The organism is Rhodococcus sp. AB351 (assembly GCF_049538275.1).
Taxonomy (GTDB): domain Bacteria; phylum Actinomycetota; class Actinomycetes; order Mycobacteriales; family Mycobacteriaceae; genus Rhodococcus.
On record NZ_JBMVFW010000007.1, the window covers coordinates 170,877 to 227,381 of the forward strand.

A 56,505-nucleotide genomic window follows, 5' to 3' on the forward strand; every position below is an offset into this window, starting at 1 on the left:
AAGATCACGCCCGAGGGTGTCTTCCTCGAGCAGCTCGAGTTCAACCCCGGCCAGTTCCTGCCCGAGGTCACCGACAGCCAGCTCGACTCCGAGACGTCGGGCGTCTCGGGCACCGGCAAGGGCGCCGCGGTCAAGATCGACCTCACCCGGCCGATGCCGGAGATCCTCGCCGAGCTGTCCAAGCACCCGGTCAAGACGCGCCTGTCGCTCACCGGTCCGCTGGTCGTCGCGCGCGACATCGCGCACGCGAAGATCAAGGAGCGCCTCGACCGCGGCGAGGAGATGCCGCAGTACCTGAAGGATCACCCGGTCTACTACGCCGGTCCGGCGAAGACCCCCGAGGGTCTCGCGTCGGGTTCGTTCGGCCCGACGACGGCCGGTCGCATGGACTCCTACGTCGACCAGTTCCAGGCCGCCGGCGGCTCGATGGTGATGCTCGCGAAGGGCAACCGCTCCAAGCAGGTCACCGACGCATGCCACAAGTACGGCGGCTTCTACCTCGGTTCCATCGGCGGCCCGGCCGCGCGCCTGGCGCTTGACTGCATCAAGAACGTCGAGGTCGTCGAGTACGAAGAGCTCGGTATGGAAGCGGTCTGGAAGATCGAAGTCGAGGACTTCCCCGCCTTCATCGTCGTCGACGACAAGGGCAACGACTTCTTCGCGCACACCGGCGAGGTCACGCTCACGGTCGGCAAGCGCCCCGGTCTGTAGATTCCCACTGCGCCCCGCTCCTCCGGACTATGGATCGAGGGAGCGGGGCGCACACCTACTTGCGCATGTACTGGTACCTGATCACTAAAGGATTTTGAGCGAGCATGGGCGATCTGATTCGAGAGATTTACATTGAGAACTTTCGGTCAGTTCGCAAGCAACGATTCACAACAGATGTTGACCTGACTCCGATTCTTGGCTTGAACTCCGCCGGAAAGTCAAACATCCTTCGAGCGCTAGACTTGTTCTTCAACGATGCAATCGAGGGGCTTCCGATATCGTTTGACAGAGATCTCAGCAGCCATGTCCCGCGCGGCACCAAAAAGAAAATATGCGTCGGAATCCACTTAAATCCGGAAAAAACCCTTGGACTCAAGGGAAATAAGGAGTTCCTGGAAAGACAAGGTCTATCTACTGGAATTTCGATAAAAAAGGAGTGGAGCCTCACCCGAAACGGACGGAGCCTCCAGCAGGATATTACCTTCGGGAAAGACCTGGATTCGTTGCGCACACCCGATCGAGTGGAAGAAGACTCCCTACTCTCTCTAGTGCGTTCGATTCGCTACCACTATGTTTCCAATCATGTGCGCCCTGCAGACAAAGTAAAAGAGGTCCTTGAGGCGCTCCGACCGGAGATTATGAAAGAATGGAAAAATTCCAGCAAAAGCTCGGCAAGCATACTGGATGAGCTTACCGCTGCTGCGAATCAGATGTTTGCGCCAGTCTCCGATTCCGTTGCGCGGGGAATTGACGGATTAAGGATCTCAGCTGCTGTACCGCAAGACCTAGCGGATCTAGCGTTCGAACTCGGAATGAACGCAGTTGCAAATTCCGAATTTGTCCACGACATCACTCAAGAAGGATCTGGCGCACAGTCGTTTACACTTCTCCACTTCCTACACTTGCAAGATAATGCTGCAAGAAAGCGGAACTTTGGGTGGGTACAGGCAAGCATTTGGGGTCTTGAAGAACCGGAGTCCTTTCTTCACGCAGCGCTGCGGACCCGATTCGCGACCGACTTGTCTCAGTACGCGAAAAATGAACGTCGGCAAGTATTCATAACAACACACGAAGACGACTTTGTAAGAAATTCGAGCTCAGCCGTTGTTGTTTCGCCCGGAAAACCTGGTTCCACGATTCGTAAGCTAGAGACCCGGGAAGCCTTGGCAGTTTCGACTAAACAACGAATTACGTCTTTCCGCCATCCTTTGATGACTCATCCGGACACCCCATTGGTCGTTGTCGAAGGCCGAACAGATAAAATCTACCTAACCGAAGCAATTCGCGCTTCTAATATACGCCCCCGATGGATACTAATTTCACCGGACGAAGACTTGGAATCAGGATCTTCCGGCGACGGTTTACTGAATTACGTAAAAACCAACAAATCAGCACTTCGTGCGCGCCCAGACGGGGCCTTCATTCTTGCCTTGAAGGACTGGGAGGACGGGTCGAAATCGGGCCCACTCGATAGGGCACTACGAGAGCATCCGCATTCGAAGAGCATCGTGTGTCCCACAGAACTCTGCAACCCTAATCTCGGCGAGACGTTTGTCGGCATTGAGAGGTACCTGCCAACCGAACTGATCCAATTGCACGCCGACAAACGCAAGCTGAACACTAATATGGAGAGCGGAGTAATCGGGATCGACCGAAGGCACCTGGACTCTCTGAAGCCGAAACTAGCTCAGGCGATATCCCAAGGTGAATTTGTAGGTAAATTCATGATTGAGCTTGTTAAATGGATTGACCGGCAGGTAGAGGACACCCTTACCGACGTACCTATTGAAGTTTATCTGGGTCCGTAGCAATCTCGTACCGCGGAGAAGATTCCGCAGAAGTGAAAACTGGTCAGCGCCCGAGCTGCCCCGGCGGGTTCCGCCGGGGCAGCTCGCGAACTCAGTTCGAGGGTGCCGCTCCGGCCGGTTGCCGGATCGTGGCGTTGACCCGGTTCCACATGTTGATCGTCGCGATCTGCATGACCAGCGCGGCCAGTTGCTTCTCGTCGTAGATGTCGGCCGCGGCGTCCCACACCTCGTCGGAGACGGACTCGGGTCGGTCGGCGATCCGCGTGACGGCCTCGGTGAGCGCGAGTGCGGCGCGCTCGGCCTCGGTGAACCGTCGCGATTCGCGCCAGGCCGCGACCGCCGTGAGCCGCTCGACGCTCTCCCCGTCGTCCAGTGCTTCACGCGTGTGCATCTCCACGCAGAAGCTGCACCCGTTGATCTGGCTGGCCCGCAGGTGCACCAGGTGGACCGTGCGGGCCGGGAGCCCGGTGTTCTCGTAGGTCCGGCCCGCGGCCTGCAACGCGTCGAGGGTGCCGGGCAGCACCATCACGGGATTGTTCATTCGTGCTTCCATCGTCTGCTCCTGTCACATCGGTTCTTCGGGATCCGTCACTTCCTTGACGGATCCCGACGGAAGAATGTGACGACGATGGACGAGGAATTTCTGGCGAGGGAGTTCGACGCACACCGCGAGCGCTTGCGCGCGGTCGGTTTCCGCATGCTGGGGTCGGCTGCGGAGGCGGACGATGCGGTGCAGGAGACGTGGTTGAAGGTTGCCCGCGCCGACACCGACGCCGTGGACAATCTCGGCGGCTGGCTCACCACCGTGATGAGCCGCGTGTGTCTCGACATGCTGCGCGCACGTTCGGCGCGTCACGAGATCGTCGTCGGCGAACCCGTCGAACCGCCTCGACGGAACGACAGCTCCGCGGCGCCGGAAGACGAAGCAGTGCTTGCGGATTCGATCGGTATCGCGATGATGGTGGTCCTCGACGCGCTCGGTCCCGCCGAACGTCTCGCCTTCGTGCTGCACGACATGTTCGGCATGCCGTTCGACGAGATCGCGCCCGTCGTGGGCCGATCCCCTGCCGCGACGCGTCAGCTCGCCAGTCGTGCGCGGCGGCGCGTGCGCGGTGCACGTACGGCGTCCGCGGGTGCCAGGGATCCGCGTCGGGTGGTCGACGCCTTCCTCGTCGCGGCCCGCGAGGGTCGTTTCGAGGATCTGCTCGCGGTGCTCGATCCCGACGTGGTGCTCCGCGCCGACACCGTGGCGGCAGCGAATGCCGAGACGGGCCGGCTGCACGGTGGCCCCGCACTCGAGCCGGAACTGCGCGGCGCCGACGCGGTGGCACACGCCTTCCACGGCCGCGCACGCGGCGCGGTGCCCGCGACGATCGACGGTGCGCCCGGGGCGGCGTGGGCGCCGGGCGGGATCGTGCGGTCGGTGTTCCGCTTCACCGTCGAGGACGGTCGCATCGTGGCGCTCGAGGTGATCGCAGATCCCGAGACGATCACCACGCTCGACACGGCTCTGCTCTGACGCCCGCTCCGATACGGGTCGAGCCCGGCGGGAGTGATCCCACCGGGCTCGAACCGTCGTGTGCTCGTCAGGCAGCGCAGGTATGCGTCCGCGCGAGCACCGCGGGCGACTGCACGACCACCTGCTGCAGGAAGTCGAGGACGATGCCCGGTGCCGGTTCGGCGCCGGGTGCGAGTACCGAGCACAGTGCGCGGTACTGGTCGTCGCTCATCACGGGCGCGATACGGAAGTGCGTAGTCATCGCGAGCGTGAAGTCGATCCCGAAGTCGCGGGCGCGGACCTGCAGCTGCGGGCCGTGCTCTCCTGCGATCAGGCAGACCTCGAAGACGGCCCGTCCGGCGGTGTGCTCGAACGATGCGGCCGGAACGTTGTTGCGGACCATCTGCCGGTAGAGAGGCCGCAGTCCGCCGAGCACGACCGGCGGAAGCGTCACTGCTCGAGGACGGTCGGCGGTGAACATGTGATCACTCCTTCAACCCTGCGACCCCATCCGGGTCGCCCACTTTTTCTGGAATAAATCCAATAACTGGAACTATTCCAGAGAAACGTTCAAGGCGCAACCACCTCGTTGGCCGATCATCCAACCGGCGCACCCGTGGCGAACCGAACTCTGTAGCGCTTGCACCTCCCCCGCCGCACGCCCACCGGACAGTATCGAATGCACCGACGAAAGAGCGAGAAGGCCGAGATGCGTGCCGCGCTCGCCGAGATCACCCGCCTCCGCCACGAGCGGATCGTCATCGAGACCGCAGGGAGCCGCGCATGAACACCCTGAGTACCCACGTGCTCGACGCGACGGCCGGTGCACCCGCCGTGGGGTTGCACGTCACCCTCACCGACACGTACGGAACCTCGTTGGGCGCCGGTGTCACCGACGACGACGGCCGCCTCACCGGTTTCACCGATCCATTGCCCGAGGGCACCTACCACCTGACCTTCGCCACCGGCGACTGGTTCTCGCGCCGTGGAGTCGGAGTGGGCGAGGCCGTCGATCCGCCACAGCGCCAGGTCGGCGAGCTTTCCGGACGTCCCGCGCACCGAGGTCTACTTCGCCGACACCTACGACGAACTCGAGCCGATGGGCGCGAAGTCGATGAGCGAGACCCCGTTCAACCCGGTCGCCCCGACCCTGGCGAACGCCGTGCGCAACGCCATCGGGGTGCGGCCGCACCAGCTGCCTCTGTCCCGCGACCGCATCTGGCGCCTCATGCAGTGAGACCGATCCGTCGAGACCAGTGTGTCCCACACACAGCGTCGGAGCTAGGTCAGCCGTCCGTTCACGCGCAGGCGGGCGATGCCACCGTCGGGATAGACGTCGAGCCGCACGAACTCCACCGGCGTCGGCGAATCGACGCGGAAACGGTGCCGGCAGTCCGGCAGCAGCGCGGTCCGCGGGACGAGTTCGACCCAGGACGATTCGTCGGACATCGCGTCCCCGCTTGGGATTCCGCTCAGGCGCGCCGCTCCCGGTGCGTTGCCGACGAAATAGGAGGTGTCGACCTCGACGTGGTCGACGCAGCCCTGCCCGGCGAGACGGATCACCACGTAGTCGTTGCCGTCGTCGCGGCGCCGGGCGTTCTCCCAGCCCTCCCCCATGTGCCGCGAGCGACCGAGGCCGATGATGTTGCGTGGCGACGAATAGAAGCGGTTCGAGCACGCGACGACGTCGCCGCCGTTCTCGAGGGCCGCGAGATCGATCGTGCCCGTGAGGAAGGTCGGGTCCGGGCGCGCATGTCCGTGCACCCGGAAGCGGGCCACACCGCCGTCGGGAAAGATGTTCAGGCGCAGGTGCGTCCAGCGCCGGTCGTCGTCCACCGCGAAGGCGTTCGCGGTGTCGCCCTTCAGGGCCACGCGATCGAGGACCGGTTCCCACGGCGCGTCCAGCAACTCCTGATCGGTCGGGTATCCGTCGAGGTTCACCCCGTCGACGGATGCGAAGGGCGGGTAGTTACCAGTGAACCAGGCGGTGTCGATCACGACGCCCTCGACGACACCGGGAACGCCGAGCCGGACCACCGCGAAGTCGTGCCCGGCTTCGCGGCGACGCCGGGTCTCCCATCCGTCGTAGACCTTTCCCTTGTGCCCGAACTCGGACGGATCGAAATCGGGTGCACCCGGCGAGATCAGGTTCTCGCGACTCGCGAAGAACTCGTCGTTCGCGAACACGACGGCCCCGCCCAGCGATCGCGCGGCGAGATCGGGTAGTTGCAGGAAATCTGCTTCGGTCAACGGTTTTCCTTTCGGGAGAGCAACGCACCACGCGGTGCGGGGTCGGTGGCGCCGAGGGTGACGGTGAGCGGTTCACCGGTGAGCCAGGTCTGCCGCACGACCCCGGCCAGCGCGCGTTCGGCGTAGGGCGTCACGGCGTTGCGGTGGTGCAGCCGCTCCGGGAAGACGACGAAGGCGTCGTCGGGCGCGAAGACACACAGATCGGCACTGTTGCCCACGGCGATCGCACCGCGGTCGGCCAGGCCCACGAGGTCGGCGGTGCGGCCGGCCATCCAGCGCACCACGTCGACGAGTGTGTGCCCGCGCTTGCGCGCCTCCGACCACACGATGGGCAGTCCGAGTTGCAGCGACGAGATTCCGCCCCAGGCCTCGCCGAAGTCGCCGGTGACGAACTTCTTCAGCTCCGGCAGGCACGGCGAGTGATCGGAGACGATGCAGTCGAGCGTGCCGTCGGCCAGGCCGCGCCACAACGCTTCCCGGTTGCGGGCCTCACGGATCGGCGGGCAGCACTTGAAATGTGTGGAGCCGTCGAGGATCTCTTCGCTGAACAGCGACAGATAGTGCGGGCAGGTCTCCGCGGTGACGGGCAGGCCCTCGGCCTTCGCCGCGGCCACGAGCGGAAGGCTTCCCGCATCCGACAGATGCAGGATGTGCACGCGGCACCCGGTCTGCCGCGCGCCGTCGATCACCTGGGCCACGGCACGGGACTCGGCGACCGGTGGTCGCGAGTACAGGAAGTCGTCGTAGCGCGGTCCGGCCGGTGGGTCCTGCGCGTCGAGGGTCGGTCCGTCCTCGGCATGCACGATGAGCAGGCCGCCGAAGCCGGCGATCACGCGCATCGCCTCGATCATCTGCTCGCGGTCCAGCGGCGGGTACTCGTCGAGACCCGAATACGCGAGGAAGCACTTGAATCCGTACACCCCTGCGTCCCAGAGCGGTTCGAGATCGGCGAGGTTACCGGGAATCGCACCGCCCCAGAATCCGACGTCGACGGTGACCTGCCCGTCCGCGACCTTCTGCTTCACCTCGAGGGCCGCCACGTCGACGGTGGACGGGATGGAGTTGAGGGGCATGTCGACGATCGTCGTCACTCCCCCGGCCGCGGCGGCACGCGTGGCCGTCGCGAAGCCCTCCCATTCGGTGCGGCCGGGTTCGTTGACGTGGACGTGCGTGTCCACCAGGCCGGGGAGCAGCACCTCGTCGTCGGCGAGGACGGTCTCCCGCGCACCGGTCGGAGCGGCACCGTCGTATTCCTCGATCGCGACGATGCGGTCGTCGCGCACGTGGACGGCGCAGCTGCGTTCCTCGTCCCCCACCACAGCGCGTCGCGCGCGGATCACGGTGGTCATCGCGTCACCGCCGTCGGTCGACCCGCGAGCCGGGCCAGGTGGTCGAGATTCGTGCCGGTGCGATCGCATACTTCCTTCTCGGTGAGAGCTCCGCAGCTCGTTCCCCGCAGGAGGAAGGCGGCGAGAGCACGGGCGGTGGCGGGTTCGTCGAGATACCCCGACGACAGGGCCGGGTCGATGTAGGCCGCGACGCGTCCCGCGGCGGTGGACAGCGACCGGCGGTAGAACGCGAAGGTCGCGGCGTAGCGGGTGGGCAACTGCGCCGGATGCAGGTCCCAGCCCTGGTAGAAGCCGCGGCGCAGCGACCGGTCGATCAGGCGGGCGTGCAGTCCCCATGCCGCGCGGATCTCGTCGCGGGTGCCGACGGGAAGGCGATTGGTGGACCCATCGGACAACCGCACCCCGGTACCCGCTGCCGCGACCTGCATCGTGGCCTTGGCGTGGTCGGCGACGGGGTGGTCCATCGCTTGGTACTCGGCGGCGATGTCGCACGCGGCCGAGTAGTCGTAGGTGCCGTAGTGCAACCCCGAACAGCGCCCGTGGGCCGCTCGGATCATGGTGGCGACGGCAGCGGTGCCGTCGGGGCCGCAGATCGCCTGCGGCGTCTCGATCTGGATCTCGAACCGCAGGGACGCGGCGAGCGAGTGGGTGGCTTCGAGATGTTCGCAGACCGTCACCATGGCGGCGACCTGCTCGGGCGCGGTGACCTTGGGCAGTGTGACGACGAATCCGTCCGGGAGAGCGCACTTTCCGGTCAGCTCGGCGACGAAGGTGTCGAGCGTGCGGAGACCGCGGCGCCGGGTGGCGGCCTCGAAGGACTTGAACCGGATGCCGACGAAGGGTGTCGCGGTGGGATCGGTCGCCAGCGCGGCGGCGGCGCGGGCGATGTGGGCGTCCTCGTCGGCGTCGCGTTCGTGCTCGGGAATGCCCGGGCGGGTGAACCCGTCCTCGAAGTCGATGCGCAGATCCTCGATCGGTTCGGTGCGCAGTTTGGCCTCCACGAGCGGGAGGACGGCTTCGGCGAGTTCGGGTTCGATGCCGGTGACCGCGGCGAGGTCCGCGGGTCCGTCGATGTGGGTGTCGAGGGTGTCGAGCGCGTCGGCTCCCCACCGTGCCACGATCCCGGCGTCGTAGCGGTCGGCCGGGAGGTAGACGGTGTGCACCGGTTGGCGGGCACCGTCGGTCCCGGGATAGGTCGCGGCGTATGCCGCGTCGGTGTCCGCGAGCTGCGCGTCGAGCGCAGCCGCAAGCCTGTGCAATCCTGTCGGCACCCGAACTCCTGTCCTGTATCCACGGCTGTATACGTCGTGGTGCGCCGACGTTATCGGCGCCAGGTCATGTGTTCGGTTAACTGCGGTTACGGGCCCGTTACACATCTGCCGGAGCGGTGTTCGTCCTCGGCTGAACCCGGTCCGATGCCGCCGGATCGACGGCACAATGGTCGGCATGGAGCCGGAGCAGGGTCGCGTGATCGATTTCGCCACCGCCGCGAAGTCGGCACGGACTCCCGCGCGGGGAGCCGACAGCACCGAGCCCCGGCTGCTCCGCCAGATCTACGGCGAGATCCTGCGCGACGAGCGTCGCGATCAGGACCGCAGCCTCGAGGACGTCGCCCGCACGGTGGGGATGTCGAAGCAGTATCTGTCGGAGGTCGAACGTGGACGCAAGGAGGCCTCCTCCGAGATGCTGCGGTCCGTGTGCGATGCGCTGGAGCTTCCGATGGAGCAACTGCTCGCGCGCGGGATCCGCCGGATGACCGCGCACCGCACACTCCGGACCACGGGTCACGCCGGCGTCGAGTTGTGCGCCGCGTGACGGTGCAACTACGTCACAGTGTGACCACGTGACGGGTCATCCGTCCCGGTCGACGATGACGTGATCGGCCAGGCCGTAGGCGACCGCCTCCGCCGGTGAGAAGATTCGGTCCCGGTCGGTGTCGCGGCGCAGTTGGTCGATATCTCGTCCGGTGTGCGCGGCCAGGATCTCCTCGGTCTGGGCCCGCACCCTCATCACCTCCGCTGCCTGCAGGGCCAGATCGGAGATGGTGCCCTGCCCCTGCGCCGACGGCTGGTGCAGCAGCACCCGCGAATGAGCGAGCACGTGCCGACGGCCGCGCGCTCCGGCCGCGAGCAGCACGGCGGCCGCCGACGCGGCCTGTCCCATGCAGTAGGTCGCGACCTTCGGGCGCAGGAACTGCATGGTGTCGTAGATCGCGAGCATCGCGGTGGACGATCCGCCGGGTGAGTTGATGTAGAGGCCGATCTCCCGATCGGGGGATTCGGCCTCGAGATGCAACATCTGCGCCATGATGACGTTGGCGACCCCGTCGTCGATCTCGGTACCGAGGAAGACGATGCGTTCGTTGAGCAACCGGCTGAAGACGTCGAACGACCGCTCCCCCGCCGGTGTGCGTTCGATGACGTTGGGGATCGTGTAGGTGCTCATCGTCCCAGTCCCATCTGCCGTCCCGTGGCGAACGGCGCCAGTTCGGCGAGCGAGCCGACGACGGTGTCGACGATGCCGTACTCGCGTGCCTGTTCGGCGGTGAACCACCGGTCGCGGTCGCTGTCGCGTTCGATCTCCTCGAGCGAATGTCCGGTGGCGTCCGAGAGGATCTGCTGCGACTGCAGTTTCATGTATTCGAGATTCTCGGCCTGGATCGCGATGTCGACGGCCGTCCCCGAGAATCCGGCCGAGGGTTGGTGCATCATGATCCGGCTGTGGGCGAGGCTCGCGCGTTTGCCCTTCGTGCCCGCCGCGAGCAGGACCTGCCCCATGCTGGCGGCGAATCCCGCTGCCACGGTGACGATGTCGTTGGGAACGAGTTGCATCGTGTCGTAGATGGCGAGGCCGGCGAAGACCGATCCGCCCGGTGAGTTGATGTGTAGGACGATGTCGCGCCGGTCGTCGGCGGAGGCGAGCAGGACGAGTTCCGAGCACACGCGCTCGGCCATCTCGTCGTCCACCTCCCCGGTCAGTCGCAGGATGCGCTGACGGAAGAGTCTGTCGGCCAGTTGGTCCCGGTACGAGAGTGGTTCGGTGGTCGTCATGCAGCCAGCCTGACCCCGGACGGGCGCGAACCGGCGGTTCGTCTGCTCACGGCAGACGGACCGGTCGTTCCGGCAGATCAGTCCCCTGCGGATCGGACGGCGCTGATCACCGCCGCGACGAGGACGGCCAGCAACAGGATCACGAGCAGGACCGGTCCGAGCAGCAGCACCAGCACGATCAGGACGGCCAGTCCGATCTTCGCCTTGGTGCTGAGTCCGGAGATCAGCCCGCCCAGTGCGGCGAGGGCCGGATTGCGGCCTTCCAGCGCGGCCCGGATGCCGGCGAGGACCGCCTGCAGTCCCACGCCGCCGCTGGTGACCTCGCCGAGGAGCGAGTCCACCCATCCGCGGATCTTCCGGGTCAGTCCCGCCCCGAGTCCCCGGAACCCGCCGAGCGCGGTACGGACACCGGTCCGCAGCGCATCCTTCAGCCTCTCGAGGAGCGATGTGGGTTCCGACTGTGCCTGCTCGGTTCGTGGCCGCTCACGTGCGGGGCGGGTCGGTTTCCCTGCCCGGGCGTCGTTCGCCGGCGGACGCGGTCGTCTCTCCTTCGGAGGCGCCGGCTTCGCACGAGAGCGGGGCGTGGTGGCCGAACGGGTCGATGTCCGAGTGGTCGATCGGGATGAGGTTCGGGTCGAGGTGCGCCGCGAGCCGGTCCCGGGGTCGCGGTCCCGACGCCGTGCAGCGGGTTCGGGCTCGCGGGTGCGCCGCTGGGGGGTGGTCTCGGGTTCGCGGGTGCGACGCCGCTCGGTGGGCTCGGGCTCGCGCGGTCGACGGCTGCGCGTCCGCGCAGGCTCGGCTGGGGTCTCCGTCCCCGCGGTCCTCGCATGCGTCGCGGCCGGCCGCCGCACCGGACGGGAGGTTCGGCGGGCTTCGTTCTGCCGAGCACTCATACCGCTCGCCTTCTCTCGTGGACGGGCACGGTGTCTCTCAGTGAACGCCGGATTCCGGGTCCGGTCAACGGCAGACGGAGCGTTCAGCCGGTACGGAGAAGGGATGGACCCTGTTCAAGATCGGTAACGGCTCTTGGAAGAATGAGCAATGCCCTCACAGCACACGGGGAGGTGTGCGCATCATCGTTCGCGATGGGGAGTGCGCGCGCGACGTAATCCGAAGGAGCACCGACAGACGTGACCGAGCAATTCAGTTTCGAAACACTCACGCCCACGGCATTTCTCGACCGTTCCGCCCGGGTCTTCCGTGACGACCTCGCGATGGTGGACGGCGATGTCCGTCGCACCTACGCCGAATTGCGCGATCGGTGCCTGCGACAGTCTGGCATGCTGCACGCTCTCGGCGTCGAACCCGGCGACCGTGTCGCAGTACTCGCGCCGAACACCTCGCTGATGCTCGAGGCGCACTACGGCGTGCTCTACGCGGGCGCCGTGCTCGTCTCGCTCAACACGCGCCTCACCGCGCCGGAGCTGCGGTTCATTCTCGAGCACTCCGGCAGCCGGGTCCTGCTCGTCGAGGAGTCGCTGGCCGATCTGGCACGCGAGGCGACGGCCGATCTGCCGTCGATCACGGTCGTCGGCGACGACTACGAGGACAAGCTCGCCGCCGCCCGCCACCGGTACGTGCCGCTCGCCGACGAGCGCACCATGATCGCCCTGAACTACACGTCCGGCACGACGGGTGATCCGAAGGGCGTGATGTACCACGCGCGCGGCGCCTACCTGCAGGCCCTGGCGATGGTCGCGCACTTCGGGCTCGACAGCGGATCCACCTACCTGTGGACGCTGCCGATGTTCCACTGCAACGGCTGGACGTTCACCTGGGCCGTCACCGCAGCCGGTGGCACGCACGTGTGCCTGCCCAAGGTCGACCCCGAGCGGATCTGGGATCTCGTGCGCACCGAGAACGTCACGCACCTGTGCGGTGCGCCGACCGTTCTCGCGTCGCTGGTCTACGCCCCGAATGCGGGCGGCATCGACCACCGTGTCGTCGCGGCGATCGGTGGCGCACCGCCGGCGCCCGCCCTCATCGAGCGCTGCACCGCGCTCGGACTCGACATCACCCACCTGTACGGGCTCACCGAGACGTACGGCCCGGCGGCGATCTGCGAGTGGCGTTCGGAATGGGACGTCCTCCCCGAGGACGAGAAGGCACGGCTGCGCTCCCGGCAGGGCGTGGGCAACGTCGTGGCCGGTGAACTCCGCATCGTCGACCCGATGGGCTCCGACGTTCCCGCCGACGGCGAGACGACCGGTGAGATCGCGCTGCGCGGCAACAATGTGATGCTCGGTTACTACAACAACCCGGACGCGACCGCCCGCGCCGTGCCGGACGGCTGGTTCCGCACCGGCGACATCGGCGTCATGCATCCGGACGGCTACATCGAGATCCGCGACCGCGCGAAGGACGTCATCATCTCCGGTGGCGAGAACATCTCGTCCGTCGAGGTCGAGGCGGCCCTCATCAGCCACCCGGCCGTTCTCGAGGCCGCCGTCGTCGCGGCGCCGAGCGAGAAGTGGGGCGAACGTCCCGTCGCCTACGTGGCACTGCGCAGCGGCGCGAGCGCCGACGAGGCGGAACTGCGCGCGCACGTGCGTTCGCAGCTCGCCGGTTTCAAGGTTCCCGACAGCATCGTCTTCGGCGCCCTGCCGAAGACCGCCTCGGGCAAGATCCGCAAGGTCGAACTGCGCGAGCGTCTCTGAGCACCGGCCGGGGCGGTTCCCGACGTCACCTCTCGTCGAGAACCGTCCCGGCCCGCTCGGGCAGCGTGAACGCCGCGAGCGCGGCGACGACGAACGATGCCGCGAACGCACCGAAGACGAGACCGTTGCCGCCGGCGCCCAGCAGCACCGGCACCAGCAGCGGCGCGATGATCGACGCGAGCCGCCCGAAGGCCGCTGCCGAACCGGTGCCGGCGCCCCGCACCGGCGTGGGATACAGCTCGGGTCCGATCGCGTACAGCGCACCCCAGGCTCCGAGGTTGAAGAACGACAGCGCCATGCCCGCCGCGACGATCGTTCCCGGAGTCTCGGCGAGCCCGAACAACCCTGCCGAGACTGCCGACCCGGCGAGGAAGACCCCCAGCGTCAGGCGGCGTCCCCACACCTCGATCAGCCACGCCGCGACGCCGTAGCCCGGTAGCTGGGCGAGCGTGATGAGCAACGTGTAGCCGAACGAGGTGACCAGGTCGAAGCCCTGCGCGACGAGCAGGCTCGGCAGCCAGATGAACGCGCCGTAGTACGAGAAGTTGATCCCGAACCACACGATCCACAGCGCCGCGGTGCGGCGGCGCAGGCTCGGCGCCCACACCGATCCGCGGGGTGGACGCTCGACTTCTGCGACGGACTGTTCGCTGTCGTCCGTATCGTCGCTGTCCTCCGGAACGGAGGTGACCCCCGCCGAGCGCTCGTAGTCGCGCACGATCTCCTCGGCTTCCGCGTGCCGACCGCGACTCTCGAGATAACGCACCGATTCGGGTAGGCCGAACCGCACGACGAGGGCGTAGGCGGCCGGGACGAGCCCGACGGCGAGCGCCCACCGCCATCCGTTGTCGCTGGTGGGAACGACGAAATAGCCGATGAGAGCGGCCAGCAGCCAGCCGACCGCCCAGAACGCCTCGAGGGCGACGACCACGCGTCCTCGCACCTTGCGGGGCGCGAATTCACTGACCAGCGTCGACGCGACCGGCAGTTCGGCACCGAGTCCGAGTCCGACGACGAACCGCAGGGCGATGAGCATCGCCACCGACGTCGACAGCGCCGCCGCACCGGTCGCGAGACCGTAGACGAGCAGCGTCGCGGCGAAGACCTGCCGGCGTCCGATGCGGTCGGCGAGCAGACCACCGAGGGACGCACCGATCGCCATGCCGACGAAGCCGATGGATCCGATCCACGAGAGCTGCGTCGACGACAGATCCCACTGCACCGCCAGGGCCGCCATGACGAACGAGATCAACCCGACGTCCATGGCGTCGAGGGCCCAGCCCACGCCGGAGCCGGTCAGCAGGCGGCGATGTCTGCCGGTGAACGGCAGGTCGTCGAGCCGCTGGGTGCGAGTGGTCATGCACCGAAACGTACCGCAGCGCTCGGGCGCCGATCAGCCGCGCGCGGCGGCCTCGAGCGCCGACACGTCGATCCGGCGCATCTTCATCATCGCGGCGGTCACGCGCTTCGCGACCTCCGGATCGGGGTCGGCGAGCAGTTCGTTCAGCCGTTTCGGTACCACCTGCCACGACAGGCCGTACTTGTCCTTCAACCATCCGCACGCGGATTCCTCGCCGCCGTCGGCGGTCAGCGCGTACCAGTAGTGGTCGGCCTCCTCCTGGTCGGCGCAGTCGATCTGGAAGGACACCGCTTCGGAGAACCGGAACTGCGGTCCTCCGTTGAGTCCGTAGAAGACCTGGCCGTCGAGGAAGAACTCGACCGTCATCGGGGTCCCCGGTGGAACCGGGACGTCGCCTCCGGTGGACTCCTCGGTGTAATGGGTGATCTCACCGATCTTGGAGTTGGGAAAGATGCCGATGTAGAAGTTCGCGGCCTCCTCGGCGTTCATGTCGAACCACAGCCACGGGGTGATCCTGGGCATCGTGACTCCTCGTGTCGTCGAATGTGTTCCACTGTCACGAAGGCAGACCCCGCTCGGCTCGCATACTCATCGCGGAGCAGGAGTGGGTATACGACGTCCGTGGCGAAGAAGACACGCGATCGCAGGGAACGACCAAGGCAGCGGCACCGGCCGCCGGGAAACGCGCCCGCAACTCCGGCACGGTACGTCGAGGATCCGACCCTCCCGGCGGCCTGGCTCGTCGACATCGACGGAACGCTCGCGCACATGAGCGACCGGAGTCCGTATCACTGGCACAGGGTGGGCGAGGACACCGTCTCCCCGGCGGTCGAGGCCGCGGTGCGAGCGTTCGCCGCCGCACCCGACAGGGCGGCGATCGTGCTGCTCTCGGGACGCGACGGCGTGTGCCGGCCGGAAACCGAGGAGTGGCTCGCCCGGCACGACATCCCCTACGACGAGCTGTACATGCGTCCGGCCGGCGACAACCGGAAGGATTCGATCGTCAAGGCCGAGCTGTTCGACCGTCACATCCGGCACCGCTATCGCATCATCGCGGTGCTCGACGATCGCGATCAGGTGGTGCGCATGTGGCGACGGATGGGACTGGTGTGCTTCCAGGTCGCCGAGGGCGATTTCTGACGGGAATCTGCACACGCCCGGCTCTCGCCCCGGTGACTCAATCGTTCGGGGACACTTCGGTACTCAGCGCGGTCGGCGGAACGAACGGCGCCCCACCGAGATCGACGCGCCGGGCCCCGCACCCGACGCAGCGCACGTACAGCACCTGTCCGATCGACGTGGCGTGACTCGACTCCACGCTCCACGCGTGTTCGTGAGCGGGGGTCCGGACCGGGCATTCCTGTGGGTTCCGAGCTTCGATAGCAGTCATGTCCACCACCATGATGTAATGGCCTTATGCATCTCAACCCTTACGGCGAGTATGCGGTCCTCCTCGCGGCGTCACTGGCCGGCGACTGGCCCGACGATCGGGACGGCATCATGGCCCGTACCCGCGAGGTGGGCATGACCATGGACTTCCCGACCGCGCCCGACGACCATCCACGCACCCGTGAGGTCATCGACGACTGGCTCGCCATCGTCGACGCGTCCGACCCCAGGGAACGTGCGCGCTTGCTCAACGCGCAGATGGCCACCGCAGCGGCCTATCCCCGGCTGACCGATCACGACGGCGAGGGGTGGCACCTGCACTACCGCGACGAGGTCCAACCGCTCCCCGACGTACTGCGCGCGGTGATCAGCGTCGGCACGGCACTGCACCTCACCACTCGTGGAATGCACCGCCTCCACCGGTGCGCCGCAGCGGACATCCCGACCAACCCGTGCTCGGCCGTGGTCGTCGACATCACCCGCAACGGCCGCCAGCAGTACTGCTCCGTGCGCTGCGCGAACCGCGCTGCAGTGCGCCGGCACCGAGCGCGAGCGGCCCAGCAGCGTCGACCCGCATAGCCCGAGTAGCACATCGCAATCGGGAACGGGCCTGTCCCCCACGTTCCCCCGAACCCGACGGGTTGGGAAGCTGGACCGCAGACACCCCACCGATCCGGAGGCCCCGAGAACCATGGCTGCTCGTTCCACCACCCACCCGCCGAGGATCGACGCCCCGGACCTCGGCGTCCTCACCGACGCGGACGGCGACGAGTTGCTCGCGCACGGAATCTTCGAGAACAGCCGCTACACCGACACCGACCTGACGGGTCGTGATCTGGCCGGGATCATCCTGTCCGAATGTTCGCTCGTCGCACCGATCGTCGCCGACAGCGACCTCACGAGCGCACGCCTGCGCGACACTCTGGTCGAGCGCATGCAGGCACCGAATCTGTTCGCGCCGCGCAGCGGCCTGCACCGCGTGCACATCCGGGACAGCCGGATCGGTGCGCTGGACCTCTTCGACGCGGATCTGCGCAGCGTCACGATCGCGGATTCGAAACTCGGCCTGGTCAATCTGCGGGCCGCCACGGGACGCGACGTGCTCTTCCGCGGCTGCATCCTCGACGAACTGGATCTGGGAGGCGGCACGTTCACCCGCGTCGCCTTCGAGGACTGTTCCGTCGGCGTCCTCGACGTCGACCGCGCAACCCTCGACCAGGTGGATCTGCGCGGCCTGCGGATCGACACGATCCGCAACATGGGCGGGATGAAGGGCGCGACCATCGACGCCCACCAGGCCGTAGCCCTGGCAGGGCAGTTCGCCGCCCATCTCGGTCTGCGAGTGGAGGATTGATCTCACCGACCACTCGACGGGTCAGACCCGTTCGGATGGGCCCGACGCGACGTCGAACGACGCGACGTCGAACGACGACAACTCCCGCAACATCCGGTCCGTCGATCACGGCCAGCACTCGCTCGTTGAAGGAATCCTGCACGGCACGAAGCGGTTCCATCCCTGCATCTCCGCGAACGAACAGGAATAGAGCGCCGACGGCACATCGCACGTACAGCCGGGACAGGTGTTGTCGCGCCAGGTTCCCGCGACGGCGTCCGCCTTCTCGAGAACGACGAAGTTGTCGATCCCGTGTCGGAGCAACTGGACGGCGGCACCGAGACCGGAGATGCCGGCGCCGACGATCACCACATCGTAGCGGTAATACATGCTGCCCGCCGTCACACCAACACGCAGCGGTGCTGCGGCCGCCCTTCCTTTCCCATCGCACGGTTCGGCGTCAGGCCAATTCGGCGAAGCGTTCGGTCTCGCGCGCCTGCCCGGAGACGATGATCGTGTCGCCGGGAGAGATCACGGTGTCGGCCGCGGCGTAGGTGAATCCCTCCCCCGGCCGTTTGATCGCCACCACCGTCACGCCGTATCGACTTCGTATCGTCGTCTGCGACAAGGGCTTTCCCACAGCGAATGCCGGTGCGACGGTCTTGACCATGGCGAAGCCGTCGTCGAACTCGATGTAGTCCATCATCCGCCCACGCACCAGGTGCGCAACGCGTTTACCCATGTCGTGCTCGGGTCGCACGACATGATGCACACCGATCTGGGTGAGGATCCGGGCGTGCGCGTTGCTGATCGCCTTGGCCCACACATTCGGTACCGCCATGTTGATCAATGCCGAGGCGGTGAGGAGGCTCGCCTCGAGATCGGACCCGATACCGACGACGGCCCGGTCGTATTCGTGTACCGACAATTGTCGAAGTGATTCCTCATCGGTGGTGTCGGCTACGGCGGCGTGGGTGAGCCGACCGGACACCTTCTCGATCACCGCTTCGCTCGCATCGATACCGAGCACCTCGGTGCCCTGAGCCATCAACTCGAGGGCAAGAGACTTGCCGAACCGCCCGAGTCCGAGGACGACGACGACGTCGGCGGCTGGTTTCCTAGCCAATGAAGGGCCTTTCTGTGGGTAGTTCGTAGCGACGACCACGGTCGCGTGCCGCCAACGCGCTGACCAGCGTGACAGGTCCGATCCTGCCCAGGTACATCAACACCACCAGAATCAATTGCCCCCAGGCCGGCAACTGAGCGGTGATTCCAGTGGACAGCCCTACGGTCGCGAACGCCGAGGTGACCTCGAACAGCAGTACGTCGAGGTCGAACGCGGTACCGGCGAGAAGCACGAGGGTCGGCACCATCACCAGCGCCACGCCGATCAGTGCCACCGCCAGGGCCTGGCGTTGGAGACGTGGATCTATGCGCCGGTCGAACACCGTCACGGACTTCTCGCCCCGTACCTCGGCGGCGATGACGAACAACAGCAGGGCGAATGTGGTGACCTTGATACCGCCGGCGGTGCCGCCGCTTCCACCTCCGATGAACATCAGCACATCGGTCACCAGCAATGTCGCATTGTCCACCTGGGCGTAGTCGACGCTGTTGAACCCCGCTGTGCGCGGCATGACGCCCTGGAATGTGGCCACGAGCAGCTTCGCACCCCAGTCGTGGCCACGTAGGGTGTGATTCCACTCGAGAAGCAGGACCAGCAGCGGGCCGACCACCAGAAGCACCGCAGTGACAACGATCGTCAACCGGGTATGCAGCGTCCAGCGCGTTCGGTGTCCTCGCAGGTGCCGGCCGAGCTCGAACAGCACCGGAAACCCGATGCCGCCGAGGATCACCGCAGCCATCAACGGCACACAGATCCACGGATCGTCGGCGAACCCGACGATGTTGTCGCTGTAGAGCGCGAACCCGGCGTTGTTGAACGCCGAGATCGCGTGGAAGACCCCCAACCACACCGCGCGGACCGGGGTCTCGTCGTAGCCGACCGCGAAGCGGATCGCCAGGGCCGACGCCACGGCGATTTCGATGAGCACGCTGGTACGCACAACACCGATGACGACGCTGCGGACGTCGCCGAGTCCGGACGTACGGACCTCTGCCGCAGCGTTGAGACGGGCCTTCAGGCCGATCCGATCGGCCAGCACCAAGCCGATCAACGAGGCCATCGTCATGATGCCGAACCCACCCACCTGGATCAGCCCCACGATCACCCCTTGACCGAATCCGGACCAGTAGGTGGGTGTGTCCACGATGATCAGGCCGGTCAGGCACATCGCGGAAGTCGCAGTGAACAGCGCCGCCATCATCCCTGCGCCGACTCCGGACTGCGTCGCGGCCGGTGTCAGCAGTACGACCGTGCCCACCACGATCGCCGCGGCGAAGCCCAGCGCCACCACCCGGGCGGGGCTGTGCGTCAGCCGGGCCGCGAGCCGCCGGATCGGCGCGGACACCACATCGGTGCGACTACTCACATCGCCGAACCCTAGACCCGTCGGCCGCGAACCCGGAATACCGGGGGACCGCTACCGCGTCAGGCGTTCCCACATCGCTCGACGCGAAGGCACTCCCGCGCGCGTCTCACACCCCGCATCTCCCGAATCCAGAGGCACACCCCGCATGCGGGGAAGACTGCGCCCAGCACGCACACCGCCTTCCACCCTCCACCGAAGTACACGAGGGTGGACAGCACACTTCCGAGCGATCCTGCGAGGAAGTAGCAGGTCATATAGGCGGTGTTGAGCCGGCTCCGCGCATCGGACCGAAGCGGGTAGATCAGGCTCTGGTTGCTGATGTGTGTTCCCTGTATCCCCAGATCCAGCAGCGCGACCCCGATCGCCAGAGCGACGACGTGACGCTCCCCGACGGCGAGCAGGAGGAAACTCACCGCGGTGACGGCGACGAAGAAGCCGGTCTGACGACGCGCATATCCCCGGTCGGCGAGAGCACCCGCCACACGGGCGGCCAACGCACCCGCGACCCCGTAGAGGGTGAACATCCCGATGCGCGCATCGGACCATCCGTATCCCGGTCCGGCGAGGAGGAATCCCACACTCGTCCAGAACACCCCGAACGACGCGTACGTCAGTGCACCGTACGCAATTCGTTGCCGCAGAACGGCTTCGGCGGACACCAATCGGATCACCGAGGCCAGCACCGCACGGTACCCGGCATCGGTGGTGGGGACCGACTCCGGCAGGGTGCGGATCAACAGCACAGTGAGCAGCATCAGCGCCGCTGCGCATACGAATACCGCTCGCCAGCCTGCCACCTCGGCAATCAGTCCTGCCACTACGCGGGACAGCAGGATGCCCAGCAACAGACCGGTCATCACGTTGCCGATGACACGTCCACGTTCGTCGTCGCGGGCGAGACTCGCCGCGAAAGGCACCAGCACCTGGCCCACGACCGATCCCGTACCGACCAGGACGGCACACGCCGCCAGAATCCGCCAGTCCGGTGACCATGCCATGATCAGCAGGCCGGCAGCGGTGGCGAAGAGCATCCAGCGCAGAAGTGTCCGTCGTTCGACCATGTCCCCGACAGGAACGAGGAACGCCAGGCCCAGCGCGTACCCGATCTGTCCGGCCGTGACCACGAGCCCGACCTCGGCAGTGGAGGCGTCGAAGGTGTCGGCGATGGCGCCGACCAGCGGCTGCGCGTAATAGCTGTTGGCCACCACCAATCCCGATGCAAGGGCCATCACCGCGACGAGTCGGCGATCCATGCGAGGCGTCGAGGTATCGGTACGTGACATGAATCCGATCCTCGAATGCCACCCATTGATCTGTCCAACGGGATAAATCAATCGGATCCAGAAGTAGAATCGATCAATGGAATTTCGTCAGCTCCGCCATTTCCTGGCGGTCGTCGAGCACGGCCACTTCACCCGTGCCGCCGAATCCGTGCACCTGTCCCAATCGGCCCTCAGCGCCTCCGTCCGCGCGTTGGAGAACGAGCTGGGAACACCGCTGTTCGAACGCACGACCCGCTCGGTGGTCCCGACCGATGCCGGCAAGGTGCTCTATCCCTATGCGCAGAGAATGCTCGGGGAGGCGCAGGATGCGGTGGCCGCTGTCGGACGGTTGCGGACCGGAGAACTGGGCACATTGACGCTGGGGACGGTGCAGACGTTCACCGTGGTGGACCTCCCCGCACTGCTGGCTCGCCTGCACGGCAGGCTTCCGGGAATCGGAGTGACGCTGAGGGAAGCGACCACGGACGAACTCTTCGATGCCGTGACCACAGCGGAGCTGGACCTGGCGTTCGTCGCGCTCGATGCACGCCCGCTCCCGTCGGGGCTGACTGCGCTCCGGACCTACCGTGAGGAACTGACCGTCGTCGCGGCTCCGGATCATCCGCTCGCAGCTGTAACGGAAATCGACATACACGCCCTGCAGTCCTGTTCGTTCGTCGACTTCCAGGCGGGCACCGGTCTGCAGACCACGATCGAGTCGCTGTTCGCGGCCGCGGGAGTGCGACGACACATCACGTTCCGGGTCGGCGACATGGACCGTCTCCTCGAACTGGTCCGCTACGGCCTCGGCGTGGCGGTCGTGCCCGAACCGATCGCGCAGCGCAGCGGGCTTCGACGGATTCGCATGAACACCGGAAACCGTTGCCGCACCCTCGCACTCGTCGGACGCGCCACCGCGTCCCACAACAGGGCCGCGAGACTCTTCCTCGACCTGCTCGCCGAGCCGATCGTGTGACCCCCGTGCCGAACGGGTGTTCTCACCCCACCGAGGGTGACTCCCGGGCAATGTCCGAACCGTCCGTCAGGTCCCGCACCTCCGCGTAGCGCTCCCGCACGTGCGGTGTCGGGTCGGCCTCGTAGTGGCGTGTCGCGCCGGATTCCCACGATGGGGGTTCGTCGTCTCCGCGCAGCACCCACGCGGCCTGTCTGGCGGCGCCGCGCGCCACGTACTCCCCCGGTTCGGGAACGTCGACAGGCATGCCCAGCACCGCCGGCGCCAGCTCGCACACCGCCTGCGAGCGCGCCCCACCGCCGACGAGCAGCACCCGCCGGACCTCGGTGCCCTGCGCCCGGATGTGGTCGATGCCGTCGGCCAGCGGACACAGCAGGCCCTCGAACGCCGCGCGGGCGAGATGCGCGGGAGTCGCCGTTCCGAGCCGCAGCCCGTGCAGTGCGCCGGTCGCGCCGGGACGGTTCGGGGTACGTTCCCCTTCCAGATACGGGACCAGCACGAGTCCGTCGCTGCCGGCCGGCGCCGAGAGTGCGAGCCGCGTGAGCTCGGTGTGGTCGACGCCGAGCATCGTCGCGGTGGCGTCCAGTACCCGGGCCCCGTTGAGCGTGCACACCAGCGGCAGGTGCCGGCCGGTCGCGTCGGCGAATCCTGCGACGTAACCGTCCGCGTCGCGGGCCGGTGTCGTGGACACGGCGCACACCACGCCCGACGTGCCGATGGAGACGACCACGTCGCCCTCGCGGACGTCGAGGGCCAGCGCGCTCGCCGCATTGTCGCCCGCTCCCGGACCGAGCAGGGCGCCGGAGACCGTCTCCCCGATGCTCTCGGCCGGCCCGGCGACCCGCGGAAGGATCGGACTCGGCCGGCGCAGGGCCAGTTCGAGCAGATCCCGGCGGTAGGTGTCGGTGGATGCGTCGAAGTAGCCGGTGCCGCTCGCGTCGCTGCGATCGGTGGCGAGCCGGTCGAGGTCGCGGTCGGTGCGCATCGTCCACGTCAGCCAGTCGTGCGGCAGGCACAGCGCCGCGGTGCGGTCGGCGTTGCCGGGTTCGTGGTCGGCGAGCCAGCGGGTCTTCGCGACGGTGATCGCGGCGAGCGGGACCACCCCGACGGCCTCGGCCCATGCGGCCGAGCCACCGGCCTCGTCGACGAGATCGGCTGCTGCCGCTGCGGATCTCGTGTCGTTCCACAGCAGCGCGTCGCGGACCACGTCGCCGCGGTCGTCGAGGCACACCATGCCGTGCTGCTGCGCTCCCACCGAGATCGCCGCGACGTCGTCGAGTCCGCCCGCTTCGGAACACGCCCGATCGAAGGCGGCGCGCCACTCCAGCGGGTCCACCGCGGTGCCAGGTGGATGCGGAGCGCGACCTTCGCGCACGACGGCTCCGGTGTCGGCGTCGCATACGACGACCTTGCACGACTGGGTGGACGAATCGATCCCGGCGACGAGCGTCATCGTGCCGCCTCCCGGGCCGCGGTGCGGTCGGCCAGCGTGGGCAGGTCGGCGCCGGCGCGCGCGACGGTCAGACCGGAGGTCCACGCGGCGGTGTCGAGCACGTCGCGCAGGTCGTCGATCCCGATGCCGCGCAGTCGTTCCCGATGGTCGGCACCGAGGAGTCCGCAGGTCCACAATCCGTCGAGCAGACCGGTGGTGAAGGCGTCGCCGGCGCCGACCGTGTCGACAACCTCGACCCGCACGGCGGGCACCTCGACGGTTCCGGCCGCACACAGCGCCACCGCACCGCGTTCTCCGCGGGTCACCGCGACGATCGCCGGCCCTCGCGAGAGCCAGTCCCGTGCGGTGTCGAGGGGATCGCGGTCGGGCGCGAACCACGTCAGGTCCTCGTCGCTGGCCTTGACCACATCGGCGAGCGAGACGAGTCGTTCGATCCGTTCCCGCCCACGTGCCGGGTCGTCGATCAGCGCCGGGCGGACGTTCGGGTCGAAGCTCACCGTGGACGTTCCCGCCTGCTGCGCGACGAGTTCGGCGACGAGTTCACAACCGGGTTCGAGCACCGTAGCGATGGATCCGGTGTGCACGAGCACGGCGTCCACCGACGGTGGTGGCTCGACCGGATCCCAGACGATATCGAATTCGTACTTCGCGGAACCCTTCTCGTCGATCTCCGCCTGCGCGGTCGCTGTGCGCTCGGCTGCAGCGCTGCCCGGTGTCAGAGACACACCGGAGACCGCGAGATGGTCGACGATCCGCCGTCCGCGGGCGTCGGTGCCGACGCGTGTTGTGAACTGCACGGGCCGGTCGAGTCGCCCTAGACCCAGTGCGACGTTGAGCGGGCTCCCGCCGACATGCTCGACGGGTTCGGCACCGCCGCGGTGGACGATGTCGACGAGGGCTTCTCCGACGACGAGAGCGTGGCCGTTCATTCCGGCTCTCCCGGAAGTTCCTTCAGGGCGGCGCGGGCGCCGTCGTTGTGCAGGGCGTTGAGCGCCCAGGTGTAGGCGTCGACGAAGCGGTGGTTCTGCGCGAGATCACCGAAGACCTCGGTGTTCTCGATGAAAGCAGTGGGATGCGTGAGTTGTCGTCGCGCGATCGGGACGAGCGTGTCGGCGAGCCGGTCGACCACCTCGATCGGTTGACCCTGTTCGTCGACGCCTTCGGCGTAGCGCGCCCACGAGGCGACGATCGCCGCGGACGACTGCACGTGGCCACCGGTGGCCAGGTTTTCCCGGATCACCGGCACCAGCCACTTCGGGATGCGGTCGGACGACTCGGCGCACAAGCGGGCGATCGTGTCCCGGATCTCGGGGTTCGCGAACCTCTCGATGAGGGTGGTCTTGTACTCGTCGAGATCGATACCCGGCACCGGTTTCAGGGTCGGTGTCGCGTCGGTGTCCATGTAGGCACGGACGAATCCGGCGAGGAGCGGATCCTGTGCGGCCTCGTGGACGAGCCGGTATCCCATGAGATACGCGAAATAGCAGAGCCCCTGGTGACCGGCGTTGAGCAGGCGCAACTTCATCAGTTCGTAAGGAGCGACGTCCTCGACGATCTGCACTCCCGCATCCTCGAAGGGCGGTCGCCCGTCGGCGAAGGCCTCCTCGAGGACCCACGAGGTGAAGGGCTCGGCGGCGACCGGCCAGCGGTCCTGTACCCCGAAGCGTTCGGACAGCGCCGAGACCACCTCGTCGGTGGTCACCGGGGTGATCCGGTCGACCATCGAGTTGGGGAAACGGACGTGCTCGGTGATCCATTCCGCGAGATCCGGATTCAGGAGGCGCGCGTATTCGGTGAAGACGCGGCGCGCGACACTTCCGTTGCCCTCGATGTTGTCGCACGACATCACCGTCGGAGCGCGCAGTCCCCGCTCCCGTCGCCGGGCGAGAGCCTCGGTGACGAGACCGAAGACGGTGGCCGGGGGTTCGCCGGACCGCAGATCGTGTTGCACGGCCGGATCGTCGACGTCGAACTCGCCGGTGTCGTGACGGATGTTGTAACCGCCCTCGGTGACGGTCAGCGAGATGATCCGGGTGGTCGGGGCCGCGAGGAGCTCGATGACCGCCTCGGGATCGTCGGGGGCGTAACGGTAGTCGACGATGGAGCCGATCACCCGCGGCTCCCACGTGCCGTCGGGGTGGGTCAGCACCAGCGTGTACAGGTGGTCCTGCGCGGCGAGCGCCTCCTGCATACGGCGATCACCGGGGAGCACCCCGACACCGCAGATACCCCATTCCTTCGCCTTCCCCTGTTCGAGGAGCCGGTCGACGTACATCGCCTGGTGCGCGCGGTGGAATCCGCCCACACCGAAGTGCACGATGCCGACGGAGACGTCGTCCCGCCGGTAGCTCGGGACGGGCACGCCCAGCTCGGGCAGGGTCTGCTCGTTCACCTGCATGAATCTTCAGTCCTTTCCCGCCGGATCGGTCACGTCCACGACGGCCTTGATGTTTCCGGGTGTCCGGTCGGATTCGAGCGCGTCGGCGGTCTTGTCGAGGGGGAACCGGGCGGTGACCATCGAGTCGAGATCGACCCGGCCCGCCTCGACGAGTGCGAGCGCGGTCGGCCACGTGTTCGCGTAGCGGAACACACCGGTCAGGATCAGTTCGCGGTTCTGGACGAGCTGCACCGGCAGGGTCATCGTCTCGGCGCCTGATCCGACGAGGACGACGGTGCCGCCGGGACGGACCGCGCGGATACCCGAGTCGACGGCGGCGGGGGCACCGGACGCGTCGATGTAGGCGTCCACGCGCAGGGCCGACGGATCGTCGAGGCGGGGATCGAGCGCAGCGCTCGCCCCGAACGACAGTGCGGTCTCGCGTCGTCGTTCGTCGAGGTCGGTGACGACGACCTCGACCGCACCGAAGGCGCGCGCGACCTGGGCGACGACGATGCCGACGGGCCCGGCGCCGGTGACGAGGACGCGGGAGCCGGCGGTGACGCGGGCCTTGCGGACAGCCGCGATGCCGACCGACAGCGGCTCGCACAGCGCGGCGGCGTCGTCGGACACGGTGTCCGGAACGGGATGGGCGAAGGCCGCCCCGATGGTGACGTACTCGCACAGCGCGCCGTCGACGGGCGGCGTGGCGTAGAAGCGCATGTGCGGGCACAGGTTGTAGTCGCCGCGGCGCGTCTCCTCGGTGAGCGGGTCGGGACGTTGCGGTTCGATCGAGACCCGCTCGCCGATCCGGCTCTGCGGAACACCGTCCCCGACCGCGACCACGACCCCGGACGCCTCGTGGCCGAGCACGATCGGATCGGTCACGACGAACTCGCCGATCCGCCCTTCGCGGTAGTAGTGCGCGTCCGAGCCGCACACCCCCACGGTGGTCACCCGGACGAGGACGTCGCCGGGCTCCGGTGCAGGTAGAGGCCGTTCCTGCATCTCGATGCGGCCCGGTTCGAGAAGCACGGCAGCACGCATCGTGTCCGGGAGCGTCGGGCGAACTGTTGTGTGGGTCACACTCCGATGCTAACGTACTGAGCAGATGCACGCACCCCTGAGCAGATGCTCACGGAGCGCGACGAAGACTGCTCGCACCAAGGAGAGCTCGTGACCGCCCCCGGCCCCACCAACATCCCGGACACGGAGAGCCCGGTATCCACCGAGGATCTCCGTCTCGCCGTGCGGGCCGCGACGCTCTACTACCTCGACGGCCTCACGCAGGCGGAGGTGGCGCAGCGCCTCGGCGTCTCCCGCCCCACCGCCGGCCGGCTCGTCGCGCGCGCTCGCGCCCAGGGTCTGGTGCGCATCGAGGTCACCGTGCCACCCACCTGGCGCGACGACCTGCACGCCGAGACCGAACGGGCACTCGAGGAGCGCTACGGACTCGTCGAGGCCGTCGTGGTCGGGCGCCGCGTCGACGACGCCGGCCCGATCGAGGACTCCGCGAGCTTCGCTGCCCTCGGACGCGCCGCCGCCGGCCTGCTCACCCGCCGCCTCCGCCCCTCCGACACCCTCGGATTCACGTGGGGTCCGGAAACGGTCGCCGTGGCGCAGGCCCTCCCGTCCGGTGTCGCCAGTTGCGCGACGATCGTCCAGCTCGACGGATCCATCTCCACGAGCGCCTACCAGACCGGCACCGAGTTCGTCCTCGGCCGCTGCGCCGAACAACTTCGGGCACAACCGCTCCGGCTTCCCACACCGCTGTACGCCGATCCGTCCACGGTCGCGTCGATGCGCACCGACTCACTGATCTCCCGCACGCTCGAGGTCGGACGTCGCGCCGAGGTGATGATCTTCGGTGTGGGCGCGGTGTCGACCTCGACCACTCTGTTCGAGGGCAGTTTCCTCGACACCGCGATGCTCCACGAACTCGACGGCCTCGGTGCGGTCGGCGAGATCGGCGGCCGGTTCTTCCGCGCCGACGGCACCGCCGTGCACGGCGAACTCGAGACCCGCACCATGTCGGTCCCCCTCGACGACGTCCGCGACTGCCCCGCCACCATTCTCGTCACCGGCGGACAGTCCAAGCACCGCGCTGTACTCGGTGCTCTCCGAGGCGGTCTCGCGAACATGCTCGTCTGCGACATCGCGTGCGCCCAGTACCTGCTCGACCATCCCGACCACGCCCTCGAGAACGACACCCCCAAGGACGAGGCACCACCGAAATGAGGTAGACCATCGTGCCTACAGCAAGAAGATCCATCCGCGCGGCCGCGGCAGGAGCCGTGGCCCTGAGCGTCGCACTGACCGGTTGTGCCGGTGCAGGATCGATCGGTACGTCCGGCCGCACCGTCACCATCGCGATGGTGTCGAACTCCCAGATGCAGGACGCACAGCAACTCGCGTCGCAGTTCGAGGCCGAGAACCCGGAGATCGACCTGAAGTTCGTCACACTCTCCGAGAACCAGGCCCGCGCCAAGATCACCGCATCCACGGCGATGGGCGGCGGCGAGTTCGACGTCGTGATGATCAGCAACTACGAGACGCCCCAGTGGGCGGAGTACGGCTGGCTCACGAACCTGTCGCCGTACATCGAGCAGACCGACGGCTACGACGCCGACGACATCATTCCCTCGCTGCGCGACGCACTCTCGTACGAGGGCGACCTGTACTCGGTGCCCTTCTACGGCGAATCGTCGTTCCTGATGTACCGCAAGGACCTGTTCGAGCAGGCCGGCATCACACTGTCCGATCCACCGACCTGGACCGAGGTCGCCGAGGCCGCAGCGCAACTCGACGGCCCCGACATCAACGGCATCTGCCTGCGCGGCAAGCCCGGCTGGGGTGAGCTGCTCGCACCGCTCGACACCGTCATCAACACCTTCGGCGGACGGTGGTTCGACGAGAACTGGAATGCGCAGCTGAACAGTCCCGAGGTACGCGAAGCGGTGCAGTTCTACGTCGACCTCGTCCGCGAGTACGGTCAGCCCGGTGCCGCGACGAGCGGATTCAGCGAGTGCGCAACGCAACTCGCGCAGGGTCGGGTCGCCATGTGGTACGACTCCACCTCGGCCGTCTCGACTCTCGAGGATCCCGCGTCGAGCAACGTCGTCGGCAAGATCGGCTACGCGGCCGCGCCCGTCCAGGAGAAGGATCCCTCGGGCTGGCTCTACACGTGGTCGCTCGGTATCCCCGCGAGCAGCGAGCACACCGAGGACGCGTGGAAGTTCATCTCGTGGATGACCGACCAGCAGTACCTGCGCACCGTCGGCGAGCAACTCGGCTGGGAGCGGGTGCCGCCGGGTAGCCGACTGTCGACCTACGAGATCCCCGAATACGCCGAAGCCGCCGCGGCCTACGGCCCGATCACCCTCGAATCCATCGAAGGAGCCGACCAGCAGAACCCCACGGTCGACCCCGTCCCGTACACGGGCATCCAGTTCGTGGCCATCCCCGAGTTCCAGGATCTCGGCACCCGGGTCAGCCAGCAGATCAGCGCCGCCATCGCCGGACGGCAGAGCGTCGAGGAAGCCCTCGACCAGGCACAGAAGTACGCCGAGGCCGTCGGCGCGACCTACCGGGAGAAGGACCAATGACCGCACCTGCAGCGCAGCGTCCCGCACCGGACGCCGACGAGCGAATCCGCGCCGTACGGGAGGCGAAGGAGGAACAGATCTCCCGCGCCGAAGGATGGCGCCGCCGCGGACCCCTGCTCCCGGCCCTGATCTTCACGATCGTGGTCACGCAGATCCCGTTCCTGTTCACGCTGTACTACTCGACCCAGTCGTGGAACCTCGTCAGCCCCGGTTCCCGCCGGTTCGTCGGGCTCCAGAACTACGTCGACGTCTTCCAGGACAGCCAGTTCTGGCAGGTCACCCTGAACACGGTGATCCTCATCGTCGGCACGGTCCTGATCTCCGTGATACTCGGGTTGCTCCTCGCGCTCCTGCTCGATCGGGCATTCCTCGGACGCGGTATCGCACGGACCCTGCTCATCACGCCGTTCCTCGTCACCCCGGTCGCCAGTGCGCTGATCTGGAAGACGTCGATGTTCGATCCAGTCTTCGGCATCGTCAACTTCGTACTCTCCCCCTTCGGAGTGGGCGAGGTGGACTGGATCAGCCGATTCCCGCTCCCGGCCGTGATGGTCGCGCTGGTGTGGCAGTGGACGCCGTTCATGATGCTGCTCATCCTCGCCGGCCTGCAGTCGATGCCCCGCGACATCCTCGAGGCCGGCCGCGTCGACGGCGCCGGAGCGTTCGCACTGTTCCGCGAACTGACGCTGCCGCACCTGCGCCGGTTCATCGAACTCGGCACCGTTCTCGGCGCGATCTACCTGGTGAACACGTTCGACGCGATCTACATGATGACCCAGGGCGGACCCGGCACGGCCAGCTCCAACCTGCCGTTCTACATCTACCAGCGCGCGTTCCTCGGCTTCGACATCGGCCAGGCCGCGGCAATGGGTGTCGTGGTCGTCATCGGCACGATCGTCATCGCCACCTTCGCACTGCGCCTGATCTTCACATCGTTCACCGGCAAGGAGGAAGCGGCATGAGCACCACGGCCACGGAGCCGCAGGCTTCGGACACCACGGAACCCACCGGCCGTGTCATGCGCACGGCCCGGAAACGCAAGAACCGCAAGTTCAATCCCTGGGGTGTGGTCGCGTGGATCGCCGCCATCGGATTCTTCTTCCCGGTCTTCTGGATGGTGCTCACCGCCTTCAAGCAGGAGGCCGACGCCTACTCCGACCCCCCGAAGTTCTTCTTCACCCCCACCCTCGACCAGTTCCGGGCGGTGTTCGAGACCGGAGTGGGCACGGCCTTGCTCAACTCGGCGTTCGCCACCATCGTCTCGACGGTCCTGGTCCTGTTGCTCGGTGTACCGGCGGCCTTCGCGCTGTCGCTGCGTCCGGTGAAGAAGACCAAGGACGTGCTGTTCTTCTTCATCAGCACGAAGATGCTGCCGATCGTCGCCGCGATCATCCCGCTGTACGTGATCGTCGCGAACCTCGGTCTGCTCGACAACATCTGGGCCCTGGTCATCCTGTACACGGCGATGAACCTGCCCATCGCGGTGTGGATGATGCGGTCGTTCTTCCTCGAGGTCCCGGGCGAGCTGCTCGAGGCGGCGAGCATGGACGGTGCGAGCCTGTGGACCGCGGTGCGCGAGCTGATCCTGCCGCTCGTCTCCCCCGGTATCGCCGCAACCGCCCTGATCTGCGTGATCTTCTCGTGGAACGAGTTCTTCTTCGCCGTCAACCTGACCGCAGTTCAGGCGCAGACGATGCCCGTCTTCCTCGTCGGCTTCATCACCGGTGAAGGTCTGTACTGGGCCCGGTTGTCCGCCGCCGCGACGATGGCGGCGCTGCCCGTCGTGCTCGCGGGCTGGCTCGCCCAGAACAAGCTCGTGCGCGGCCTGTCGTTCGGCGCCATCAAGTAGACCCGATTCCCCTTACCAGCAAGGACTTCCACCATGGCCGACATCACCTACCGCAACGCCTCGTGCATCTACGAGAACTCCGACACCTTCGCGGTCGATTCGCTGAACCTCGACATCGAGGACGGCGAGTTCGTGGTCCTCGTCGGACCGTCCGGATCCGGCAAGAGCACCGCGCTGCGCATGCTCGCCGGACTCGAGGACATCGACGAGGGGTCGATCTCCATCGGCGGCAAGGACATGACCGGTGTGCCGTCGAAGGACCGCGACATCGCGATGGTCTTCCAGAACTACGCGCTGTACCCGAACAAGACGGTTGCCGAGAACATGGGATTCGCCCTGAAGATGCGCGGTGTGAGCGCCGACGAGCGCCGCCGCAAGGTCGAGGAGGCAGCGAAGATCCTGGACCTGACCCAGTTCCTCGACCGCAAGCCGGCCAAGCTGTCGGGTGGTCAGCGCCAGCGCGTGGCGATGGGACGCGCGATCGTGCGTGAGCCCCAGGTGTTCTGCATGGACGAGCCGTTGTCGAACCTCGATGCGAAGCTGCGCGTGCAGACCCGCACCGAGATCGCGGCGCTGCAACGCCGTCTCGGCACCACCACCGTCTACGTCACACACGACCAGGTCGAGGCGATGACGATGGGTGATCGAGTCGCCGTCCTGAAGAACGGAGTGCTGCAGCAGTTCTCCAGCCCCACCGAACTCTACGACCGCCCCGCCAACGCGTTCGTCGCCGGTTTCATCGGCTCACCGTCGATGAACCTGCTCCGCGCGAAGGTCGTCGACGACGGAGTCGTCGTGGGCAGCACCGTCATCCCCGTCGAACGCGACCGCATCGCGCGACTGCACTCCGCAGGCATCGATGAGGTCACCGCCGGGATCCGGCCCGAGGACTTCGAGATCGCCGACGAGGGCGTCGAAGCCGTCGTCGAACTCGTCGAGGAGCTCGGCAGCGAGTCGTACCTGTACACGCGGGTGCCCGGCACCGGCAATCAGGTGGTCGCGCGGGCACTGGTCCGTACCCCCGCGCGCCTCGCCGACACCGTGCACCTGCGCAAGCGCGAAGGTACGGTGCACCTGTTCCACGTCGACACCGGAGAGCGGGTGGGCGACTGACCCGGCGACGGAAGGATCCTCAGTGGGCGAGCAGTCGGTGGGCGAGCAGAAGGAACGGATGCTGGCCGGCGAACTCTACATCGCCGACGATCCCGAACTCGCCGCCGACGCGCTCCGGGCAGCGCTGCTGACCGAGAAGTACAACGCGTCGAGTGCAGCGGATCCGGATGCGCGTCGCGCACTGCTCGAGGAGTTGTTCGACTCGATCGGTGACGACGTGGAGATCCGGCCGCCGCTGCAGGTGGACTACGGATACCGGATCACCGTGGGGAACGGGACATTCGTCAACTTCGGCGCGATCATGCTCGACGTCGCGCCGATCACGATCGGCTCGGACGTGCAGATCGGCCCGAACGTACAACTCCTCACCCCCACGCATCCGCTCGAGCCCGATCTCCGCCGCGCGAAGTGGGAATCGGCACAACCGATCACGATCGGCGACAACGTGTGGCTCGGCGGTGGCGCGATCGTCGGACCGGGCGTCACGATCGGCGAGAACACCGTCGTCGGAGCCGGCGCGGTGGTCACCCGCGACCTGCCGCCGAACGTCGTGGCGACGGGCGTACCCGCGCGGGTGACGCGCCGGCTCTGAAACGATCGGAGCCGCCTGCTCAGAGACGATCGGAGCCACCGGCTCAGTGACGATCGGAGCGGAACTTGCGTCGCTCTCGGCGCTCGCTATGCTGCCCCGCATGATCAGTCGCCGCACACGCCTCGTCAGCTTCGTCGTCGTCGCGGGTGCGGCACTCGTCGCGGCAGGGTGTTCGCGGAGCGTGGAGGGTGAGGCCACCGCATCCGGAGCACCCGCCGAGCCGGCGAGCACCAACGCCACCTCCTCGGCGCCGTCCACGACCACGACCACGACGGCCGCACCGAAGCCGGTCGACCCCGACGGCTACGCCGCGACCAGCGAGGGCGTGTACTACTTCGCGTCGCCGGGCGGACAGTTCGGATGTGCCATCCTCGTCCACACCACGCCCTTGACGGGCTGCCAGGGCACGATGCCGGCCAGTGCACCCCAGGTCCCCGGCAGCGGTGCGCCCGACGCCCTCGTGCCGGCGAACGCCCTGATGCTCGAAGGCGACGGCCCCGGAGAGTGGGTCAGCATCGGCGACATCGCGTTCACGGATTTCGGCGGTGCCCCGAAGACGCTGCCCCACGGCAGCACTCTCACGGTCGATCCGTTCACGTGCACCGTCGACGAGAAGACCGGTGTCACGTGCGAGACGGACGCCCACGGATTCACCGTGTCGGCGACCGGCGGCGAAGTCTGGTGATCGCGGCGGTGCTCGGGGGTGATCAGGGCAGGTCGTCCCGCGCCATCGGCATCATGAAATCGCCGATCTCGTCCCGCATCCACCACTGGCCCGTCGCGCGCCGTTCGGCGTGCGTCGCGAAGCGGTATCGGAACAGGCGGGCCCGCACCAGGCGCGGCGGTTCGTCCGGGAACGGGTTGTGCCGGAGCAGTTTCACGGTGGCCGGATCGTTCTCGAGCAGCTTGCCCGCGAACCGCGGGAACCACCCCGCGGCGTAGTCGCGGGAGATCCCCGCGAACCACATCAACCAGTCCAGACGCAGGTGGTACGGCGCGTACTGACGCGGCCTGCGGTACACGTCGCCCGGTTTGCCCTTGAACTCGTACTCGCGCCACTCCGTCGCCGGTGTCACCACCGCATCGGTGGTGCCTTCGACGATCACTTCCCGCCGGGTGCGTGTGACGGTGCCGAACGCGCCGTACGTGTTCACGAAGTGCCACTTGTTGAACGAGGCGTTCATCGCCTGCCGATGCGACATCATGTTCGCCACCGGCCAGTAGCTGAGCACCGCGACCAGCACGGTCAGTGCCACCACGGCGACGGTGAACGCGATCGGTGTCGGACCGTAGGTCGTGTCGGAGTCGATCAGCAACCCGTAGAAACTGTCGGGCACCACCGAGAGCGCGATGACGATGGTGATCCAGTTGAGCCACGCGAAGTTGCCGCTCGTCACCAGCCACAACTGCGTGACGATCATGATCAGTGCGGCGATCCCGGCGACCGGCTGCGGCAGGAACAACCCGAACGGCACGACGAGCTGCGTGAAGTGGTTACCCGCCACCTCCACCTTGTGCAGCGGCCGCGGGATCAGGTGGAAGTACCGGCTGAGCGGGCCGGGCATCGGCTGGGTTTCGTGGTGGTAGTACAGGCAGGTCAGGTCGCGCCAGCAGCGGTCGCCGCGCATCTTGATCAGCCCGGCGCCGAACTCGAGGCGGAACAGCAACCAGCGCAGCAGGATCAGCACGAGCAGCGGCGGCGCGGTATCGGCGTTGCCCAGGAAGATCGCGAGCACACCGGCCTCGAGCAGCAGCGACTCCCAGCCGAACGAGTACCAGACCTGCCCGACGTTGACGATCGACAGGTACAGCAACCACATCACGAACCACACGAGCATGCAGACCACGAGCGGCAACTGCTCGGTGACACCGAGCATCGTCACCACCGACAGCACGAGACCCACCGCGGCGACCGCGGTGAACAGACCGTCGGAGTATCTCCAGTGGAACAGGCTAGGCGACTGCCGGAACGACGTGAGAGACAGGAATCGCGGGGCGGGAAGGATGCCGCGTTCGCCGATCAGCGCCCGGAACTGCAGCAGGGCCGCGAGGAAGGCCACGGCGTACAGCGCCGCGAGTCCACGGGTGGCCAGCAGCCGCCCGATCGTGTACCCGTCCGCGTCCAACCAGTCCATCGCTCGGCTCGTTCGTCGTCTGTCGTGCGCGCCGATTCGAGCATGCCACGTCCGGTTCGCCGGTGGAGACGGTCTCGCGACGACGTGCGGGTGTAAACAGGAATAGTGAGCATCCCTAACGAATCGGAAGACACCCGATCCCGCATCTCGTTTCCGCGGCGATGGAGTCAGATCGACCCGTCGCGCCGCGGGATCGTCCTCGCATGGCTGGCCTTCACCGTGACCTTCGGCGGTGCCCGCCTCGTGACCTGGCTGATCCAGATCGACACGAGGGGTTTCGGCGACGTGAGCGCCGGCGGTGTGCACCTCCACCACTACCTGTGGGGCATTCTGCTGCTCGCCGGAGTGGCGATCTACGGCATGGTCGACCGATCCCCGAAGACCCGCACCTGGATGGGTCTCGCGCTCGGCGTGGCCCTCGCACTGATCGTCGACGAGGCAGCCCTGCTCATCACGCTCGAGGACGTGTACTGGCAGACCGAGGGCTGGCCCTCCGTCGCACTGGCCATCAGCCTCATCGGGATCGTCGGGACCGGACTCGTCCTCACCCGCTCGGGTGCGGAAGTCGACGACCGCTGACGACCGGCTACACGCGGATCTCCCGCCGCAGCCCGCTCGCTCGGAGCACCTGCCGTGCCACGCCCGCCCGTACCGCGTCCTCGGTTCCGATGATCCGCACGTGCGACCGCGCACGTGTGATCGCGGTGTACAGCAGTTCGCGGGTGAGCAACGCCGATCCGGAGTCGGGCAGCACCACCGAGACGGTGCCGTACTGACTGCCCTGGCTGCGGTGGATCGTCATCGCGTAGACGGTGCTCACCGCCGGCAGCTGACTCGGGCGCAGTTCGAACGGCGTCTCGCCGCGTGCGAACGCCGCGACGAGTTCGTCGCCGCGACGCACGACCACGCCGGTGTCGCCGTTGTAGATCTGCATGTCGTGGTCGTTCGCGGTGACGAGCAGCGGCCGGCCGGGATACCAGCTCTCGGGATCGAGGCGCTGCCCCGCGGCCTCCCCGATCCACTCGGCTGCCTGCCTCGCCCACCACTGCACACCGGCCGGGCCGTCGCGGTGCGCGCACAGCAACCGATGTTCCTCGAACCGCTTCAGCGCCGTCTCGACGTCCCCCGTCTCGGCAGACTTGGTGACCTCGGCGGCGGAGCGGACGATGTCGTCGCGCAGGGCGTCGAGCTCGGAGGGGGCCACGAACGAGACGTGCGGGTCGCCGCTGCGCAGGATGTCGAGCACCGCGTCGCCGTCGCCCTTGCGGACGGCCACCGCCAGCTCGGCGATCGCACCACCGAAGCGGCGGCCGCGGCTCAGGCGCACGACCCCACCGCCGAGCCGGGCGCGTTCGGCCGGAGTGAAGGCCGCTTCGGCAGGGTCGTCGGCGGCCGCGAGATCGCGGGCGACGACCCGTTCGAAGACCGGATCGAGGGCGCCGCCGACCGGTCGCCCCACGAGGTCGGCCAGTACCGCACCGGCGTCGACGGAAGCGAGCTGGTCGGGGTCGCCGACGAGGACGAGCCGGGTGTCGGGACGCACCGCCTCGAGCAGGCGGCACATCATCGTCAACGACACCATCGACGTCTCGTCGACGACGATCACGTCGTACGGCAGATGATTGCCCGCGTGGTAGCGGAAGCGGGTGCGGCCGCGCTGCCAGCCGAGCATGCGGTGCACGGTCATGGCGGTGAGATTCGGCGGCAGACCCAGCTCGGTCTCCTGCTCGCGCACCGATTCCTGCAGGCGCGCAGCGGCCTTGCCGGTGGGAGCGGCCAGGCCGATGCGCAGTTCGTGACCGTACAGACGGGTGAGCAGCGCGAGGATCCGCGCCACCGTGTGGGTCTTGCCGGTGCCCGGCCCGCCCGCGATCACCGTGGTCGGTCGGGTAGCGGCGAGCGCCGCCGCGACACGCTGACGGTCGGGTGCCGGCGCGGGCCGGGAGGGATCGTCGGGATGGTGGAACAGCTCGTCGAGCGTCGCCGAGATGCGCTCCTCGTCGAGGTCGGGGAACGTCGCCGTGCGTTCGGCGAGCACCCGGCGGATCGTCTGCTCCTGCCGGAAGTACCGGTCGAGATACAGCAGCGGGCCTTCCGCGGTGTCGACGAGACGCAACGGTCGCAGGGGTCCACGTTCGCCGCCGACCACGAGGGGGCTGCGACGCAGCGCCGCGAGCACGTCCTCGTCGCGAGGCCACGGCAGGCTCGCGGGGTCGACGACGGGATGACCGTCCGCGTCCTCCTCGACTGTGACCTCGCGAAAACGCGTGAGGTCGAGGCACACCGACCCGGATCGCACGGCACGCACAGCCAGCGCGGTGGCGAGATGCACGTGCGGGTCGTCCTCGCCGCCGAGCGCCGCGAGTCGCAGGGCGACGTGCACGTCGGCGGCGGAGAGTGCGCCCACCTCGTTGAACTGCCGCAGAGCGCCCTTGCCGCGCTGGGCGATCCGAACGTCGGTCATGGACTCGATCACGAGATCACGGCCTTTCCGGCGAGGAGGTCGGACAGGTCGGTGACGAGAGCGGCCGGCGGATGCCAGTCGAACACGCCGCTGCCGGGTGGGCTGTCCGGTCCGGCCATGCCGCGGACGAACAGGTACTGCACGCCACCGAGGTGGACGTGCGGGTCGTAGTCGCGCATCCGCCACCGCAGATAACGGTGCAGGGCAACGGAATAGAGCAGCGCCTGCATCGGATAGTGGGCGCGGAGCATCTCCGCCGCCATCGACTCGCGGGTGTAGTGGGCGGTGGTCAGTTCGTCGACGGGCGCGAGCCGGTTGGTCTTGTAGTCGACGACGACGAATCGCGGCCCCTCGGTGCGCAGCACGGCGTCGATACTGCCGTTCAGATAACCCCGCAGTGGCACCGGTTCGAGGGTGCGCACCAGATCGGCGTAGGCCGCCATCGGATCGTCGGCGGCCAGGTGCCGGCGCAACAACCCGCCGACCGCGTCGAGGGTGACGGTGACGGGCACCGGACTGTCGCCTCCGGTGAGCGGCAACTCGAAGTCGAGTTCGGAGAGTCGGTCGGACGGAGCGAAGTCGGCGAGGGTCCGGCCGAGCGGCCCGAGCGGGGTGCGCATCACCGGGAGCAACGCCGCCGCGAGTTGGGCGGGATCGATCGGCGACATCTGACGGCGCACCGTCTCGCGGCAGCAGTCGAGCAGTTCGGCCTCGAGATCGGGGGCGGAGGTGTCGACGACCTCGAGGACGGCGTGCACCAGCGTGCCGAAGATCGTGCCGCCGGGCAGTCCGTTCATCGGTGACGGAATGCCTTCGCGCGCCGGTTCCGTTGCGCTCAGCGGAGGCTCGGCCGGCTCGTCGGTCGTCACCGGTTCCTCCACCTCACCGCTCACCACGGGCGCATCGTGCACCGAGGCGGTGAGCGCCGAATAGGAGGTCCTGCGCCAGTTCTCGTCGACGACCCGATCGAAGCGGGCTGCGGCGAGTGGGCCGGTCTCCACGCGGGGGCGGGTCCAGCGTCGCACCGGAATCGGATGCGACCCCACCGCTTCGGCGGCGATGACCCCGTCGGCGCGCGCGGCCCACCGGTCGAATTCCTCGGCCATGGCCTCATCGTGGCCGATCCGGCCTTCCGCGGCGACCTCCGCCGAACCGGGGTCGCGGGCGAACAGCAACCGGTGCAGCGGCGACCGCGAGGTGGGTGTGGACGGCGCCCACCAGAGGGTGAGCGCACACTGCGCGCGCGTCACCGCGACATACAGCAGGCGCAGTTCCTCCCCCGCCTCCTCGAGTTCGTGCTGACGCCGCCGCGCGACGTAACCGGGACCGCTCTTGCCGCCCACATCGAGGATGCGTCGGCCGTTCTCGTGCAGCAGCAGCTTGTCGGGCTCGGGGTTCTTCGCGGCATCCCACCCGTACGGGACGTGGACGACGGGGAACTCGAGTCCCTTGCTGCCGTGCACGGTGAGGATCTGGACCGCCGCGGCGTCGCTGTCGAGGCGCCGGATCCGGTCGGCCCCACCGCGGTCGGGGTCGTTGATGCGATCCTCGAGCCAGCGGGTGAGCGCGGCCAGCCCCAGCGACTGCGCCGAGGCGACGTCCTCGAGCAGCTGTGCGACGTGCCGGATGTCGGTGAGGGTGCGTTCCCCGGACGGCTCGTCGAGGAGGCGGGCCTCCACCGAACCGAAGGACGCGAGGCGTTCGAAGACGGCAGCGAATCCGGTGCGGGCGTAGACGTCGTTCAGTTCGCGGAGCAGTCCGCCGACCTCCACGACCAGCGCTTCGCCCTCCGAATCGATGTCGGTCATCGTGCGGCCGAGCAGCGGGGTGAGCGCGGCGAGCCGGACACGATCGGCGCGATGGGGCTGCTCGAGCGCATAGAGAACCCACAGCCAGTGCTGCGCGGACGGTGTGGCGAACACACTCGTGCCCCCGGCGACCACGCACGGCACGTTCGCCTTCGTCAGCGCGTCGTGGACGAGTGTCACCTGCTTGTGCTTGCGCACGAGGACGGCGATGTGCCCGGGGCGTACGCGCTCGGGGCCGGAACCGAGGTCGACGGTGACGTTCTCGTCGTCGAGCAGGCGCACGATGTCGGCCGCGACGTCGCGGGCGACCCGTCCGCGCAGGCCGTCGAGGTTCTGCGGGAAACCCCAGTCGTTGAGCGGACCTGCGCCGGCACGGGGCAGGTGACGCACCCGCAGGGGCGCGATGCCCGAGAGCCGGGAATCGGCGGCCGCCGCCTTCACCGGGTTCACCACGATGCGGGGATCACCGAGTGACGCACCGAGATGGACGTGTTCGAGCGCCCGGACGAGATCACCGTCGCTGCGCCAGTTGGTGGTCAGCTCGCAGTAGGTGTCGGATTCGGAGACGGCGTCGAGATAGCTGAGCACCTCCGCGCCGCGGAAGGCGTAGATGGCCTGCTTCGGGTCGCCGACGAGCACGAGCGTGCTGTGCCCGTGGAACGCCCGGCGCAGGATCTCCCACTGCTTGGGGTCGGTGTCCTGGAACTCGTCGACGAGGACGACGGAGAAGCGCGCACGCATCCGCCGGCAGGCGGCGGCGCCGTGCTCCGGATCGCCGAGCACCGCGTGCAGCAGGGACAACTGGTCGTCGAAGTCGCGCAGGCCGAGTCGGCGCTTGCGTCGTTCGACCTCCTCGCGGACCGCCCGTGCGAACTCCACGCGCTCACCGGCGGCGGTGCCGTCGGCGTCGTCCGGTGCGAGTTCGGCCTGCGGGTCGAAGATCGCCTCCTTCGCGGCGACGGCCGCCTCGGCGTAGGTGATGGGGGCCTGTCCCCTGCCGTAGCGCCGCAGGTAGAGATCGTCGACGACCTCCACCCGCAGGTCGTCGACGTCCTCGACGACCGTGACGTCGGGTTCGCGTTCGCCGGCAATGCCGAGTTCGTCGAGCATGCGGCGGCAGAAGCCGTGCGTGGTGGAGATGGTGCCGGAGTCGAAATCGGACAACGCCTGTCGCAAGCGGGCCCGCCGCGCGTCGACGTCCTCGCTTGCGAGATGACGGACGAGCATGTCGGTGCTCGCCCGCGCACTCTCCGGATCGGCGAGGGCGGTGGCGACCTGCGCGAACCGGTTCCGGGTACGTTCGCGCAGTTCCTGCGTCGCAGCCCGGCTGAAGGTGACGAGCAGCAGATCCGACAGGCGGGCGTGCCCTTCGGCGACGAACCGGGTGGCGAGCCCGACGATCGCGTAGGTCTTCCCCGTTCCCGCGCTGGCCTCGAGAACGGTGGTGCCGCTCGGGAGCGGGCCGAGCAGATCGAAGCCTGCCGGCGGCGGACCGCCCGCGGCACGCGGATCGGTGATGGCGGTATAGGGCACGCTGCGTCCTTCTCTCACGGGCGTCCCTGGTTCTCGGAGGCGAGCAGGGGTTCCCACAACCGTCGGGCGAGCACACCGAAACGGGTGGGGTCGTCGAACCAGCCGGCCTCGACACCGTCCGGTGCGTCGGCGGTGAGCTGCCCGAGCGTCACGTCGGGCCCGTACAGATACTGCACGTGACGGTCCTTGCCGTCGCCGAACGCGCCACCGAACGCCTTCCCGGCGGCCGACAGTGCCATCTCCACGGAATCACCGCGGTGGCGGCGATCGGCGTACTCGGCCGACGCGCCCGTCACGAGCGGCAGCGGCCGGCACAGTCCACGATCGCGCAGATCGACGAGTGCGGCGAGCAGCGCGACGGGATCGGCGGGAGCCAGCAGGGTCGAGCGCCACGCCGGATACGAGCGCGAACGGCTGCGTCCCGTGGTCACCGCACGCCACTGCCCGGGATGCCCCGAGGCGACGACGGCGAGCAACCGGATCCATGCTTCCAGCCGGTGTTTCGGGGACAGCTTGGAATACGTGCTGCGGGCCAGCACCTCGCCGTGTACACCTCCGACGGTGCCGGTGAGCCGACGACCGTCGCCGAGATCGACGCGGATGTCGACGGTGCGGGCCTGCCCGGTGTGCACACCGGCACAGGCGTGCACGAGGCGCTCGACGTTGTCGCTCACCGCGTCGAGGGTCCTGCGGCCGAGCGCGAACGGCGGGAGCGTGCCGCGACGCCACTCCGCGTCCTGGAAGGCACCCGCGGACATGCCCGCCAACCGCGCTTCGAGCATGCGGTCGCCCAACTGCCACTGGGCGAGACCGTCGAGCTCGACGTCGAGTGCGTCGGCGATGCCCTCGTCGGTGTCGGGGATCCGCAGACCGAGCCGCTGCCGGAGGAAGCCCTGCGTCGGATGTGTCAGGAAGGAGACGAGTTCGTCGAGATCGACGTCGGTGCGCGCCGGGGCCGGAAGGTCGTCGACGAGAAGCGCACCCGATCGGTCGCGTGCCACCGAACCTCCTTGCCCTGCACGGGCTCCCGCGAGTGCGGTGACACCGAACCCGAACGGGTCGTCGGCCCGGAAGTTGCGCGGATCGAAGGGCTGCAAGGGATGTCGCCGAACGATGCGCTCGTCGTCGACGTCGACGCCCGTCATCGCCGCCACCACGTCGCGCACCTCGGTGAGCGGAATCGCCGGTGGGCGCAGCGCTCCGGTGACGGCGTCGGCGCCGGTATGGAACAACAGCACACGCTCCTCCGCGGCCATCAGCGCGTCGAGGAGCAACTGCCGGTCCTCGCTGCGCGGATCACGCTCTCCGACACAGGGATTCTGGGTCAGGACGTCGTCGCCGTCGATGTGGGCCGTGCGGGGGAAGACGTCGTCGTCGAGACCGAGGAGAACCACCACGCGATGGGGCACCGAGCGCATCGGCACCATCGTGCACACGGTCAGTTCGCCGGTCCGGAAGTTCGAACGCGACGGACGCCCCGCGAGCCGGGAGGAGAGCATGGACCGGACGTCGCTCAGGGACAACTGCGTGTCGCCGGCGTGCTCGACGGCGTCGCCGATCTCGCGCCGCGCGCGGGTGAGCTGCCATGCGTCGGCGGTGGGAACGTCGGTGAGCAGGTCGATGCCGTAACCGAGTTCGTCCGACCACCGCCCCGCCGGGTGCGGGCCGCGCAGCCGGAGCAGCACCACCGTCAGCCGGTCGATGAACTCGGCGAACCGCCCGGCGAGGTCGATGTCGTTGCTGTCGACGTCGTCGAGAGGCAGCGACAGCGACAGCCACTCCCCGTCCGCGCCGTCGGCGGCGACACCGAGCAGGATGCGGTCGAGTGCCGCACCGAAGGTGTTCTGCATGAAGTCGCCGAGACCGAAGCTCTTGCGCTGCCACGGGCCGAGACCCCAGCGGGCACCGGTCTCGGTGGTCCACTCCTGCAGGCGTTCGAGTTCGTCGTCGTCGAATCCGAACTTACGGCGCACCGGGGCGGAGGCGGCGAGATCGAGGACCTCGCTGGCGGTGACCCGGCCGTCGGCGAGCGCGAGCAGTTCGGACACCACCGCGAGGATCGGATCGGTGCGGCGCAGGCCGCGATCGGCGAGACGGACCCGCAGCGTGTGGCCGGGATGCTCGCCGACCCCGGCACCGAAGGCGGCGTGGACGAGCGGCGCGTACGTCTCGACGTCGGGGCACATGACGATGACGTCGCGTGGCTCGAGAGTGGGGTCGTCGCGGAACAGATGCAGCAGGCACTCGCGGAGCACCTCGACCTGCCGGGTGGGTCCGTGGCAGGCATGGATCATCACGGTCCCGTCGGGCTCTGCCGATCCGGGTTCGGGGGCGCGATCGTCGCGGAGATCGGCCTGCAACCGGCCGAGGAGCGTCGCCGGCGGCCGGGGTGAGGGGTGCGGAACGTCGGTGCAGTCGAGGCCGGAGAGCCGGCTCTGGAGTTCGCGCACGTCGCGGCCGAGCGCGGCGAGCAACGGGTGCTGCACCCCGAGAGCGCTGTGGTCGTCGGCGCGACGCATCGACGCCGGGCGCCGGGTCAGTCCGTCCCACATCACCGGGCTCGGATGCGGAAGCCAGATGTGCACGTCGCGGTGGTGCCCGAGCGCGGACAGCACCTCGACGAGGACGGTGTCGAGGCGGGTCGGACCGAAGATCGAGAGTCGTTCGGGCAGGTCGACGACGTCGGGGTCGTTGCGCAGCCGGCCGCACAGTTCGTCGAGTCGCTGCGACGGACTGTCGACCCCGATGCGGGCGCGCAGCCGTCGCCACAGCTCGGCCTGCCATCGCAGGTGGTCGTCGAGGGGCGCACCCGTGCCGTCGGTGTCGTGCCCCGCCGCCCACTGGGCGATCATCCCGGGGCGCTGGAGTCCGTAACTGCGGAGCAGGCCGGCGAGATGCGCTGCGGTGGCGTACCGGCGCCCGGCCCGGTGGTCGTCGGCGCCATGACCGAGGTGCCGCGCGAGGGTGGCGCACCACGGTTCGCCGACGCACTCGTCGATCACCCCGAGCAGCGACCACAACATGCGGGAGGGATGCCACGGATCGTCGTCGGCGGTGATGCCGGAGGCTGCGGCGAGCGCTTCGTCGACGAGGCGCGACGGGGACGGGAAGTCGATGTTGGCGGCCACCCCGTCGCCGGCGGACGAACCGAGCCGGCCCGACAACCGCTGGGTGAGCCATCTTTCGACACCGCGCGCGGGCACCGCGACGACCTCCCGCGCGAACGGATCGTCGAGGGGTTTCGCGAGCACCTCGGCCAGCGCATCCGCCAGGATGCCGGTGCGCTCGGCACGGTGCAGTATCAGCACGCGTCGCTCTCCCTCGTCGTCGCTCGTTCCCGTCCGGTACGGCTTATCACACCGCCCGGACAGGCGACTGCGCCGCAGGTCGCGGGTGCATGCGGCGGAGGGTCGGCAGGCAGGACCTGCCCGGAACGGTCAGGTCTCCGTCGAGATGTCGAACAGCGACAGCTGGTTCCTCGTCATCTCGGCGGTGACATCCGCGTGGTAGCGCTCCCCCAGATTCTGTGCGACATGGGCAGGGCAACCGAGTTCGCTGCCGATCTGCTCCCAGGTGTATCCGGCCTCGCGGCGTTCCCACGCGTAGCCGCCGTCCTCGTCCCACGGCATCGACATGATCCGATGGTGGCCCGGGTCACACCCCTCTTCAACGACCTGCCCCGGTGTGTCGCCGACGGATCCGGCGGGAACGACGATGCCGCCGCACCTCGGAAGAGGCACGGCGGCATCGGAACAGGCGACGGCCGCTCGAACAGGAGCCGACCGGTCAGGCGACCCCGCGAGTCAGTTCTCGGTGAGCCACTTGTCGATGTCGGTCCGATCGTTCTGGACGATGTTCTCGACGAGCTGGACGATCAGACCCTCGATCTGTCCGCCGACGACGGGGACCTTGACGGTGGCTTCGCCACGCACCTCGATCTCGGTACCGCCGGCCGCGTTGCCACGAAGCTCCGAACGGGCCGCGATCGTGATCGGCAGTCCCGACGTGCTGCCGGCGAGGGTTCCCTGCGCCGTACCGCCCTCGAGTCCGCCCCATTCGTCGGTGCGCTCGATGATCAGAGGTCCTCGCACCACGCCCCGGACGACCGCGGGCAGAGCAGAGGTGTCGATCTGGTCGGAGACCTTCGCGCGGAAGGTTCCGGGGCCGGAGCCGACCTCGAGCTGCCCCACGCCGGTCTGACTCGCAGCCAGTCGGCTGTTCCAGAAGTCCTCGCTGGTCAAAGCGCCGTGGACGCGTTCGACGCTGTGGTCGAGCGTGGACGTGAAAACGAATTCCTTGGACATGACCGGAGACGATATCCTCCCGCTCGGATCTGGACGAAACGGGCCTACCGGTGTCGTTCTGCCACGTCAGAGAACAGCGACGAGAGTCGCCGCCGCTCCTCCGACGACACCCGCCAGAGCGAGCCCGGCCGCCACGGATCCTGCGACCACCGCGGCGGCTGCGAATCCGCAGACGGCGAGGACGACGAACATCAGCATGCCCGCGATCGGGTGCTCGAGCAGAGCCGGCATCTCCTCCGTCACCGGAGGGTCCACCTCCCTCGGCGCCACGGCGGCCGACGGCGGGGCCTCGACGGACCGCGCGTCGATCGTCTGCGCCGGAGTGTCGGCCGACTGCGACGGAGCAACCGTCGCCGGAGCGGTGATCACGTCCGTGGGCATGACGGGTGCTGCCGTGGTCATCGTGTCGTCCCCGCTTTCCTTGTGCTGCTTGCGGCCGTCTCACGGTCGCCGATCACCTGAGGAGTCAGGCGGACCGCGTCTCGTCCCGGCCTCGATCTCTCACGTCAAGGTGTGCTCCGAAGTTTCCCCGCGAGTAACCGGCTCAAACCGAGACCCGTGTGACTCGCGTGCGCCGAGTGGTCACTGCAGCAACGAACCCGACCAGGGGGTGTGTTATGGATCACATAGACGTTAGCAGTTCCGGGGGTCGGGTAGCCGACAGTTGTCACGTCATTTCTCGATGGATGTGAATTCGTCGGTAGATCACCGACTCTTCCAGTGCGAAGGAGGCGAACGCACGATGACCGAGAATCGAACTCCCGCGTTGCTCACCCAGTTGCGCACTCTCCACGAACTGACCCATGCAGAGACCCAGGTCGCCGAAACGCGTGTCGCGCAGGCCCGAACCGAAGCGGTACGCAAGGAGCTGACCGAGAACGCCGAGAACTGCCGCATCCGTGCGGTGGCGATCGAAGAGGCGATCCGCGATCTGGGCGGACTTCCCGATGTGGTCGGGCCGTTCATCGGCCGCGCCGCCATCATGGTGAAGACCCTCACCGAGCAGGCGCAGCCGTTCGACGAAGCACTGCTGTCCGACCTCGCCCTCGAACATCAGCTCCTCGACCGTGCCCGCTACGTGAAGGCACTGGCCACCGCGGGCGGACACAAGTCGATCGTGTCGCTGGCGGACCGTCTGATCACAGCCCACACGGCGACGGTCGAGTGGCTGACCACCGTCATCGCGGAGGAGGCGCTCGGCGGTCCTGCCGCTCTGCGTCGCACTCCCCTGCAGGCCGCGGCCGGCGCAGCGGTGCGCCTGGTCAACACGCCGGTCACCTGGTCGGCGCGCAGCATCGATCGAGCGATCGACGTCGCCCGCTCGACGCGTCCCCGCATCGAGTCGCTGCTCTCGCGCGGCGCGCACGCCGGTGACGTCGCAGCCAAGACCATCGGTGCCTCGCGCGATGCGGCTCTCGAGACGGCCGAACGCGTGAGCCGTCGTGAAGGTGCAGACGGCACCGCCGACGCTCTGCACAAGGCACGCAGCGCCTCGGGTGTCCTCACCGAGGAGGAGCTGCCGATCCGGAACTACGACGATCTCACCGTCCCGAAGGCCGTGGCGGCGGTCAAGGAACTGACCGAACCCGCGGATATCCGGGCGATCGTCGCCTACGAGGAAGCGCACAAGGCACGACATGGCGTGATCTCCGCGGCCCAGGCCCGTCTGGCCGCTATCGCGCAGGAGGTGGTCGGCGTCTGATCCGCCGCACCCCCAGTCACATCACACGATCGCCGGGTCCCTCGTGGGCCCGGCGATCGTCGTCACCCCCCGTGTCGGTCCCGCTCGCAGCGGGTACGCGACCTCTACGTTCATTCGAAAGGACACACCATGACCCGCATCCTGTTCGTCGTCAGCTCCGCCGATCATTGGACGTTGCAGGACGGCACCCGCCATCCCACGGGCTTCTGGGCGGAGGAACTCGTCGAGCCGTACACCGTCTTCGACGAGGCCGGTTACGACATCATCGTTGCCACTCCGGGCGGCCGCACGCCCGTCGTGGACCAGGCCAGCCTCGAACCCGACGCCGCAGGCGGTGAGGACCGCGTGGCCGAGTTGAAGTCGTCGCTCGAGAAGTTGCAGCCGGTGCTCTCCGGTGCGGCGGTGCTCGAGGACCAGCGGGCCGAGGACTTCGACCTGCTGTTCGTGCCCGGTGGTCACGGTCCGATGGAGGATCTCGCCGTCGACGAGCGGTTCGGTGAACTCGTGCGGCACTTCGTCGAGGCCGACAAGGTGGTCGCGATGGTGTGCCACGCCCCGGCGGCCCTGCTCCCCGCCCACGAGTCCGGCGGCCGCTGGCTGTTCGAGGGTTACAGCCTGACGGCGTTCACGAACGTCGAGGAGGTCCAGGCGGGACTGGCCGACAAGGCACCCTGGTTGCTGCAGGACCGTCTCCAGGAGGCGGGCGCGGTCTTCTCGTCCGCGGACGCCTGGGAGCCGCACGTGGTGGTCGACCGCGTCCTGTACACGGGCCAGAACCCGGCCTCCTCGCGGCCGCTCGCCGAACGCGTCGTCGCCGAGATCCCCGCGCGTGCTACGTCGTGACCTTGCGGACGAAATCGATCGTCCGCTCGAGCGCGGCACGCGCATCCGGCGTGGACAGATCGAACTGGTACTCGTGTGCCAGTTCCGGTGTGTGATCGTCCGGATAGAACAACGCATCCACCTGCACACCCAGTCCGGTGAGTCGCTGCGCGAGCCTCTCGGACTGGGTGGCGGTGAGCGGATCGGCGTTGCCACCGGAAATGTAGGTGGCCGGGAAGTTCTCGGTGACCGAGTTCAACACCGACATCTGGCCCGCCGCATCCGAAGTGGCGAACTCCCGGGCGCCGGTGTAGGCCCACATCGCCTGCTCGACGCCCCATCCGATCAGCCCGCCGCTCCCACCGATCGCGGACACGTCGTAGATGCCGCAGTTGAGCACGACACCCCGAACGTTCTCCGGTGTGAACGCCGGGTCGACACCGAGGGTCGCGGCGTAGTCGGGGTCGGTGACCGCCGCGGCGATCTGCGCGGACAGTTGCGCCCCGGCCGAGTCCCCGGCGAGCACGATCCGCTCGGTGTCGATGTGCAGTTCGTCGGCGTGCTCGAGCAGGTAGCGCTGTGCATCGACGAGTTGCCGCACCGGGGTCGGATAGCGATGGCCCGGTGCGAGCGAGTAGCCGACCGACACCACGGTGAATCCGGCGGCCGCGAGACGCCTGTAGTAGCCCGCGTAGTTGGTGCGATTACCCGACAACCATGCGCCGCCGTGCGTCCACACGATCGTCGGTAGCGCCTCGGTGGTCCCCGGCGGTGTGTACACGTCGAGGTAGGCGTCCGGGTCGTCCTCCCGATAGTGGAGGTCGGCGACGAAGTCCGTCTCCGGAGCGCCCACCGCGAGCTTTGCGGTCTGCTCCCGCGCGTCGCGTTCGAACACCTTCCGCACCACCAGTGATCCCGGCACGGGGGTGAGGACGAACGCCGCCGCCACGACGACGAGCACCACGACGAAGACGATCAGGATCCATCGACCGACACGCCGACGCGGCGCTCTGTCCGTACTGCCCTCCGACACCTGTCACTCCTGCCCGGTCACGATGCGCCCGGGTGGATCCGGACCGAACGATCATGTCAAACAGTGCGGCGGGATGCGGGTTCTCGGGCGCGGGGTCGACCGTCAGGGCTGTTCGCTCAGCGCCTGCAATCGGGTCTCCTCGAGGTCGAGGCGGCGCTGGGCCGCACCGAGTGTCTGCGAACTGTAGGTACCGCGCGCCCGGGCCTCGAGCAGGGCCCCACGTTCGGCCGCGATGGTGAGCAACCGCAGCCGGATGTACTGCTCGCGCCGTTCGTCGTGGTCGGGATCCGGCGACGACGCGCCGCGTTCGTCCCGCACGCCGATCAGGCTGTCCGCCCGGACCCGCTCCACGGTCTGCGGATCGACTCCGGACGACGACCCGGTGAGCTCCTTCTCCCCCGCGTCGGCCAGCTCGGCGAGCAGCGTGCCGTATTCGGTCCGGAGGCGTTCCTGGTCGTCGGCCGGGATCTTCACGAGCCGGATCACCGCCGGCAGTGTCAGACCCTGCAGCAGCAGTGTGGTCATGGCGACGACGAAGGCGATGAGGATCAGTTCGGCGCGGAAGGGTGTGTCGCTGGGGAGCGACTGGGCCGCTGCCAGTGTGATGGCCCCGCGCATCCCGGACCATGCGAGCACCACCCCGCCGCGCCATCCCAGTTTCTCCGTGACGAGGAAGTCCGCGTCGGCAGTGGCACGGTCGAACCGTCGTCCGATGTATGCCCTCCGGCGGGAGGGAACGTCGGCGTCGGCGAAGCGCTGCGCGATCCTTTCGCGGCGCTGTTCGAGCACCGGGAGCGCTTCCGCCGCTTTCCGCTCGTCCCGTTTGAGGACGGCGACGAGCGGGACGACGAAGAACATACGCACCGCGATGACGAACGCGCTGGCGACGAGTCCGATGAGCAGCCCCTCCGTGGTCGACAGTCTCGCCTCGTCGACCTCGTCGAGGAGATGTTCGAGGCTCAGACCCATGAGCAGGAAGATCGCCGATTCGAGCAGGAAGGCGACGGTCCGCCAGTTGACCTCCTCCGCGACGCGGTCCGCGGCGCGCAGGTATTTCGGGCCGAGATGTCCCGTGACGACCCCGGCGACGACCACTGCCAGCACGCCGGAGGCTCCGAGTTCCTCCGCGGGTACGAAGGCGACGAACGGCAGGATGAACGACGCGGCGGTGTTGAACACCGCGTCCTGGAACAGACCTCGGATGCGGACGTTGACGAGCCCGACGACGATGCCGATGACCGTGGCGACCACGACCGAGTAGAAGAAGTCCCCGGCGACCTGCCACAGCGAGACCGCTCCTGCCATCGCGGCGATCGCCGAGCGCAGCAGGACCAGCGCCGACGCGTCGTTGACGAGACCTTCGCCCTCGAGCACGGTGAGCAGGCGTGACGGCAGACCGAGCCGGCGGCCCACGGAGGTGGCCGCGACGGCATCGGTGGGGCTGACGACGGCGCCCAGCGCGAAGCACGCGGCCCATCCGAGATCCGGGATGAGCAGGTGGAACAGCACTCCCGCACCCGCCGTGGTCACGACGACGAGGAGTACCGCGAGTCCGCTGATGGCCTTGAAGTTCCGGCGGAAGTCCTGGGCCGGCATGCTCAGCGCGGCCGAGTACAACAGGGGCGGAAGGATGACGGTGAGAACCAGTTCCGGCTCGATCTCCACATCGGGGACACCCGGGACGAAGCTGAGCACCGCCCCGACCACCACCAGACCGAGCGGCGCCGCTACTCCGAGGCGTTGCGAGAACGCCGCGACGCTCACGATGCCGGCGATGCCGACCACTGCCATGAGAACCAGATCCATTCGGATCATTGTGCTCGCTCACGACCCGTCGACCGTGGACCGGCTCGAGTGGGGTTCGTCGCGGTCGGGCGTATATCTCGGGCTTTCTCGTTCAATGAGAAGGTCGATCCTCCGGGTCGTCATCGCTCCCAGACTCGTGGGACACATCGGTGTCCCACGCGCGCGCGGGACGGCGACGACCATGCTGAGGAGAACCCTATGGCCTTGCTCGACGAAGCCCTGTGGACGGGAAAGATCCATCTCGACGGCTGGCGCCCCGGCAACGGCGGCACCACGAAGGTCACCAACCCCTCGACCGGGGAACAGATCGCCGAGATCGGTCTGGCCGACCCGGACGACGTCTACGCCGCCGCCCGCGCTGCTGCCACCGCGCAGAAGTCCTGGGCCGCCACCGCACCGTCCGAGCGTGCGGAGATCCTCCGCCGCGCCGGCGAGAAGTTCCGCGAGCACGCCGACGAACTCATCGGCTGGGGTCTCCGGGAGGCCGGGTCCATCCCGGACAAGGCCGCGATGGAGGTGTTCGGTTCCGCCACCGAGTGCTTCGAGGCGTCGGCGCTGCCCACCCACCCGCACGGTGAGTACCTGCCGTCGGACAACGGTCACTGGTCCATCGCGCGCCGCCTGCCCGCCGGCGTCGTCTCGGTGATCGCCCCGTTCAACTTCCCGTTGCTGCTCGCGATGCGCTCGGTCGCCCCGGCCCTCGCTCTCGGCAATGCGGTGCTGCTCAAGCCGGATCCGCGGACCAGCGTCATCGGCGGTGTCGCGGTGGCCCGGATCTTCGAGGAGGCCGGGCTTCCCGCCGGTGTGCTGCAGGTGCTGCCCGGTGGCGGTGACGTCGGCGCCGCGACCGTCGACGCTCCCGAGGTGCGGGTGGTCTCGTTCACCGGATCCACCGCCGCCGGACGCCACGTCGGCAAGGCCGGCGCGGAGCAGCTCAAGCGCACCCACCTCGAACTCGGTGGCAACAACGCGATGATCGTGCTCCCCGGCGCCGACGTCGACCTCGCTGCCGGTGTCGGAGCGATGGGATCGTTCTTCCACCAGGGCCAGATCTGCATGACCACCGGCCGGCATCTGGTGCACGAATCCGTCTACGACGACTACGTGCGTGCCCTCGCCGCGAAGGCGGATGCGCTCGTCGTGGGCGATCCCGCGGGCGGCCCGGTGCACCTGGGCCCGATCATCGACGAGCGTCAGCTGGCGAACATCGACACGATCGTGCAGGACACCGTGGCCGCGGGTGGCACTCTCGCTGCCGGCGGCACGCACGAGGGGTTGTTCTACCGGCCCACCGTCCTGACCGATCTGACCACCGAGATGCCCGCCTGGGGCCAGGAGATCTTCGGTCCCGTCGCACCGGTGCTGAAGTTCTCCGACGCGGACGAGGCCGTCGAACTGGCCAATGCGTCCGAGTACGGCCTGTCGGTGAGCATCGTCGGCGATGTGGGGCAGGCGATGAAGATCGCCGACAGGATCCACTCGGGCAAGATCCACATCAACGAGATGACCGTTGCCGACGAGGCCAACGCTCCCTTCGGTGGGGTCGGGGCATCCGGTACCGGTTCCCGCTTCGGCGGTCCGGCCGCGAACATCGAGGCGTTCACCGAGACCCAGTGGGTCACGGTACGTCCCGACATCGCGCCCTACCCGTTCTGACGCAGATCGCGAATCGGCCGGGCGAGCATGTGCTCGCCCGGCCGTTCTCGTATGCCTGACAAGGCTATTCGGCGAAGGTGAGTCCGCGGGCGGCTCGTTCCTCCACCGCCGCAGCCGTTTCCTCCGCGATGAGGTCGGCGTTCACGGCCGCCCCTGTCATCACGCCGGTCCCCGCAGCGACCACGACCACCGCGGAGAGGTCGGCGGAGTTGCCCGCCGCCCACACACCGGGCAGCGCGGTCTTCCCCGTCGGGTCGGTCTCGATGAGGGTGCCCACGGGATGGTCGGTGACCGTTCCGCCGAGCTGCTCGTAGAGGTCGGCACGGGCGACGAAACGCGGTGCGACCACCACGGCGTCGACATCGACCTCGGTGCCGTCCTCGAGCACCACGGCACGGACCTCGTCGCCGTCCGCTCGCAGTTCTGTGACGGCGCCCTCGACGATCCGCACGTCGCGCGCCTCGAGCTGGTCGCGGGCCTCGCTCTCCAGGGCGGGCGCCGAGTGGGTGAAGAAGGTGACATCGTCACTGAGCTGACGGAACAACAGGGTCTGGTGCACGCTCATCGGCCCCGAGGAGATCACGCCGATGCGCCGGTCCCGGACCTCCCAGCCGTGGCAGTAGGGGCAGTGCAGGACAGACTTGCCCCACAGTTCGCGGACTCCGGGCAGGTCGGGCAGCTCGTCGACCAGGCCCGTCGCGAGGATCAGCCGACGTGCCTGCACAGTGGTGCCGCCGGAGAGACCGATCTCGAATCCCGTGTCGCTGCGACGAGCGGATTCTGCTCGTGCGGACAGGATCTCGGCGCCGTATCCGGCGGCCTCCTTCCGACCGAGAGCCAGCAGTTCGGTCGGCGCGATGCCTTCGTGCCCGAGCACATTGTGCGCGGCCGAGGCAGGGGCGTTGCGCGGTTCACCGGCGTCGACGACGAGCACCGAGCGGCGCGAGCGTGCCAGCGCGGTGGCGGCACTCAGTCCGGCCGAGCCGCCGCCGATCACGACGACGTCGTAACCGTCCTGCGTGGGATTCTCCTGGGTGTTCATCGGTTCTCCTCCTTGATTGCCTGTGCGATCCACACGGTTCGGGATCCACGCACCACCAGATCTGCCCGGTGCAGCACCGACTCGGGGCCGTCGCCGACGAGCCGATCGAGCGTGTCGAGATCCTCGTCGGACACGGCATTGTCGAGGCCGGTGCGCATCCGGCTCAGCACCGCGTGGGCGTATCGGCGTGCAGTGTCGTCGACGTCGACTCCGAGTTCGTCGCGGCGCATCTCGACCATCCCGAATCCGGCGCGACGCAGGTTGTCGCTCCAGTCGGGCCACCTGTTCCACCCTCGGGACGCTGCGGCCTCGTGGCATCTCGTTTCGAGTCCCGGCGTACCGATACCGATGTCGTCGGGCAGGAATCGTGGTTGCGACTCCATCTCGGTGACGACCACCGTCCCACCAGGTGTCATCGCCTCGGCGAGTTGCCGGAGCGTCGCGTCCGGATCCTCGATGTGGTGCAGGGACAGTGCCGCCCAGGCGAGGTCGATCGCACCGACGGCCGGAAGTCCTGCATCGAGATCCGCTTCGACGGTCCGGATCCGATCGCCGAACCCGGTGTGCTCGGCGGTGTTCCGGATCCGTTCGAGCATCCCGGCGGATCGGTCGAGGGCGACGAGTTGCGCGTCGGGGAACCGGCGGGCCAGGGCGAGTGTTCCCGTGCCCGTCCCCGCGCCGATGTCGACGATGGTGCGAGGCGCCCGGTCGAGCTGTCCGGCGACCCGGTCGAGCAACGACTCGAAATAAGGCCGGTGCATCGCGGCGTCGAGGTCGAGGACCTCGGCCATCGACTCGTCGCGCGCGTGGTCGTGTACGGCGTGGCGTCCGTGATGGGCGTGGTGGTGCATGACTCCACGCTAGAACGCGTCATCCAGTTTCGGCATACACTCTTGCCTATGGAGCAAGAATCGTCCGATCTGGACCAACTCATCCGCCAGCGCATCCGCAGCCTGCGGCTCGCGCAGGGGTGGACCCTCGACGCTCTCGCAGCCCGGTGCCACATCAGCCCGTCGAACCTGAGCCGCATCGAGACGGGTCGTCGCAGGATCGCGCTCGACCAGCTCGTCCCCATCGCGCGGGCACTCGACACCACGATCGACCAGCTCGTCGAATCCGGCGAGGACCAGGACGTAGTGATCAGACCCCAGCCGTGCGACACCCCCGGGTACACGACCTGGCTGTTGTCGCGGGAACGATCACTGGGCGGCGTCACCATCGCCAAGATGCGGATCACGAAGCAGGAGCCGGTGCCGGCCGACACGCTCCCGGTGCACCCGGGGCACGAATGGTTCACCGTCCTGACCGGCACGGCCCGGCTCCAGCTCGGCGAGCGGACGATCCTCATCCAGGAGGGCAACGCCGCCGAGTTCTCGACGATGACACCGCACGCGATCAGCGCGCACGACGGGCCGGTGGAGATCCTCACGATCCTCGATCACAACGGGGAGCGTGCGCACCTGCGCAACCCCGGATCGCGCTGAAGCCGCCGGGTTCATCGATCAGGCGTACAGGCGGTCGACGAACGCCCGGAGATTCTCGCGGACGCGTTCGGCCTTCTCCTCCGGCTCGAGATCCTCGCGGTACCGGCTTCCCAGTGCGGGCTTCTTCTTGCCGCGTGCGTACAGCGAACACTGCAGGTCGATGCACATGTACGTTCCGACCGCGTTGCCCGCTCGACCCGCATCGCCGACCTTGTTCGCCGTCATCAGCGCGATGCCACCCCGGGTGTGGGTGGTGAGGCAGATGGTGCACATCTGCGTCTTGCCCGAGCCCTGCTGTTCGAACCGCATGGCGACACCGACGAGTTCGCCGTCGCGAGGGACGACGATGTAGCCGCGTCCGGGGAACGACGGGTCGGTCCAGCCGAGGAAGTCGAGTTCGTCCCACGGCCGGTCGTCGAGATCGCGCGGCACCGGAAGCCGCTTCGCATCACCCTTGGAGCAGTTGACGAAGGATGTTCGAATGTCCCGTTCGGTGAGCGGGTCCATGGCCGGAACCACCTTTCGTTCGCGTATGTACCGACCCGAGGACGGTACGCGCCCCGCTCACACCGGACAAACGATTTTCGCGGCGCTCACGCCGGCGAACGCGGCGCGCCGATACCCGGATCGATCGTCACCGGACCGGATGCGGTGGGCGCGACCGGGAAGTCGAAGATCGCCGTCGGAAGGTACACCGTGGCACACGAATTCGGGATGTCCACGACACCCGACAAGCGCCCCTCGATGGGTGCAGCCCCGAGCAGGAGATACGCCTGCTCGGGGCTGTAGCCGAATTTCGTCAGGTAGTCGATGGCGTGCAGACACGCCCGCTGGTACGCCAATTGCGAATCCAGATACCGCTGCTCGCCGTCGAGTGTCACGGACGTGCCGGAGAACGCGAGCCACTCGGAGTACTGCGGGTCGGTGTTGCCCGGCATGAAGATGGCGTTCTCGCTCACCCCGTAGGTCTCCATACCTCCGGGGATCAGGTCGACGCGCAGGTCGATGAACCCGCCCATCTCGATGGCGCCGCAGAAGGTGATCTCGCCGTCACCCTGGGAGAAGTGCAGGTCGCCGACCGAGAGATTCGCACCGTCGACGAAGACCGGATAGAAGATCCGGCTTCCCTTCGTGAGGTTCTTGATGTCCTGGTTGCCGCCGTTCTCCCGCGGCGGAGCGGTGCGTGCCGCTTCGGCCGCGACCCGGTCGAAATCGGCGCCCGACAGGCTGCCGAGAATCGCGCCGTTCGGCTCGGGCGGCAGCGCCAGCGCCGGTTCACGGTCGGGATCCGTCGCGATCAGCGCGGCTTCCCGGGTGTTCCACGTCGACAGCAGTTCGTGCGACGGCGCCGTCCCCATCAGGCCGGGATGCACGATGCCGGTGAACGACACGTGGGGCACGTGGCGGCTCGTCGCCTTCTGCCCGGAGAAGTCCCAGATCGCCTTGTAGGCGTCGGGGAACTGGTCGGTGAGGAATCCCCCGCCGTTCGTCTTCGCGAAGATGCCGGTGTAACCCCAGCCCTGTCCGGCGAGCGGACCCGAGTCCTCCTGCGGGATCGGGCCGATGTCGAGGATGTCGACGATCAGCAGGTCGCC

At 68.0% G+C, this 56,505-nt stretch carries 51 protein-coding genes and 3 pseudogenes (2 of these 54 running past the window's edge); 23 read left to right on the forward strand and 31 right to left on the reverse strand.

Annotated features, from left to right (window positions below; genetic code table 11):
* Both ACPCXD_RS16385 and ACPCXD_RS16390 read left to right on the forward strand, forming a co-directional pair.
* A protein-coding gene (locus ACPCXD_RS16385) for a fumarate hydratase (protein ID WP_138842185.1) crosses the window boundary here: on the forward strand, positions 1-711 show its 3' end. Its footprint begins 987 nt before the window's first position; 711 of the gene's 1,698 nt are visible here — the last part of the coding sequence; its start codon lies off the left edge, out of view; it ends in the stop codon at positions 709-711.
* 104 nt (positions 712-815) lie between these two features.
* Complete coding sequence (locus ACPCXD_RS16390; RefSeq protein ID WP_258260541.1) at positions 816-2,519, forward strand: ATP-dependent nuclease; 1,704 nt, start codon at positions 816-818, stop codon at positions 2,517-2,519.
* Between the two features lie 91 nt (positions 2,520-2,610).
* Here the strand turns inward: ACPCXD_RS16390 and ACPCXD_RS16395 are convergent, their stop codons facing one another.
* Positions 2,611-3,072 carry a carboxymuconolactone decarboxylase family protein gene (locus ACPCXD_RS16395; protein WP_423660327.1) on the reverse strand — a complete coding sequence of 154 codons (462 nt, stop codon included), beginning with the start codon at positions 3,070-3,072 and terminating at the stop codon, positions 2,611-2,613.
* Between the two features lie 75 nt (positions 3,073-3,147).
* Between ACPCXD_RS16395 and ACPCXD_RS16400 the strand changes: the two genes are divergently transcribed.
* The gene (locus ACPCXD_RS16400; protein ID WP_106200402.1) at positions 3,148-4,038 is read left to right on the forward strand and encodes a sigma-70 family RNA polymerase sigma factor; all 891 of its coding nucleotides are present in this window, start codon (positions 3,148-3,150) and stop codon (positions 4,036-4,038) included.
* A gap of 67 nt (positions 4,039-4,105) precedes the next feature.
* On the opposite strand, the gene ACPCXD_RS16405 is transcribed toward ACPCXD_RS16400, so the two are convergent.
* A complete protein-coding gene (locus ACPCXD_RS16405; RefSeq protein WP_059383014.1) occupies positions 4,106-4,498 on the reverse strand; it encodes a DUF6037 family protein in 393 nt (130 codons plus the stop codon).
* Positions 4,499-4,800: 302 nt separating this feature from the next.
* Here ACPCXD_RS16405 and ACPCXD_RS16410 point away from each other — a divergent pair.
* Both ACPCXD_RS16410 and ACPCXD_RS16415 read left to right on the forward strand, forming a co-directional pair.
* A pseudogene (locus ACPCXD_RS16410) lies at positions 4,801-4,947 on the forward strand (hydroxyisourate hydrolase); the annotation flags it as partial.
* Positions 4,948-5,056: 109 nt separating this feature from the next.
* Positions 5,057-5,254 (forward strand): annotated as a pseudogene (locus ACPCXD_RS16415) (hypothetical protein); the annotation flags it as partial.
* A gap of 44 nt (positions 5,255-5,298) precedes the next feature.
* On the opposite strand, the gene alc reads toward ACPCXD_RS16415, so the two are convergent.
* The 3 genes from alc to ACPCXD_RS16430 are packed head-to-tail and all read right to left on the reverse strand — an operon-like array spanning position 5,299 to position 8,887.
* Complete coding sequence (gene alc / locus ACPCXD_RS16420) at positions 5,299-6,267, reverse strand: allantoicase (protein WP_423660329.1); 969 nt, start codon at positions 6,265-6,267, stop codon at positions 5,299-5,301.
* The gene (allB, locus tag ACPCXD_RS16425) at positions 6,264-7,616 is read right to left on the reverse strand and encodes an allantoinase AllB (protein ID WP_423660331.1); all 1,353 of its coding nucleotides are present in this window, start codon (positions 7,614-7,616) and stop codon (positions 6,264-6,266) included. The genes alc and allB overlap by 4 nt, the downstream gene beginning before the upstream one ends.
* On the reverse strand, positions 7,613-8,887 hold the full coding sequence (locus ACPCXD_RS16430; RefSeq protein WP_423660333.1) for a DUF6986 family protein: 1,275 nt from the start codon (positions 8,885-8,887) through the stop codon (positions 7,613-7,615). Before ACPCXD_RS16430 ends, allB begins: the two co-directional genes overlap by 4 nt.
* 166 nt (positions 8,888-9,053) lie before the next feature.
* On the opposite strand from ACPCXD_RS16430, the gene ACPCXD_RS16435 reads away from it, so the two are divergent.
* Complete coding sequence (locus tag ACPCXD_RS16435) at positions 9,054-9,431, forward strand: helix-turn-helix domain-containing protein (RefSeq protein ID WP_423660335.1); 378 nt, start codon at positions 9,054-9,056, stop codon at positions 9,429-9,431.
* Between the two features lie 36 nt (positions 9,432-9,467).
* Here the strand turns inward: ACPCXD_RS16435 and ACPCXD_RS16440 are convergent, their stop codons facing one another.
* The 3 genes from ACPCXD_RS16440 to ACPCXD_RS16450 all read right to left on the reverse strand — a co-directional run bounded on the left by ACPCXD_RS16440 (position 9,468) and on the right by ACPCXD_RS16450 (position 11,007).
* Positions 9,468-10,061 (reverse strand): ClpP family protease, encoded by a 594-nt coding sequence (locus ACPCXD_RS16440; RefSeq protein ID WP_160874873.1) that lies wholly within the window; start codon positions 10,059-10,061, stop codon positions 9,468-9,470.
* Positions 10,058-10,666: a ClpP family protease gene (locus tag ACPCXD_RS16445; protein WP_160874875.1), complete on the reverse strand. Its 609-nt coding sequence runs from the start codon at positions 10,664-10,666 to the stop codon at positions 10,058-10,060. The genes ACPCXD_RS16440 and ACPCXD_RS16445 overlap by 4 nt, the downstream gene beginning before the upstream one ends.
* Positions 10,667-10,743: 77 nt before the next feature.
* Positions 10,744-11,007 (reverse strand): hypothetical protein, encoded by a 264-nt coding sequence (locus ACPCXD_RS16450; protein WP_229567498.1) that lies wholly within the window; start codon positions 11,005-11,007, stop codon positions 10,744-10,746.
* Between the two features lie 789 nt (positions 11,008-11,796).
* Between ACPCXD_RS16450 and ACPCXD_RS16455 the strand changes: the two genes are divergently transcribed.
* On the forward strand, positions 11,797-13,323 hold the full coding sequence (locus ACPCXD_RS16455; RefSeq protein WP_160874877.1) for an AMP-binding protein: 1,527 nt from the start codon (positions 11,797-11,799) through the stop codon (positions 13,321-13,323).
* Between the two features lie 25 nt (positions 13,324-13,348).
* Here ACPCXD_RS16455 and ACPCXD_RS16460 read toward each other — a convergent pair whose 3' ends face one another.
* Positions 13,349-14,683, reverse strand: a complete 1,335-nt coding sequence (locus ACPCXD_RS16460; RefSeq protein ID WP_088896645.1) for an MFS transporter — start codon at positions 14,681-14,683, stop codon at positions 13,349-13,351.
* Positions 14,684-14,716: 33 nt separating this feature from the next.
* On the reverse strand, positions 14,717-15,205 hold the full coding sequence (locus ACPCXD_RS16465) for a VOC family protein (protein ID WP_423660338.1): 489 nt from the start codon (positions 15,203-15,205) through the stop codon (positions 14,717-14,719).
* A 21-nt stretch (positions 15,206-15,226) separates the two neighbouring features.
* Here ACPCXD_RS16465 and ACPCXD_RS22930 point away from each other — a divergent pair, with 21 nt between their 5' ends.
* The 3 genes from ACPCXD_RS22930 to ACPCXD_RS16480 all read left to right on the forward strand — a co-directional run bounded on the left by ACPCXD_RS22930 (position 15,227) and on the right by ACPCXD_RS16480 (position 17,426).
* Positions 15,227-15,823, forward strand: coding sequence for a phosphatase domain-containing protein (locus tag ACPCXD_RS22930; protein WP_455769573.1), 597 nt, complete (start codon positions 15,227-15,229; stop codon positions 15,821-15,823).
* Between the two features lie 276 nt (positions 15,824-16,099).
* Positions 16,100-16,651 carry a CGNR zinc finger domain-containing protein gene (locus ACPCXD_RS16475; RefSeq protein WP_016693882.1) on the forward strand — a complete coding sequence of 184 codons (552 nt, stop codon included), beginning with the start codon at positions 16,100-16,102 and terminating at the stop codon, positions 16,649-16,651.
* A gap of 112 nt (positions 16,652-16,763) precedes the next feature.
* Positions 16,764-17,426 (forward strand): pentapeptide repeat-containing protein, encoded by a 663-nt coding sequence (locus tag ACPCXD_RS16480; RefSeq protein WP_145692706.1) that lies wholly within the window; start codon positions 16,764-16,766, stop codon positions 17,424-17,426.
* A 150-nt stretch (positions 17,427-17,576) separates the two neighbouring features.
* On the opposite strand, the pseudogene ACPCXD_RS16485 reads toward ACPCXD_RS16480, so the two are convergent.
* From ACPCXD_RS16485 to ACPCXD_RS16500, 4 genes and pseudogenes are all read right to left on the reverse strand, one after another.
* Positions 17,577-17,795, reverse strand: a pseudogene (locus ACPCXD_RS16485) (FAD-dependent oxidoreductase); the annotation flags it as partial.
* A 70-nt stretch (positions 17,796-17,865) separates the two neighbouring features.
* A complete protein-coding gene (locus ACPCXD_RS16490) occupies positions 17,866-18,531 on the reverse strand; it encodes a potassium channel family protein (protein WP_016693884.1) in 666 nt (221 codons plus the stop codon).
* Positions 18,524-19,879, reverse strand: coding sequence for a TrkH family potassium uptake protein (locus tag ACPCXD_RS16495; protein WP_145692778.1), 1,356 nt, complete (start codon positions 19,877-19,879; stop codon positions 18,524-18,526). The genes ACPCXD_RS16490 and ACPCXD_RS16495 overlap by 8 nt, the downstream gene beginning before the upstream one ends.
* A gap of 77 nt (positions 19,880-19,956) precedes the next feature.
* Positions 19,957-21,180 carry an MFS transporter gene (locus ACPCXD_RS16500; RefSeq protein WP_229567488.1) on the reverse strand — a complete coding sequence of 408 codons (1,224 nt, stop codon included), beginning with the start codon at positions 21,178-21,180 and terminating at the stop codon, positions 19,957-19,959.
* A 76-nt stretch (positions 21,181-21,256) separates the two neighbouring features.
* Between ACPCXD_RS16500 and ACPCXD_RS16505 the strand changes: the two genes are divergently transcribed.
* On the forward strand, positions 21,257-22,135 hold the full coding sequence (locus ACPCXD_RS16505; protein ID WP_423660340.1) for a LysR family transcriptional regulator: 879 nt from the start codon (positions 21,257-21,259) through the stop codon (positions 22,133-22,135).
* Positions 22,136-22,157: 22 nt separating this feature from the next.
* Here ACPCXD_RS16505 and ACPCXD_RS16510 read toward each other — a convergent pair whose 3' ends face one another.
* Genes ACPCXD_RS16510 through ACPCXD_RS16525 form a run of 4 tightly spaced genes read right to left on the reverse strand, consistent with a single transcriptional unit; the run spans position 22,158 to position 27,009 of the window.
* The gene (locus ACPCXD_RS16510) at positions 22,158-23,585 is read right to left on the reverse strand and encodes a xylulokinase (protein WP_423660342.1); all 1,428 of its coding nucleotides are present in this window, start codon (positions 23,583-23,585) and stop codon (positions 22,158-22,160) included.
* Positions 23,582-24,514 (reverse strand): carbohydrate kinase family protein, encoded by a 933-nt coding sequence (locus tag ACPCXD_RS16515; protein WP_258260552.1) that lies wholly within the window; start codon positions 24,512-24,514, stop codon positions 23,582-23,584. Before ACPCXD_RS16515 ends, ACPCXD_RS16510 begins: the two co-directional genes overlap by 4 nt.
* Positions 24,511-25,983 (reverse strand): mannitol dehydrogenase family protein, encoded by a 1,473-nt coding sequence (locus ACPCXD_RS16520; protein ID WP_423660343.1) that lies wholly within the window; start codon positions 25,981-25,983, stop codon positions 24,511-24,513. The genes ACPCXD_RS16515 and ACPCXD_RS16520 overlap by 4 nt, the downstream gene beginning before the upstream one ends.
* A 6-nt stretch (positions 25,984-25,989) precedes the next feature.
* Positions 25,990-27,009 carry an NAD(P)-dependent alcohol dehydrogenase gene (locus ACPCXD_RS16525; protein WP_106200417.1) on the reverse strand — a complete coding sequence of 340 codons (1,020 nt, stop codon included), beginning with the start codon at positions 27,007-27,009 and terminating at the stop codon, positions 25,990-25,992.
* 129 nt (positions 27,010-27,138) lie between these two features.
* On the opposite strand from ACPCXD_RS16525, the gene ACPCXD_RS16530 reads away from it, so the two are divergent.
* From ACPCXD_RS16530 to ACPCXD_RS16560, 7 genes are all read left to right on the forward strand, one after another.
* On the forward strand, positions 27,139-28,200 hold the full coding sequence (locus ACPCXD_RS16530) for a sugar-binding transcriptional regulator (RefSeq protein ID WP_423660345.1): 1,062 nt from the start codon (positions 27,139-27,141) through the stop codon (positions 28,198-28,200).
* An 11-nt stretch (positions 28,201-28,211) separates the two neighbouring features.
* Complete coding sequence (locus tag ACPCXD_RS16535) at positions 28,212-29,567, forward strand: ABC transporter substrate-binding protein (protein WP_226949777.1); 1,356 nt, start codon at positions 28,212-28,214, stop codon at positions 29,565-29,567.
* Positions 29,564-30,529, forward strand: a complete 966-nt coding sequence (locus ACPCXD_RS16540; RefSeq protein WP_016693894.1) for a carbohydrate ABC transporter permease — start codon at positions 29,564-29,566, stop codon at positions 30,527-30,529. Before ACPCXD_RS16535 ends, ACPCXD_RS16540 begins: the two co-directional genes overlap by 4 nt.
* Entirely contained in the window at positions 30,526-31,416 is an 891-nt protein-coding gene (locus ACPCXD_RS16545) for a carbohydrate ABC transporter permease (RefSeq protein WP_145692714.1), read from the forward strand. The genes ACPCXD_RS16540 and ACPCXD_RS16545 overlap by 4 nt, the downstream gene beginning before the upstream one ends.
* A gap of 33 nt (positions 31,417-31,449) precedes the next feature.
* Positions 31,450-32,529, forward strand: coding sequence for an ABC transporter ATP-binding protein (locus ACPCXD_RS16550; RefSeq protein ID WP_145692715.1), 1,080 nt, complete (start codon positions 31,450-31,452; stop codon positions 32,527-32,529).
* 37 nt (positions 32,530-32,566) lie between these two features.
* Entirely contained in the window at positions 32,567-33,121 is a 555-nt protein-coding gene (locus tag ACPCXD_RS16555) for a sugar O-acetyltransferase (RefSeq protein ID WP_016693897.1), read from the forward strand.
* A 100-nt stretch (positions 33,122-33,221) separates the two neighbouring features.
* Positions 33,222-33,806, forward strand: a complete 585-nt coding sequence (locus ACPCXD_RS16560; protein WP_229567480.1) for a hypothetical protein — start codon at positions 33,222-33,224, stop codon at positions 33,804-33,806.
* Positions 33,807-33,828: 22 nt separating this feature from the next.
* Here ACPCXD_RS16560 and ACPCXD_RS16565 read toward each other — a convergent pair whose 3' ends face one another.
* Positions 33,829-35,256 (reverse strand): lipase maturation factor family protein, encoded by a 1,428-nt coding sequence (locus tag ACPCXD_RS16565; protein WP_423660348.1) that lies wholly within the window; start codon positions 35,254-35,256, stop codon positions 33,829-33,831.
* A gap of 105 nt (positions 35,257-35,361) precedes the next feature.
* Between ACPCXD_RS16565 and ACPCXD_RS16570 the strand changes: the two genes are divergently transcribed.
* A complete protein-coding gene (locus ACPCXD_RS16570; protein WP_143533360.1) occupies positions 35,362-35,835 on the forward strand; it encodes a hypothetical protein in 474 nt (157 codons plus the stop codon).
* 7 nt (positions 35,836-35,842) lie between these two features.
* On the opposite strand, the gene recD is transcribed toward ACPCXD_RS16570, so the two are convergent.
* From recD to ACPCXD_RS16600, 6 genes are all read right to left on the reverse strand, one after another.
* Complete coding sequence (gene recD, locus ACPCXD_RS16575; RefSeq protein ID WP_423660351.1) at positions 35,843-37,720, reverse strand: exodeoxyribonuclease V subunit alpha; 1,878 nt, start codon at positions 37,718-37,720, stop codon at positions 35,843-35,845.
* An 8-nt stretch (positions 37,721-37,728) separates the two neighbouring features.
* A complete protein-coding gene (locus ACPCXD_RS16580) occupies positions 37,729-41,061 on the reverse strand; it encodes a UvrD-helicase domain-containing protein (RefSeq protein WP_423660353.1) in 3,333 nt (1,110 codons plus the stop codon).
* A 14-nt stretch (positions 41,062-41,075) separates the two neighbouring features.
* Positions 41,076-44,369: an exodeoxyribonuclease V subunit gamma gene (recC, locus tag ACPCXD_RS16585; RefSeq protein WP_423660355.1), complete on the reverse strand. Its 3,294-nt coding sequence runs from the start codon at positions 44,367-44,369 to the stop codon at positions 41,076-41,078.
* Between the two features lie 129 nt (positions 44,370-44,498).
* Positions 44,499-44,696: a hypothetical protein gene (locus ACPCXD_RS16590; protein ID WP_059381543.1), complete on the reverse strand. Its 198-nt coding sequence runs from the start codon at positions 44,694-44,696 to the stop codon at positions 44,499-44,501.
* A 168-nt stretch (positions 44,697-44,864) separates the two neighbouring features.
* Entirely contained in the window at positions 44,865-45,365 is a 501-nt protein-coding gene (locus ACPCXD_RS16595; protein ID WP_088896629.1) for a DUF2505 domain-containing protein, read from the reverse strand.
* Positions 45,366-45,431: 66 nt separating this feature from the next.
* Positions 45,432-45,767 (reverse strand): hypothetical protein, encoded by a 336-nt coding sequence (locus tag ACPCXD_RS16600; RefSeq protein WP_160874909.1) that lies wholly within the window; start codon positions 45,765-45,767, stop codon positions 45,432-45,434.
* Between the two features lie 340 nt (positions 45,768-46,107).
* Here ACPCXD_RS16600 and ACPCXD_RS16605 point away from each other — a divergent pair, with 340 nt between their 5' ends.
* Positions 46,108-47,067 (forward strand): ferritin-like domain-containing protein, encoded by a 960-nt coding sequence (locus tag ACPCXD_RS16605; RefSeq protein ID WP_202399629.1) that lies wholly within the window; start codon positions 46,108-46,110, stop codon positions 47,065-47,067.
* Positions 47,068-47,196: 129 nt separating this feature from the next.
* Positions 47,197-47,910 (forward strand): DJ-1/PfpI family protein, encoded by a 714-nt coding sequence (locus tag ACPCXD_RS16610; protein WP_160874913.1) that lies wholly within the window; start codon positions 47,197-47,199, stop codon positions 47,908-47,910.
* Here ACPCXD_RS16610 and ACPCXD_RS16615 read toward each other — a convergent pair.
* Together ACPCXD_RS16615 and ACPCXD_RS16620 are read right to left on the reverse strand one after the other, a co-directional pair.
* Positions 47,900-48,922, reverse strand: a complete 1,023-nt coding sequence (locus ACPCXD_RS16615) for an alpha/beta hydrolase (RefSeq protein WP_088896626.1) — start codon at positions 48,920-48,922, stop codon at positions 47,900-47,902. The two genes, ACPCXD_RS16610 and ACPCXD_RS16615, sit on opposite strands and share 11 nt — an antisense overlap.
* Before the next feature lie 102 nt (positions 48,923-49,024).
* The gene (locus tag ACPCXD_RS16620; RefSeq protein ID WP_160874915.1) at positions 49,025-50,728 is read right to left on the reverse strand and encodes a cation:proton antiporter; all 1,704 of its coding nucleotides are present in this window, start codon (positions 50,726-50,728) and stop codon (positions 49,025-49,027) included.
* A gap of 198 nt (positions 50,729-50,926) precedes the next feature.
* On the opposite strand from ACPCXD_RS16620, the gene ACPCXD_RS16625 reads away from it, so the two are divergent.
* The gene (locus ACPCXD_RS16625) at positions 50,927-52,384 is read left to right on the forward strand and encodes a benzaldehyde dehydrogenase (protein ID WP_160874917.1); all 1,458 of its coding nucleotides are present in this window, start codon (positions 50,927-50,929) and stop codon (positions 52,382-52,384) included.
* Positions 52,385-52,448: 64 nt separating this feature from the next.
* Here the strand turns inward: ACPCXD_RS16625 and ACPCXD_RS16630 are convergent, their stop codons facing one another.
* Both ACPCXD_RS16630 and ACPCXD_RS16635 read right to left on the reverse strand, forming a co-directional pair.
* The gene (locus ACPCXD_RS16630; protein ID WP_160874919.1) at positions 52,449-53,426 is read right to left on the reverse strand and encodes an FAD-dependent oxidoreductase; all 978 of its coding nucleotides are present in this window, start codon (positions 53,424-53,426) and stop codon (positions 52,449-52,451) included.
* Positions 53,423-54,277 (reverse strand): methyltransferase domain-containing protein, encoded by an 855-nt coding sequence (locus ACPCXD_RS16635; RefSeq protein ID WP_160874921.1) that lies wholly within the window; start codon positions 54,275-54,277, stop codon positions 53,423-53,425. The genes ACPCXD_RS16630 and ACPCXD_RS16635 overlap by 4 nt, the downstream gene beginning before the upstream one ends.
* A 48-nt stretch (positions 54,278-54,325) precedes the next feature.
* On the opposite strand from ACPCXD_RS16635, the gene ACPCXD_RS16640 reads away from it, so the two are divergent.
* Entirely contained in the window at positions 54,326-54,910 is a 585-nt protein-coding gene (locus tag ACPCXD_RS16640) for a helix-turn-helix domain-containing protein (RefSeq protein ID WP_160874923.1), read from the forward strand.
* Positions 54,911-54,928: 18 nt separating this feature from the next.
* On the opposite strand, the gene ACPCXD_RS16645 is transcribed toward ACPCXD_RS16640, so the two are convergent.
* Together ACPCXD_RS16645 and fmdA are read right to left on the reverse strand one after the other, a co-directional pair.
* Positions 54,929-55,417, reverse strand: coding sequence for an FBP domain-containing protein (locus tag ACPCXD_RS16645; protein ID WP_016693916.1), 489 nt, complete (start codon positions 55,415-55,417; stop codon positions 54,929-54,931).
* A gap of 86 nt (positions 55,418-55,503) precedes the next feature.
* Positions 55,504-56,505, reverse strand: the 3' portion of a protein-coding gene (fmdA, locus tag ACPCXD_RS16650) for a formamidase (protein WP_088896622.1). 252 nt of this gene lie beyond the right edge of the window; the window shows 1,002 of its 1,254 coding nt (coding positions 253-1,254); the start codon falls outside the window, past its right edge; the stop codon is at positions 55,504-55,506.

What these genes read in the sequence shown, in the direction of transcription:
- ACPCXD_RS16390 (WP_258260541.1), top strand. Translation starts at nt 816, where the DNA reads ATGGGCGATCTGATTCGAGAGATTTACATTGAGAACTTTCGGTCAGTT.
- ACPCXD_RS16395 (WP_423660327.1), bottom strand. Translation starts at nt 3,072, where the DNA reads ATGGAAGCACGAATGAACAATCCCGTGATGGTGCTGCCCGGCACCCTC.
- ACPCXD_RS16400 (WP_106200402.1), top strand. Translation starts at nt 3,148, where the DNA reads ATGGACGAGGAATTTCTGGCGAGGGAGTTCGACGCACACCGCGAGCGC.
- ACPCXD_RS16405 (WP_059383014.1), bottom strand. Translation starts at nt 4,498, where the DNA reads ATGTTCACCGCCGACCGTCCTCGAGCAGTGACGCTTCCGCCGGTCGTG.
- allB (WP_423660331.1), bottom strand. Translation starts at nt 7,616, where the DNA reads ATGACCACCGTGATCCGCGCGCGACGCGCTGTGGTGGGGGACGAGGAA.
- ACPCXD_RS16435 (WP_423660335.1), top strand. Translation starts at nt 9,054, where the DNA reads ATGGTCGGCATGGAGCCGGAGCAGGGTCGCGTGATCGATTTCGCCACC.
- ACPCXD_RS16440 (WP_160874873.1), bottom strand. Translation starts at nt 10,061, where the DNA reads ATGAGCACCTACACGATCCCCAACGTCATCGAACGCACACCGGCGGGG.
- ACPCXD_RS16445 (WP_160874875.1), bottom strand. Translation starts at nt 10,666, where the DNA reads ATGACGACCACCGAACCACTCTCGTACCGGGACCAACTGGCCGACAGA.
- ACPCXD_RS16460 (WP_088896645.1), bottom strand. Translation starts at nt 14,683, where the DNA reads ATGACCACTCGCACCCAGCGGCTCGACGACCTGCCGTTCACCGGCAGA.
- ACPCXD_RS16465 (WP_423660338.1), bottom strand. Translation starts at nt 15,205, where the DNA reads ATGCCCAGGATCACCCCGTGGCTGTGGTTCGACATGAACGCCGAGGAG.
- ACPCXD_RS22930 (WP_455769573.1), top strand. Translation starts at nt 15,227, where the DNA reads ATGTGTTCCACTGTCACGAAGGCAGACCCCGCTCGGCTCGCATACTCA.
- ACPCXD_RS16475 (WP_016693882.1), top strand. Translation starts at nt 16,100, where the DNA reads ATGCATCTCAACCCTTACGGCGAGTATGCGGTCCTCCTCGCGGCGTCA.
- ACPCXD_RS16480 (WP_145692706.1), top strand. Translation starts at nt 16,764, where the DNA reads ATGGCTGCTCGTTCCACCACCCACCCGCCGAGGATCGACGCCCCGGAC.
- ACPCXD_RS16500 (WP_229567488.1), bottom strand. Translation starts at nt 21,180, where the DNA reads ATGTCACGTACCGATACCTCGACGCCTCGCATGGATCGCCGACTCGTC.
- ACPCXD_RS16505 (WP_423660340.1), top strand. Translation starts at nt 21,257, where the DNA reads ATGGAATTTCGTCAGCTCCGCCATTTCCTGGCGGTCGTCGAGCACGGC.
- ACPCXD_RS16510 (WP_423660342.1), bottom strand. Translation starts at nt 23,585, where the DNA reads ATGACGCTCGTCGCCGGGATCGATTCGTCCACCCAGTCGTGCAAGGTC.
- ACPCXD_RS16515 (WP_258260552.1), bottom strand. Translation starts at nt 24,514, where the DNA reads ATGAACGGCCACGCTCTCGTCGTCGGAGAAGCCCTCGTCGACATCGTC.
- ACPCXD_RS16520 (WP_423660343.1), bottom strand. Translation starts at nt 25,983, where the DNA reads ATGCAGGTGAACGAGCAGACCCTGCCCGAGCTGGGCGTGCCCGTCCCG.
- ACPCXD_RS16525 (WP_106200417.1), bottom strand. Translation starts at nt 27,009, where the DNA reads ATGCGTGCTGCCGTGCTTCTCGAACCGGGCCGCATCGAGATGCAGGAA.
- ACPCXD_RS16540 (WP_016693894.1), top strand. Translation starts at nt 29,564, where the DNA reads ATGACCGCACCTGCAGCGCAGCGTCCCGCACCGGACGCCGACGAGCGA.
- ACPCXD_RS16545 (WP_145692714.1), top strand. Translation starts at nt 30,526, where the DNA reads ATGAGCACCACGGCCACGGAGCCGCAGGCTTCGGACACCACGGAACCC.
- ACPCXD_RS16550 (WP_145692715.1), top strand. Translation starts at nt 31,450, where the DNA reads ATGGCCGACATCACCTACCGCAACGCCTCGTGCATCTACGAGAACTCC.
- ACPCXD_RS16560 (WP_229567480.1), top strand. Translation starts at nt 33,222, where the DNA reads ATGATCAGTCGCCGCACACGCCTCGTCAGCTTCGTCGTCGTCGCGGGT.
- ACPCXD_RS16565 (WP_423660348.1), bottom strand. Translation starts at nt 35,256, where the DNA reads ATGGACTGGTTGGACGCGGACGGGTACACGATCGGGCGGCTGCTGGCC.
- recD (WP_423660351.1), bottom strand. Translation starts at nt 37,720, where the DNA reads ATGACCGACGTTCGGATCGCCCAGCGCGGCAAGGGCGCTCTGCGGCAG.
- ACPCXD_RS16590 (WP_059381543.1), bottom strand. Translation starts at nt 44,696, where the DNA reads ATGTCGATGCCGTGGGACGAGGACGGCGGCTACGCGTGGGAACGCCGC.
- ACPCXD_RS16595 (WP_088896629.1), bottom strand. Translation starts at nt 45,365, where the DNA reads ATGTCCAAGGAATTCGTTTTCACGTCCACGCTCGACCACAGCGTCGAA.
- ACPCXD_RS16600 (WP_160874909.1), bottom strand. Translation starts at nt 45,767, where the DNA reads ATGACCACGGCAGCACCCGTCATGCCCACGGACGTGATCACCGCTCCG.
- ACPCXD_RS16605 (WP_202399629.1), top strand. Translation starts at nt 46,108, where the DNA reads ATGACCGAGAATCGAACTCCCGCGTTGCTCACCCAGTTGCGCACTCTC.
- ACPCXD_RS16610 (WP_160874913.1), top strand. Translation starts at nt 47,197, where the DNA reads ATGACCCGCATCCTGTTCGTCGTCAGCTCCGCCGATCATTGGACGTTG.
- ACPCXD_RS16620 (WP_160874915.1), bottom strand. Translation starts at nt 50,728, where the DNA reads ATGGATCTGGTTCTCATGGCAGTGGTCGGCATCGCCGGCATCGTGAGC.
- ACPCXD_RS16625 (WP_160874917.1), top strand. Translation starts at nt 50,927, where the DNA reads ATGGCCTTGCTCGACGAAGCCCTGTGGACGGGAAAGATCCATCTCGAC.
- ACPCXD_RS16630 (WP_160874919.1), bottom strand. Translation starts at nt 53,426, where the DNA reads ATGAACACCCAGGAGAATCCCACGCAGGACGGTTACGACGTCGTCGTG.
- ACPCXD_RS16635 (WP_160874921.1), bottom strand. Translation starts at nt 54,277, where the DNA reads ATGCACCACCACGCCCATCACGGACGCCACGCCGTACACGACCACGCG.
- ACPCXD_RS16640 (WP_160874923.1), top strand. Translation starts at nt 54,326, where the DNA reads ATGGAGCAAGAATCGTCCGATCTGGACCAACTCATCCGCCAGCGCATC.
- ACPCXD_RS16645 (WP_016693916.1), bottom strand. Translation starts at nt 55,417, where the DNA reads ATGGACCCGCTCACCGAACGGGACATTCGAACATCCTTCGTCAACTGC.